Annotated in this window: 55 protein-coding genes, 1 other RNA gene and 1 riboswitch; of the genes, 38 read left to right on the top strand and 18 right to left on the bottom strand. The window is 38.4% G+C overall.

The window, feature by feature from the left end; all coding sequences use genetic code 11:
• Positions 1 to 142 precede the first annotated feature (142 nt).
• The 12 genes from NL42_RS03495 to NL42_RS03440 all read left to right on the top strand — a co-directional run bounded on the left by NL42_RS03495 (position 143) and on the right by NL42_RS03440 (position 15,420).
• Entirely contained in the window at positions 143 to 484 is a 342-nt protein-coding gene (locus NL42_RS03495; RefSeq protein WP_461311765.1) for a hypothetical protein, read from the top strand.
• Positions 485 to 495: 11 nt separating this feature from the next.
• Entirely contained in the window at positions 496 to 3,042 is a 2,547-nt protein-coding gene (nirB, locus tag NL42_RS03490) for a nitrite reductase large subunit NirB (protein ID WP_461311764.1), read from the top strand.
• Positions 3,043 to 3,056: 14 nt separating this feature from the next.
• Entirely contained in the window at positions 3,057 to 4,679 is a 1,623-nt protein-coding gene (gene nirD, locus NL42_RS03485) for a nitrite reductase small subunit NirD (RefSeq protein WP_461311763.1), read from the top strand.
• A gap of 18 nt (positions 4,680 to 4,697) precedes the next feature.
• The gene (locus tag NL42_RS03480) at positions 4,698 to 7,478 is read left to right on the top strand and encodes a molybdopterin-dependent oxidoreductase (protein WP_461311762.1); all 2,781 of its coding nucleotides are present in this window, start codon (positions 4,698 to 4,700) and stop codon (positions 7,476 to 7,478) included.
• On the top strand, positions 7,475 to 8,104 hold the full coding sequence (gene mobA / locus NL42_RS03475) for a molybdenum cofactor guanylyltransferase (protein WP_461311761.1): 630 nt from the start codon (positions 7,475 to 7,477) through the stop codon (positions 8,102 to 8,104). The genes NL42_RS03480 and mobA overlap by 4 nt, the downstream gene beginning before the upstream one ends.
• 149 nt (positions 8,105 to 8,253) lie before the next feature.
• Positions 8,254 to 10,527 (top strand): molybdopterin-dependent oxidoreductase, encoded by a 2,274-nt coding sequence (locus tag NL42_RS03470; RefSeq protein WP_461311760.1) that lies wholly within the window; start codon positions 8,254 to 8,256, stop codon positions 10,525 to 10,527.
• 227 nt (positions 10,528 to 10,754) lie between these two features.
• Entirely contained in the window at positions 10,755 to 11,795 is a 1,041-nt protein-coding gene (moaA, locus tag NL42_RS03465) for a GTP 3',8-cyclase MoaA (RefSeq protein WP_461311759.1), read from the top strand.
• The gene (locus NL42_RS03460) at positions 11,796 to 12,050 is read left to right on the top strand and encodes a hypothetical protein (protein ID WP_017392204.1); all 255 of its coding nucleotides are present in this window, start codon (positions 11,796 to 11,798) and stop codon (positions 12,048 to 12,050) included.
• 3 nt (positions 12,051 to 12,053) lie between these two features.
• Positions 12,054 to 12,539, top strand: a complete 486-nt coding sequence (locus NL42_RS03455) for a molybdenum cofactor biosynthesis protein MoaE (protein ID WP_005306326.1) — start codon at positions 12,054 to 12,056, stop codon at positions 12,537 to 12,539.
• Positions 12,540 to 12,562: 23 nt separating this feature from the next.
• Positions 12,563 to 13,486 (top strand): bifunctional molybdenum cofactor biosynthesis protein MoaC/MoaB, encoded by a 924-nt coding sequence (moaCB, locus tag NL42_RS03450; protein WP_133973013.1) that lies wholly within the window; start codon positions 12,563 to 12,565, stop codon positions 13,484 to 13,486.
• Positions 13,486 to 14,721, top strand: coding sequence for a molybdopterin molybdotransferase MoeA (locus tag NL42_RS03445; RefSeq protein ID WP_461311758.1), 1,236 nt, complete (start codon positions 13,486 to 13,488; stop codon positions 14,719 to 14,721). Before moaCB ends, NL42_RS03445 begins: the two co-directional genes overlap by 1 nt.
• Positions 14,722 to 14,937: 216 nt before the next feature.
• Positions 14,938 to 15,420 (top strand): helix-turn-helix domain-containing protein, encoded by a 483-nt coding sequence (locus NL42_RS03440; protein WP_336170168.1) that lies wholly within the window; start codon positions 14,938 to 14,940, stop codon positions 15,418 to 15,420.
• A gap of 16 nt (positions 15,421 to 15,436) precedes the next feature.
• Here NL42_RS03440 and NL42_RS03435 read toward each other — a convergent pair whose 3' ends face one another.
• Entirely contained in the window at positions 15,437 to 16,828 is a 1,392-nt protein-coding gene (locus NL42_RS03435; RefSeq protein WP_461311757.1) for an aminotransferase-like domain-containing protein, read from the bottom strand.
• A 123-nt stretch (positions 16,829 to 16,951) separates the two neighbouring features.
• Here NL42_RS03435 and NL42_RS03430 point away from each other — a divergent pair, with 123 nt between their 5' ends.
• Positions 16,952 to 17,815, top strand: coding sequence for a DMT family transporter (locus NL42_RS03430; RefSeq protein WP_461311756.1), 864 nt, complete (start codon positions 16,952 to 16,954; stop codon positions 17,813 to 17,815).
• Positions 17,816 to 17,817: 2 nt separating this feature from the next.
• Here the strand turns inward: NL42_RS03430 and NL42_RS03425 are convergent, their stop codons facing one another.
• The 4 genes from NL42_RS03425 to tusD are packed head-to-tail and all read right to left on the bottom strand — an operon-like array spanning position 17,818 to position 19,213.
• Complete coding sequence (locus NL42_RS03425; RefSeq protein WP_005306315.1) at positions 17,818 to 18,129, bottom strand: TusE/DsrC/DsvC family sulfur relay protein; 312 nt, start codon at positions 18,127 to 18,129, stop codon at positions 17,818 to 17,820.
• Between the two features lie 18 nt (positions 18,130 to 18,147).
• Entirely contained in the window at positions 18,148 to 18,432 is a 285-nt protein-coding gene (locus tag NL42_RS03420) for a DsrH like protein (protein ID WP_461311755.1), read from the bottom strand.
• A gap of 17 nt (positions 18,433 to 18,449) precedes the next feature.
• Complete coding sequence (locus tag NL42_RS03415) at positions 18,450 to 18,800, bottom strand: hypothetical protein (RefSeq protein ID WP_005306310.1); 351 nt, start codon at positions 18,798 to 18,800, stop codon at positions 18,450 to 18,452.
• A 44-nt stretch (positions 18,801 to 18,844) separates the two neighbouring features.
• Positions 18,845 to 19,213: a sulfurtransferase complex subunit TusD gene (tusD, locus tag NL42_RS03410; protein ID WP_003652216.1), complete on the bottom strand. Its 369-nt coding sequence runs from the start codon at positions 19,211 to 19,213 to the stop codon at positions 18,845 to 18,847.
• Between the two features lie 65 nt (positions 19,214 to 19,278).
• Here tusD and NL42_RS03405 point away from each other — a divergent pair, with 65 nt between their 5' ends.
• The 7 genes from NL42_RS03405 (at position 19,279) to NL42_RS03375 (ending at position 26,147) form a co-directional block, all read left to right on the top strand.
• Positions 19,279 to 20,286 carry an NAD-dependent epimerase/dehydratase family protein gene (locus tag NL42_RS03405; protein ID WP_461311754.1) on the top strand — a complete coding sequence of 336 codons (1,008 nt, stop codon included), beginning with the start codon at positions 19,279 to 19,281 and terminating at the stop codon, positions 20,284 to 20,286.
• Positions 20,287 to 20,402: 116 nt separating this feature from the next.
• Positions 20,403 to 21,797: a class II fumarate hydratase gene (fumC, locus tag NL42_RS03400; protein WP_004791824.1), complete on the top strand. Its 1,395-nt coding sequence runs from the start codon at positions 20,403 to 20,405 to the stop codon at positions 21,795 to 21,797.
• A gap of 203 nt (positions 21,798 to 22,000) precedes the next feature.
• Positions 22,001 to 22,318 (top strand): hypothetical protein, encoded by a 318-nt coding sequence (locus tag NL42_RS03395; RefSeq protein WP_461311766.1) that lies wholly within the window; start codon positions 22,001 to 22,003, stop codon positions 22,316 to 22,318.
• A gap of 271 nt (positions 22,319 to 22,589) precedes the next feature.
• Positions 22,590 to 22,820, top strand: a complete 231-nt coding sequence (locus NL42_RS03390) for a hypothetical protein (RefSeq protein WP_004791826.1) — start codon at positions 22,590 to 22,592, stop codon at positions 22,818 to 22,820.
• Between the two features lie 300 nt (positions 22,821 to 23,120).
• Positions 23,121 to 23,666: a cysteine hydrolase family protein gene (locus tag NL42_RS03385; protein ID WP_461311753.1), complete on the top strand. Its 546-nt coding sequence runs from the start codon at positions 23,121 to 23,123 to the stop codon at positions 23,664 to 23,666.
• A 331-nt stretch (positions 23,667 to 23,997) separates the two neighbouring features.
• Positions 23,998 to 24,489 (top strand): hypothetical protein, encoded by a 492-nt coding sequence (locus tag NL42_RS03380; RefSeq protein ID WP_461311752.1) that lies wholly within the window; start codon positions 23,998 to 24,000, stop codon positions 24,487 to 24,489.
• 150 nt (positions 24,490 to 24,639) lie between these two features.
• A riboswitch (glycine riboswitch) is annotated at positions 24,640 to 24,727 on the top strand.
• 175 nt (positions 24,728 to 24,902) lie between these two features.
• Positions 24,903 to 26,147, top strand: coding sequence for a D-amino acid dehydrogenase (locus NL42_RS03375; protein WP_461311751.1), 1,245 nt, complete (start codon positions 24,903 to 24,905; stop codon positions 26,145 to 26,147).
• 44 nt (positions 26,148 to 26,191) lie between these two features.
• Here NL42_RS03375 and NL42_RS03370 read toward each other — a convergent pair whose 3' ends face one another.
• A complete protein-coding gene (locus NL42_RS03370) occupies positions 26,192 to 26,836 on the bottom strand; it encodes an A1S_1983 family putative colistin resistance protein (protein ID WP_461311750.1) in 645 nt (214 codons plus the stop codon).
• Positions 26,837 to 26,935: 99 nt separating this feature from the next.
• Between NL42_RS03370 and ispF the strand changes: the two genes are divergently transcribed.
• Entirely contained in the window at positions 26,936 to 27,427 is a 492-nt protein-coding gene (gene ispF, locus NL42_RS03365; protein ID WP_016137875.1) for a 2-C-methyl-D-erythritol 2,4-cyclodiphosphate synthase, read from the top strand.
• Here the strand turns inward: ispF and NL42_RS03360 are convergent.
• The 5 genes from NL42_RS03360 to glnL form a co-directional block, all read right to left on the bottom strand.
• Positions 27,415 to 27,939 (bottom strand): protein tyrosine phosphatase family protein, encoded by a 525-nt coding sequence (locus NL42_RS03360; protein WP_461311749.1) that lies wholly within the window; start codon positions 27,937 to 27,939, stop codon positions 27,415 to 27,417. The genes ispF and NL42_RS03360 overlap by 13 nt on opposite strands.
• A 200-nt stretch (positions 27,940 to 28,139) precedes the next feature.
• Positions 28,140 to 29,054, bottom strand: a complete 915-nt coding sequence (gene argF, locus NL42_RS03355) for an ornithine carbamoyltransferase (RefSeq protein ID WP_446090223.1) — start codon at positions 29,052 to 29,054, stop codon at positions 28,140 to 28,142.
• Between the two features lie 112 nt (positions 29,055 to 29,166).
• Entirely contained in the window at positions 29,167 to 29,820 is a 654-nt protein-coding gene (locus tag NL42_RS03350; RefSeq protein ID WP_446090224.1) for a TetR/AcrR family transcriptional regulator, read from the bottom strand.
• A gap of 253 nt (positions 29,821 to 30,073) precedes the next feature.
• On the bottom strand, positions 30,074 to 31,567 hold the full coding sequence (gene glnG / locus NL42_RS03345) for a nitrogen regulation protein NR(I) (protein ID WP_461311748.1): 1,494 nt from the start codon (positions 31,565 to 31,567) through the stop codon (positions 30,074 to 30,076).
• Complete coding sequence (gene glnL, locus NL42_RS03340) at positions 31,554 to 32,663, bottom strand: nitrogen regulation protein NR(II) (RefSeq protein ID WP_461311747.1); 1,110 nt, start codon at positions 32,661 to 32,663, stop codon at positions 31,554 to 31,556. Before glnL ends, glnG begins: the two co-directional genes overlap by 14 nt.
• 342 nt (positions 32,664 to 33,005) lie before the next feature.
• Between glnL and rimO the strand changes: the two genes are divergently transcribed.
• The 12 genes from rimO to lpxA all read left to right on the top strand — a co-directional run bounded on the left by rimO (position 33,006) and on the right by lpxA (position 45,356).
• On the top strand, positions 33,006 to 34,349 hold the full coding sequence (gene rimO / locus NL42_RS03335; protein WP_005039981.1) for a 30S ribosomal protein S12 methylthiotransferase RimO: 1,344 nt from the start codon (positions 33,006 to 33,008) through the stop codon (positions 34,347 to 34,349).
• Between the two features lie 50 nt (positions 34,350 to 34,399).
• Positions 34,400 to 35,128: a UMP kinase gene (pyrH, locus tag NL42_RS03330; RefSeq protein ID WP_003652185.1), complete on the top strand. Its 729-nt coding sequence runs from the start codon at positions 34,400 to 34,402 to the stop codon at positions 35,126 to 35,128.
• Positions 35,129 to 35,213: 85 nt separating this feature from the next.
• A complete protein-coding gene (gene frr / locus NL42_RS03325) occupies positions 35,214 to 35,768 on the top strand; it encodes a ribosome recycling factor (protein ID WP_016137882.1) in 555 nt (184 codons plus the stop codon).
• Between the two features lie 4 nt (positions 35,769 to 35,772).
• Positions 35,773 to 36,525, top strand: coding sequence for a polyprenyl diphosphate synthase (gene uppS, locus NL42_RS03320; RefSeq protein WP_461311746.1), 753 nt, complete (start codon positions 35,773 to 35,775; stop codon positions 36,523 to 36,525).
• A complete protein-coding gene (locus NL42_RS03315) occupies positions 36,525 to 37,349 on the top strand; it encodes a phosphatidate cytidylyltransferase (RefSeq protein ID WP_042894143.1) in 825 nt (274 codons plus the stop codon). Before uppS ends, NL42_RS03315 begins: the two co-directional genes overlap by 1 nt.
• The gene (ispC, locus tag NL42_RS03310) at positions 37,350 to 38,546 is read left to right on the top strand and encodes a 1-deoxy-D-xylulose-5-phosphate reductoisomerase (RefSeq protein WP_461311745.1); all 1,197 of its coding nucleotides are present in this window, start codon (positions 37,350 to 37,352) and stop codon (positions 38,544 to 38,546) included. It begins immediately after the preceding gene.
• Position 38,547: 1 nt separating this feature from the next.
• Complete coding sequence (rseP, locus tag NL42_RS03305; RefSeq protein WP_461311744.1) at positions 38,548 to 39,903, top strand: RIP metalloprotease RseP; 1,356 nt, start codon at positions 38,548 to 38,550, stop codon at positions 39,901 to 39,903.
• A gap of 37 nt (positions 39,904 to 39,940) precedes the next feature.
• Entirely contained in the window at positions 39,941 to 42,463 is a 2,523-nt protein-coding gene (bamA, locus tag NL42_RS03300; RefSeq protein ID WP_461311743.1) for an outer membrane protein assembly factor BamA, read from the top strand.
• Positions 42,464 to 42,503: 40 nt separating this feature from the next.
• The gene (locus tag NL42_RS03295) at positions 42,504 to 43,004 is read left to right on the top strand and encodes an OmpH/Skp family outer membrane protein (protein WP_004643108.1); all 501 of its coding nucleotides are present in this window, start codon (positions 42,504 to 42,506) and stop codon (positions 43,002 to 43,004) included.
• 4 nt (positions 43,005 to 43,008) lie between these two features.
• Positions 43,009 to 44,079 (top strand): UDP-3-O-(3-hydroxymyristoyl)glucosamine N-acyltransferase, encoded by a 1,071-nt coding sequence (gene lpxD, locus NL42_RS03290; protein ID WP_461311742.1) that lies wholly within the window; start codon positions 43,009 to 43,011, stop codon positions 44,077 to 44,079.
• A gap of 6 nt (positions 44,080 to 44,085) precedes the next feature.
• Entirely contained in the window at positions 44,086 to 44,571 is a 486-nt protein-coding gene (fabZ, locus tag NL42_RS03285; protein WP_003652176.1) for a 3-hydroxyacyl-ACP dehydratase FabZ, read from the top strand.
• The gene (gene lpxA / locus NL42_RS03280) at positions 44,568 to 45,356 is read left to right on the top strand and encodes an acyl-ACP--UDP-N-acetylglucosamine O-acyltransferase (protein WP_016137890.1); all 789 of its coding nucleotides are present in this window, start codon (positions 44,568 to 44,570) and stop codon (positions 45,354 to 45,356) included. Before fabZ ends, lpxA begins: the two co-directional genes overlap by 4 nt.
• Positions 45,357 to 45,414: 58 nt before the next feature.
• Here lpxA and NL42_RS03275 read toward each other — a convergent pair whose 3' ends face one another.
• The gene (locus NL42_RS03275; RefSeq protein WP_461311741.1) at positions 45,415 to 46,278 is read right to left on the bottom strand and encodes a YbgF trimerization domain-containing protein; all 864 of its coding nucleotides are present in this window, start codon (positions 46,276 to 46,278) and stop codon (positions 45,415 to 45,417) included.
• A 313-nt stretch (positions 46,279 to 46,591) separates the two neighbouring features.
• Between NL42_RS03275 and ffs the strand changes: the two genes are divergently transcribed.
• Positions 46,592 to 46,688: signal recognition particle sRNA small type (ffs, locus tag NL42_RS03270), an RNA gene on the top strand.
• A gap of 15 nt (positions 46,689 to 46,703) precedes the next feature.
• On the opposite strand, the gene NL42_RS03265 is transcribed toward ffs, so the two are convergent.
• From NL42_RS03265 to NL42_RS03250, 4 genes are all read right to left on the bottom strand, one after another.
• Complete coding sequence (locus NL42_RS03265) at positions 46,704 to 47,186, bottom strand: regulatory protein RecX (RefSeq protein ID WP_461311740.1); 483 nt, start codon at positions 47,184 to 47,186, stop codon at positions 46,704 to 46,706.
• Positions 47,187 to 47,244: 58 nt separating this feature from the next.
• Positions 47,245 to 48,291 carry a recombinase RecA gene (recA, locus tag NL42_RS03260; RefSeq protein ID WP_461311739.1) on the bottom strand — a complete coding sequence of 349 codons (1,047 nt, stop codon included), beginning with the start codon at positions 48,289 to 48,291 and terminating at the stop codon, positions 47,245 to 47,247.
• 145 nt (positions 48,292 to 48,436) lie between these two features.
• Positions 48,437 to 48,865 (bottom strand): RNA-binding S4 domain-containing protein, encoded by a 429-nt coding sequence (locus NL42_RS03255; RefSeq protein WP_252613473.1) that lies wholly within the window; start codon positions 48,863 to 48,865, stop codon positions 48,437 to 48,439.
• Positions 48,849 to 49,535, bottom strand: a complete 687-nt coding sequence (locus NL42_RS03250; protein WP_461311738.1) for an HAD-IA family hydrolase — start codon at positions 49,533 to 49,535, stop codon at positions 48,849 to 48,851. The genes NL42_RS03255 and NL42_RS03250 overlap by 17 nt, the downstream gene beginning before the upstream one ends.
• A 430-nt stretch (positions 49,536 to 49,965) precedes the next feature.
• On the opposite strand from NL42_RS03250, the gene NL42_RS03245 reads away from it, so the two are divergent.
• Positions 49,966 to 50,280 carry a hypothetical protein gene (locus NL42_RS03245; protein ID WP_461311737.1) on the top strand — a complete coding sequence of 105 codons (315 nt, stop codon included), beginning with the start codon at positions 49,966 to 49,968 and terminating at the stop codon, positions 50,278 to 50,280.
• On the opposite strand, the gene NL42_RS03240 is transcribed toward NL42_RS03245, so the two are convergent.
• Together NL42_RS03240 and gigD are read right to left on the bottom strand one after the other, a co-directional pair.
• Entirely contained in the window at positions 50,262 to 50,801 is a 540-nt protein-coding gene (locus NL42_RS03240; protein ID WP_461311736.1) for a GNAT family N-acetyltransferase, read from the bottom strand. The two genes, NL42_RS03245 and NL42_RS03240, sit on opposite strands and share 19 nt — an antisense overlap.
• Positions 50,802 to 50,830: 29 nt before the next feature.
• Positions 50,831 to 51,280: an Lrp/AsnC family transcriptional regulator GigD gene (gene gigD, locus NL42_RS03235; RefSeq protein WP_461311735.1), complete on the bottom strand. Its 450-nt coding sequence runs from the start codon at positions 51,278 to 51,280 to the stop codon at positions 50,831 to 50,833.
• 147 nt (positions 51,281 to 51,427) lie between these two features.
• On the opposite strand from gigD, the gene kynU reads away from it, so the two are divergent.
• The 3 genes from kynU to NL42_RS03220 all read left to right on the top strand — a co-directional run.
• Positions 51,428 to 52,678 carry a kynureninase gene (kynU, locus tag NL42_RS03230; protein WP_461311734.1) on the top strand — a complete coding sequence of 417 codons (1,251 nt, stop codon included), beginning with the start codon at positions 51,428 to 51,430 and terminating at the stop codon, positions 52,676 to 52,678.
• 40 nt (positions 52,679 to 52,718) lie between these two features.
• A complete protein-coding gene (locus NL42_RS03225; protein ID WP_461311733.1) occupies positions 52,719 to 54,113 on the top strand; it encodes an amino acid permease in 1,395 nt (464 codons plus the stop codon).
• A 7-nt stretch (positions 54,114 to 54,120) separates the two neighbouring features.
• Positions 54,121 to 54,750: alpha/beta hydrolase (locus tag NL42_RS03220; protein WP_461311732.1), on the top strand; the 630-nt coding region annotated here is incomplete at its 3' end.

Below are 54,750 nucleotides of genomic sequence, written 5' to 3'. Positions count from 1 at the left end.
TTTATTTACCTATTGAAAACTTATATCTATATGAAATTAAATATAAAAGTATTATTGGATTAAATTTTTTTAAATATTGGCATGTAAAGTGCTTACTTAATTACAGGTCGAAGACGACCATGAGTTTTAAAGACGGCCAACGATGTCCGTTCTGATCGAGTTTGTGAGTGCAACCGTACACACAAAGAAGTTACGTTCAGTCGGAGTGAAGGTCATGTCTTTATTTTTATTGCATAAAAAAGTTACATCTGAATTATTTAAATTTTCAGTTCCAGCGATGCGAGCCTTCTCTAAGAGGGGGCTCGCTTTTTTTATTTCTTTTTATGACTTTGCTGTGCATTGGGCGTCGTCAACGAGTGAAAAAAATTGGTTTCAAGCAGCTACATGCTTCGTGATGTTGATTCGCTTCTCGGTAGAGCACAAAGCAAAAGAACAACGTCTATTTGAGAACGCAATAACGCAGCTTAAAAGCAACGTGATTTGAGGAGAAACACTATGAAATTGGTAATGATTGGTCATGGTATGGTGGGCCACAAATTCATCGAAGCCATTTTAGAAAAAGCAGATGATGAACTGGAAATCACTATCCTCGCGGAAGAACCTCGTATCGCGTATGACCGCGTACATTTGACTGAATATTTTTCGGGGAAATCGGCAAAAGATTTATCTTTAGCTCGTTTTGACTTTGCTGATGCTCATGGCATAGACCTGCGTTTAAATACAAAAGCAACTGCAATTGATACTGCTGCACAAACAATAACAACCAATCATGGCGATGTGATTAGCTATGACAAATTGGTGTTGGCAACAGGTTCGTATGCATTCGTTCCTCCAATTTCGGGTAATGACCGTGAAAACTGCTTTGTTTACCGTACCATTGAAGACTTAGATGCCATCCGTGCAGCGAGCTTGAACGCTAAAACTGGTGTGGTTATTGGTGGTGGTTTGCTTGGTCTTGAAGCAGCTAAAGCATTACGTGACCTAGATTTGGAAACACACGTTGTTGAGTTTGCTCCACGTTTGATGGCAGTTCAAATTGATGACTTGGGTGGTAAAGTTTTACGTCGCAAAATTGAAGATCTTGGCGTAAAAGTTCATACACAAAAAGCGACTCAATGTATCGAAAGTGGTGACAGTACAACTCATGTGATGAAGTTTGCTGATGGTAGTGAACTTGAAGCAGATATCATTTTATTCTCGGCAGGCATTCGCCCACGTGATGAGTTAGCATGTAATAGTGGTCTGGCGATTGGTGAGCGTGGCGGTATCGTGATTAATGATTACTGTCAAACCTCAGATAGCAATATTTACGCAATTGGTGAATGTGCGCTTTGGCAAAACAAAATCTATGGTTTAGTTGCACCGGGCTATGACATGGCGCGTATTGCAGCAAAACATATTTCAGATGAAGAGTGTAACTGCTTCGCTGGCGCGGACATGAGTACCAAGTTGAAATTAATGGGTGTGGACGTTGCCTCTGTTGGTGATGCACATGCCATGACTCCAGGTGCATTAAGCTACTTCTATGCAGATGAACATGCGCTGGTCTATAAAAAGATTGTTGTAAATGCGGACAAAACCAAATTGCTTGGCGCAGTTTTGGTGGGCGATGCCACAGAATACAGCGACCTTTTACAAATGATGCTCAATGGTCTGGCTTTACCAGAAGTTCCTGAAAGTTTGATTATGCCGGGCTTTGAACAGTCGGCAGGAAAATCTGGTGGTAGCGGTGTGGATTTGCTGCCTGACAGTGCGACTATTTGTTCATGTAACAACGTATCAAAAGCAGACATCTGCCAGGCAATTAGTGATGGTTCGACTTCTTTAGGTGCATTAAAGAAATGCACCAAAGCAGCAACTGCATGTGGTGGTTGTGCACCATTAGTGACTCAAGTCTTAAAGTCAGAATTACAACGTCAAGGTGTGACTGTAAATAATCACATCTGTGAACACTTTCCGTACTCCCGTCAAGAGCTACATCACTTGGTTCGTGTCAATGAAATCAAAACTTTTGATGACTTGATTCACCAACACGGACATGGTTTGGGTTGTGATATCTGTAAACCGACTGCGGCAAATATCTTGGCTTCTTGCTGGAACGATTTTGTACTCGAGCCAAGCCATGCTGGTTTACAAGACAGTAATGACTACTACTTGGGTAACATCCAAAAAGATGGTTCTTACTCGGTTGTACCGCGTATGGCTGGCGGTGAAGTGACTCCAGATGGTTTGATTGCTATTGGTCAAATCGCGAAGAAATATAACCTGTACACCAAAATTACTGGTGGTCAACGCGTTGACATGTTCGGTGCGCAAGTTCATGAGCTTCCATTCATTTGGGAAGAATTGAATGCTGCTGGTTTCGAGTCTGGTCATGCATACGGTAAGTCTTTACGTACTGTGAAATCTTGTGTGGGTAGTACATGGTGCCGTTACGGTGTAGACAACTCAGTTGGTTTAGCTATCGAGCTTGAAAATCGCTACAAGGGTTTACGTTCACCACATAAATTAAAAATGGCAGTGTCTGGTTGTACGCGTGAGTGTGCGGAAGCACAAGGTAAAGACGTGGGTATTATCGCGACTGAAAAAGGTTGGAACCTTTATGTTTGTGGTAACGGTGGTATGAAGCCGCGTCATGCAGAATTGCTCGCATCTGACCTCGATAAAGCAACATTGATTCGTTATATCGACCGTTTCTATATGTTCTACATCCAAACCGCAGATCGTTTACAACGTACTAGTGTATGGCGTGACAACATGGAAGGTGGATTGGACTACCTTAAATCTATAGTTGTTGATGACTCTCTTGGTTTGGCTGCTGAACTTGAGCGCCGTATGGAACATATCATTGGAACATACCAAGACGAATGGCGTACTGCGGTAGAAAATCCTGAAGTTCGTAAACGCTTCCAAACTTATATCAATGCAAGTGCGAGTGAACAGGCCGATCCACACATTCAATTTACGACTGAACGCGGTCAAATCCGCCCATTATCAGATGTCGAGCGTTCAGAAGACCGTATTCCAATGGTTGAAGCATAAGCAGGAGAATTTCTATGAATATTGTACAAGACAAAAATATGCTTCCTGATGATCAATGGATTGATGTGTGTGCACTAGATGATTTAACCCCAAATACTGGCGCTGGTGCGCTAGTAAGTGATCAAGCGGTAGCAATCTTCCGAGTTGGACATGAAAAACGCGTTTATGTGTTAAGCAATAAAGATCCGTTTAGCCAAGCAAATGTGATGAGCCGCGGCATTATTGGTGATTTACAAGGTGAGCGTGTAATTGCGTCACCAATTTATAAACAACATTTTAGTTTAGCAACAGGTCGTTGTTTAGAAGATAAAAATCAAAAGCTTTTAGTTTATCCGAGCAAAATTGTTGATGGTCGTGTTTTGATCAATCCTGTGCCACAAAAAACTTATATTACCAATACGGGTGTCTCTCAAGACAAACTCAAACTGGTCCTGATTGGTAATGGTTTAGCGGGTATGCGTTGCCTAGAAGATTTACTTGATATGGCACCAGATCGTTATGAAGTCACGGTGATTGGTGAAGAACCTTGGGGTAACTACAACCGTATTATGTTATCTCCGGTTTTATCTGGTGAAAAAACCATTGAAGACATTATGCTGCACCCACCGAAATGGTATAGCGACAAAGGCATCAAATTTATTGCAGGCGACAAAGCTGTAAAAATTGATCGCCCACGTAAAGTGGTTTACACCGAAAAGGAACAAACAGTTGATTATGACCGTTTGATCTTGGCAACTGGTTCGGCGCCATTTATTCCGCCAGTTCAAGGTGTCGATTTAAAAGGCGTTTTAACTTTTCGTGATATTTATGACGTTAACACCATGATTGAGTACTGCGGTTCAAAAACCAGTGCAGTAGTGATTGGTGGTGGCTTACTTGGTTTGGAAGCAGCTTACGGTTTAAAGCAACGCGGTATGAACGTGACAGTATTGCATTTGATGGACCGTATTATGGAGCGTCAACTCGACGGCCGTGCAAGTCAGTTACTTCGTCATAGTATTGAGCAAAAAGGCATTCATATTATTACTGAAGCCAATACAGAAGCATTGGTAGGTGATGAAAATGGTCATGTAAAACAGATTCGACTAAAAGACGGTACTGTTTTAGATGCTGACCTTGTCGTGTTCGCCGTGGGTATTCGTCCAAATATTAGCTTGGCGCAAAGTGCCGGTTTACGTTGTAACCGTGGTGTTTTGGTCAATGACACCATGCAAACCTTTGACCCAAGTATTTACGCGGTTGGTGAGTGTATTGAACACCGTGGTCAAACCTTTGGTTTGGTTGAGCCATTATGGGGTCAAGCATTTATTTGCGCGACACATTTGGCAGAACACGGCAGCTTAACTTTTAAAGCACCGACCATACCGACTCAGTTAAAAGTCAGTGGTGTCGATGTATTCTCTGCGGGCAATTTTGAGCCGAAAGATGATTATGAAGACATTATCCTGAACGATGAAAAACGCCAGATTTATAAACGTATTATTATCCAAAGTGATCGGGTAATCGGTGCAGTACTGTTCGGTGATACTGAAGATGGCATGTGGTATGCAGAGTTAATTGCAGACCAAACACCTGTTTCTTCATTTAGAAATAAACTGCTATTTGGTCGAGATTTTGCATTAAAAAATGCAGGCTAAATAGGGAAAGGAGCAGTTATGAATAGTATCCCAAGCGTTGAAATCGATAGCTCCGATCATGTTGCAAAAACAATCAAAACAACATGTCCATATTGTGGGGTGGGTTGCGGTGTTAGTGTAAACGTTCAACAAAAACCTCAAGGACCTTTGGTACAAGTGGAGGGCGATGCTGAGCATCCCTCCAACTTTGGACGCTTATGTATTAAAGGTAGCCGTCTTGCGGATACTTTGGGGTTAGAAACACGTGTTCTACAACCAATGATGGGGCGCAAAGCTGATCGGGTGGTAACGACATGGGATGCAGCAATCAATAAAATTGCCGATAAATTTCAGTCATGTATCGACAAATATGGCCGTGACAGCATCGCCTTTTATGTTTCAGGTCAGCTTTTGACTGAAGACTATTATGTGGTGAATAAGTTTGTAAAAGGTTATTTGGGTACTGCAAATATCGACACCAATTCACGACTTTGTATGTCATCTGCGGTTGCGGGCCATAAACGTAGCTTTGGTGAAGATATTGTCCCTGCAAGTTATGAAGATTTTGAACATGCAGACATGGTGGTATTGGTCGGTTCTAATACCGCATGGTGTCATCCTGTGCTTTATCAACGGATCATGCAGGCTAAAAGCCAAAATCCAGATATGTTTGTGGTGGTGATTGATCCACGGTTTACCAGTACTTGTGAGCAAGCGGATTTACATTTACCGATTTTACCGGGCCAAGATGTGGCTTTATTTAATGGCTTATTTCAATATCTATATCAAAATAGCTATGCCGATCAGGCCTTTGTAGATGCCTATACCGAAGGTTTGCAAGAAGTTTTGGCAAGCAGTCAGCCAGAAACTGATATCGAATATGTAGCAAAGCGTACGGGAATTGCACTCGATAAATTACAGCAATTCTTTGAGAAATTTGCACAGACTGAAAAAGTCATCACCCTATTTTCAATGGGGGTGAATCAATCGAGTCAGGGCGTAAATAAAGCCAATAGCATTATTAACTGCCATTTACTAACAGGCAAAATTGGTAAGCTCGGTGCCGCTCCATTTTCAATGACAGGACAACCTAATGCGATGGGTGGACGAGAAGTCGGTGGCTTAGCCAATATGCTAGCGGCGCATATGGACTTAGATAATCCATTACATCAAAAAGTCGTGCAAACCTTTTGGGATAGCCCATTTATTGCTAATCAAGCGGGTTTAAAAGCAGTTGATTTGTTCCGTGCTGTTGAATCAGGAAAAATTAAAGCCATCTGGATTATGGCAACTAATCCTGTTGTGAGTTTGCCTGATGCAGACCAAGTCAAACGTGCATTAGAAAAATGCGAGCTGGTCGTGGTGTCAGATATTTGTGCAGATACCGATACGACAGCATATGCTGATGTTTTGCTTCCAGCTTTAGGGTGGGGCGAAAAAGATGGAACCGTTACTAACTCTGAGCGCCGTATTTCACGTCAGCGCGCATTTTTACCTGCGCCGGGTGAAGCAAAAGCAGACTGGTGGGCGGTGAGTCAAGTCGCGAAAAAATTAGGCTTCAATGGTTTTGACTTCACTAGTGCTGTTGATATTTTCAATGAGCATGCAGCTTTATCTGCACAAGATAATACAGACATAAATGCTCGTGAAGACAGTAATAATTTCCGTTATTTCAATCTAAAAGGATTAATGGAACTGAGTAATGATGAGTATGATGCTCTGCAACCAATTCAATGGCCAGTGTGGAATAAAAACCAAAACGCTAAAGCCGTTCAGCAACTGTTTGGGAAAGGGCAGTTTAGTCATAAAAATGCCAAGGCAAAACTGATTCCAACGGTCGCAATTGATCCAGTTCATGCGGTTTCAGAAGACTATCCACTCATTTTAAACACAGGCCGTATTCGTGATCAGTGGCATACCATGACCCGTACTGGCTTGTCAGCAAACTTAACTAGTCACCGTGCAGAACCATTCTGTGAGATTCATCCGAGCGATGCGCTAAAGTTTGGTGTGCGTGATCAAGGTTTGGTTGAAGTTCGTTCAAAGTGGGGCAGTTGTGTATTGCGTGTGACATTCTCATCGGGTGTACGTCGTGGGCAAATTTTTGCACCCATTCACTGGACTGAACAAGTTGCTTCCGATGCCCGCATTGGTAAAGTGGTTAACCCAGAAGTTGATGCAATTTCAGGCGAGCCTGAGTTTAAACATACGCCTGTCACCATTCAGCCGTTCTATACCACTTGGCAAGGGGTGCTCTATGTTCGTGAAGGATATGATTCGCATATCCAACAATCGCTACATCACTGTGCATGGTGGACTAAGGTCAAAATGGTTAAAACCAACCGTTATGAACTTGCAGACCGCCAAACTTTTCATGATACTCAAAAGAACCTGAAAAATTTCTTGCCATTTGCCGATGAAACTTTTGAATGGTTAAGTATTGAAGATATCTCTTCACAACTGAGCCATAACGTTATTTTGAAAGATGGCATTGTAATTGCAAGCTTATATATTGCACCGCCAGATTTATTGCCAGACCGTGATTGGGTGGCTAGTCTGTTTAAACGCGAACGTTTAAGTGCCTTACACCGCAAAGCTTTGCTAGCAGGTATGCCGATGTCGGCTACTAATAATGATGGGCCTTTAGTGTGTAGTTGTTTTAAAGTAGGTAAGAATAAAATTATTGAAGCTATAAAAACACAAAACATTACCCATGAAAAACAGGTCACTGCTTGTCTAAAAGCAGGTGGAAACTGTGGTTCATGTTTACCTGAAATCCGTGGCTTGATTAAAGCTTGCCAACAGGAGGTGGAAGTGTGAATAAGGGATATCCCGTAACTGATCTGGTCATTCTAGCGGGTGGACAAGCCCGCCGTATGAACGGTTTAAATAAGCTGTTGCAGCAATTTGATGGTGAACCCCAACTTCTTAAAATTCATCAGAAATTAAAGTCATCGGTATCTGAACTTTGGGTCAATAGTCATCGCGACTATTCGATCTATCAGAGTATTGTGCCAGATATTAAATATTTTCAAGATGATGCTTCTGGCTTTCTCGGCCCACTGATGGGTATGAAAAGCGCATGGTCAAATGTAGAAGCAGACTATGTTTTGTTTATTCCTTGTGATGTGACCTATATACCAACGCAAGTCGTTGCGAAATTGCATAGTGCACTTCGGAAAAACAAACAAGCTCAAGCAGCTTATGTGTCAATTAATGGAGATGCCTTGTATCCATTTTGCTTGTTAAAGCGTGAAAGCCTAATCACGATAACAGAGCAAATTGAAAAACAACGATTAAGTTTGAAAGAGTGCTTTAAGCTTTTACATGCACAAGTCGCCATATTTCAAAAACAGAATCTTTTTTTTCATAGCATTAATTCATTGGATGAGCTTCAGCAATACAAACAAATCAATGCCTTTAAAGAGATATTTACAGCAAGTTAAAAAACTAGACTTTATTCATTTAGACATTAGATTGATGCCCTAAACAAATTTTAAATGATGTGTTCTTGACTATTTATTATATAAGTTCTATTTTGGAACTTAATATTTCGTTGCATTGAAATGTATAAAAATAAAGGGAGTCAAAGGGCATGGTTGAAGCGCTGAAGCAAAATAAAACAGATGTGACCGCATGTATTTTATGTTCTAGAAACTGTGGTTTAAGTGTCGAAATTAAAGATAATCAGTTTCTCAAAATTAAAGGTGATCCCGAACATCCATTTTCTCAAGGCTACATTTGCCAAAAAGCTGCCAGATTACAACACTATCAGCAACACGCAGACCGTTTGACCACACCTTTAAAACGCCAACCAGATGGCTCATTTCAAGAAGTGAGTTGGGATGTTGCCATACAAGAAATTGCCGATCGATTAGTACATATTAGAGATAGTTTTGGTGGGACGGCTTTTGCTTCTGTTGGGGGAGGTGGTCAAGGCAATCATCTCGGTGCAGCATATGGCCGACAACTTTTGCTGGCCATGAAAAGTTATTATGCTTACAACTCTCTTGCTCAAGAAAAAACGGGTGATTTTTGGCTCAATGGGCGTTTGTTTGGTAGTCAAGCCTGCCATACGACAGAAGATATTGAATACGCCGACTATGTACTTTTCATTGGAACAAATCCTTTTCAGGCACATGGCATTCCCAACGCGCGAGATACGCTAAAACATATTAAGAAAGATCCGAACCGAACTATGGTGGTGTTTGACCCACGTGTTACCGAAACAGCCAAACAAGCAGATATTCATGTGCAATTAAAACCCGGAACTGATGCTTTTTTAATGTCGGCGATGATTGCGATCATTATTAAAGAAAAGCTTTATGATGCAGCGTTTATTGAGCAGCACACGCAAGGTTTTGAAGAAGTAAAAACAGCATTTAGCCGTGTGCCGATTGAAGACTATATTGCCAAAGCAGATGTTCCAGTTGACTTGATTTACCAAGTGGTTCGAGCTTTTGCCAAAGCTAAAAGAGGCTGCGTGCGGATTGATTTAGGTATTCAACATACTTTAAATACGACATTAAATGGATATTTAGAAAAACTACTGTACTTAGTGACTGGAAACTTTGGAAAGCAGGGTACCAATAATTTACATACCATGTTTATTCCGATCTTAAGCGATACAGATGAAAGAAAGCCGAAATATAGACGGAGTGTTTACCATAAAATGTTCCCAATTTCTGGGTTCTTCCCGCCTAATATTTTACCCGATGAAATCTTAAAAGCAGGGGAAAAGCGAATTCGTGCTGTGTTTGTAGATAGCTGTAATCCGTTATTAACTTATCCTGATACACCAGCTTATCAGGAAGCATTTAAAGCATTAGATTTGTTGGTTGTGGTCGATGTGGCCATGACGGAAACTGCTAGGCTTGCGGACTATATTTTGCCAGCGCATACCCAGTTTGAAAAATGGGAATTTACTGGTTTTAATCTTGAGTTTCCTAAAAATGGTTTTCACCTGCGTCATCCTGTATTGACCGCTCAAGCGAATACTTTGCCAGAGGCAGAAATTTATACACGATTACTTGAAGCCATGCAGGTGATTCCAAAACGCTTTCCAATTTTAGAAAAAATAGCTTCAGTCGACTCGAAAAAAACAGCCTATTTACCTTACTTGTCGGCATTAGGGCTTACTTTTGCACGAAATAAAAAATATATCCCTTTTGCAGCCTCAATTCTCTATCGCACTTTAGGTAAACAGTTAGAAAAATCAGCTGGTTCAGTTGCTTTTTTATTGCCGCTGTCGATTCAATATGCTGTCTTACACACCAAAGCGGTACGCCGTGCGGGTTACAAAGGTAATCCTTTAACTTTAGGCGTTCGGTTATTTGAACAAATTTTAAAGCAACGTTCAGGTGTCGTGTTATCACAACATGAATATGACGAAATCTGGAAACTGGTTGCTTATAAAGACAAGAAAATACGTCTTGCTATTCCAGAGATGTTAACTGAGCTAGCAAATTTAAAAAATCATCAGGTTAATGCTGAAGAATTTCCATTCATACTTTTATCAGGTGAGCGACGTAGTTATAACGCCAATCAAATTTATCGTGATCCAGCTTGGCGAAAAGTAGATGCTGAAGGGGCTTTACGAATTCATCCTGAAGATGCAAAGCACCTAAATGTTGATGCAGGAGGTCAGCTTAAATGTATTTCACAACATGGAGAAATTCAGGTTACTGTAGATTTTGATGAGGGAATGCGAAAAGGTGTAGTTTCACTTCCACATGGTTATGGCATGCGCTTTCAAGGTGGTGAACCCATTGGACCACAATTAAATCGACTGATTTCCGCTGAACATTGTGATCCATTATCTAAAACGCCGTACCATAAATATGTACCCATTCGCTTAGAAAAGTGCTAGAAATAATGTAAGGCAAATAAGAGATTAATGCTGCACCAACTTTATACAGTTTTAAAATTACAGTGAAGTGGTGCAGCCAAAGGCCTATCAAAAAACCGAAGAAGTTATGGATGATAAATAGAATTGGAACAAATTTTGCATAAAAATCAGAGCACTATTGAAGAGCAATTTTCTATTTTAATTGCCCAGAAAAAGTGCCAGCAATATTTGAACTGTTCTCGACATGAGTGCAAAAGATGAAACAATATCACTCTGAAAATACGCCATCTGTTCTACAAGACCAATATGGGCGTATCAAGCGAAAGTTACGAATTTCGGTAACCGATCGCTGTAATTTTAAGTGTGTATATTGCATGCCTGAACATCCTGAATGGTTAAATAAACAAGACTTGCTTAGTTTTGAGGCGCTCTTTCAGTTTTGCCGTTTTATGGTGCAACAAGGTATTGAAAGCATCCGTATTACAGGCGGCGAACCATTAATGCGTCAAGGCATTGTCCATTTCATTCGTGATTTACAAGCTTTAAAAGCATTAGGTCTAAAACGCATTTCAATGACCACCAATGGACATTATCTTGCTAAATACGCTAAGCAGTTAAAAGATGCTGGTCTAGATGATTTAAATATTAGTTTAGATAGCTTGGATCCTATTCAATTTAAAGAACTCACCAAGAAAAAATTAGAACCAGTTCTTGAAGGTATTCAAGCTGCAAAAGATGCAGGACTACCTTTTAAGATAAACTGCGTGTTAATGAAAGATAAAAATGACGATCAAATCCTACCTATGGTGAGGTGGTCAATCGCCAATCATATTCCGCTACGTTTTATCGAGTTTATGCCGCTTGATGGTGATGCACTCTGGTCAAATAAAGATGTGGTGAGTGAAGCTGAAATTTTACAGGTGTTGCAACCGCATTATTCGGTACAAGTCATCGAGCAGCAGCATGAGCCAGCGCGTCAATATCTGCTTAATAATAGCTATGCTCTAGGCATCATTTCGACCATTACTCACTCATTTTGCCACCAATGTGACCGCATACGACTTACCGCAAAAGGTGAGCTATATAACTGTCTCTTTGCTCAGCAGGGTTTAAATATTAAGCCGCAGCTTCAATCATTATTGCGTGCACGTACGACAGCTGATCATGCAATGTATATTCAACAGTTAACAGATATGGTTATGCCATATATTTGGCACAAAGCTAAAGGCTTTCATGCCTTACAACATCAACAAACCCGTAAAATCAGTATGCATATGCTTGGGGGATAAATGCAGCAATCTATCCAAATTAAAATCGAAGCGTTTGGCGCAATTGAAAAATTGCTTCCTCAAAACCTTTCGTTGGTTTGTCCCAACCATATTTTGGTTAAAAATGTATTAGATGAAATTGTTTCATTACATCCAGAATGTACACAAGCCATGGAAAAATGTGCATGTGCGATTGGCGATAATGTCATAACGAGACAATCTGCTTTAAGTGAGCCATGTACTTTGGTTTTATTGTCACCAGTTGCAGGAGGGTGAGCCATGCGAGATTTTGCACGTATACAAGAGCAGGCTTTAAGCCTTGATACCTTTGATCCTATTGAATCATTTCCTGAATGCGGTGGAATTGATATTTTTATGGGTACGGTTCGTAACCATCATGAAGGTAAAGCTGTTAAAGCACTGAAATATACCTCGTATAAACCGCTTTCTGAAAAAATGATACGTGAAATTGAACTGGAAATTGAGAAAAAGTATCAGGTATCTTATGTGCGAGTGGTTCATCGGATTGGATATCTAGATGTTGGTGAAACAGCAATCATTGCAATTGCTTATGCAGCCCATCGCCGTGAAGCTTTTCAAGCATGTGAAGAAGCGGTTGAGCGAGTAAAACATGAAGTACCTGTGTTTAAAGAAGAGTTCTTTACAGATGGTACAAGTCACTATGTAGAAGGTTGTTGTATTCGCAAAGATGCACCTCAAGAACACAAACATCACCATCATGCCGGCCATGAACACTCACACTGAAATAAGCAAGACTAGGATAAATAATGAAAAACGTAGGAATGAAGCCGGAAAGTTATCGTGTTGCCGAAGCACAAGCAATTTTATATGCACCACCGCACTGTATTGAATTATTAAGACAAGGAAATACTGAAAAAGGGGATGCATTAAAAACCGCACGTGTTGCAGGAATTTTAGCAGCAAAACGAACTGATGAGCTGATTCCTTTGTGTCATCCACTGCCGATCTATCGTGCAGATGTTGAATATGAATTAGAACATGATTTTGTAAAGATTATTACGGTGGTCGAAACCATTGGTCCAACTGGCGTAGAAATGGAAGCCTTAACGGCTGCAAGTCTTGCAGGTTTAACCATTTACGACATGTTAAAACCACATTGTGAACCAGAAGAGCTCTGGATGGATCAATGTAAATTGCTTAAGAAAAAAGGTGGAAAATCACACTTTAAGCGCGTTCTTCGTCAGCCTGTTTCGGCTGCTGTTATTGTGTTGTCCGATACCGTCGCAGCTGGTAGAAAGCCAGATACTGCCGGAAAATCTGTGGTTGAAACTTTAACCGAGGCAGGATTCGATCCGATTCATTATCAGATTTTGCCCGATGAAGCTGAAACTCTAAAGGATTTAGTGCTTGAGTTGAGCAAATCATATGCTTGCATTATGACCGTTGGTGGTACGGGAATTGGTAAGCGAGATATTACGGTTGATACGCTAGAGCCACTTCTTGAGCGTAAGCTAGATGGCTTAATGGAAGCTGCGCGTTCATTTGGGCAAAAACGCACGCCATATGCTGCAATGTCGCGTGGAGTAGCTGGTTTTATCGACCGTTCTTTAGTGGTGACTTTACCGGGAAGCCGTGGTGGAGCAAGCGAATCAATGGCTGCTATTTTACCTGCCTTAGTCCATATTTTTGATGTTTGCCGTGATTTACCACATCCGGGAGGCTATGAATAATGTCAGGTTGTGGTGCAGAACGTGGGTTGATTAGCGTAGATGAAGCAATTGAGCTGATTAATAACCGACCTAAAAAATTAGGCTCAATTCAGCAAATTCTTCAAAATAGCCTAAGTAGATATCTTGCTAAAGAAATTTATTCAGAAATCAATTTGCCAAGCTTCTCTCAGAGTGCTGTAGATGGTTACGCACTTTGTAGCCACGCAGAAGATTTAAATAATCAAAAGTTTCAGGTTACTGGCGAGATTCGTGCTGGAAGCGAAAGTCATGACATTCTGAGTGAAGGACAGGCAATTCGTATATTTACTGGTGGCAAAATTCCTGAAGGCACAACGTATGTTGCGAGGCAAGAAATAGTAGAGGTCGTTTCAGTACAAGAAATTTGTTTAACAGAACATATACGCCCTCAAGCTGATATCCGTTTTACGGGTGAAGAAATCAAAAACGGACAGTTGCTTGCCCAAGTTGGACAGTTTTTAAATATTGGAAGCTTAGCTGCTTTAAGTATGGCGGGTGTACAAACGGTTGATGTTTATCGTGCACCGAAAGTCGCTGTTTTAGTCACGGGTGATGAAGTTGCCGAAAAAGCAGAAGATCTTGCAGAAGGCAAAATTTTTGATGCAAATGGTCCATTACTAAAAGCTTGGTTTGAAGATTACGGTCTAGAGATTGAACTCATTCATGTGGCAGATGAGGCGGCGCAAGTCACGCATTACTTTAATCAGTTAAAAGACAGTTATGATGTCATCATAACCACAGGCGGAGTGTCCGTAGGTGATTATGACTTTGTTCGCCCATGCGCTTTTGAGGCTGGCTTTGAACAGATCTTTTGGAAAGTAAAACAGAAGCCGGGTAAACCACTCTTTTTTGCTGAATATTCTCACACGGAAAAAGATCAGTGTTGTTATTTGCTGGGGTTACCGGGTAATCCCGCTGCGGTCTATGTATCAATGCAAGTCTACGGTAAAGCATTGCTCGACACTTTGCAGGGAAATCAAGCAGGGCCGGAGTGGTTTAGTGCAATTTTAGATCATGATTTAAAAGAAGATGCGCGTGAACGTTTTCTAAGAATGCATGCTTATTTTGACAATGGACAACTTAAAGTTAAAAGTCTGACAAAACAGCAATCACACATGCTCAGTAATTTAATGCAGGCCAATTGTCTGGTGCGAATTCCAGCAAGTGTGAAACTAGAAGCAGGTCATATTTTGAAGGGCGTATTCATCTCAAATTAATGATGAGTAATAATAGATATAACTCACTATACAATTGGGTGAGTTATATTTGTTAAGTGAATTTATATAATAGCTTTCTATTTTTTATAATAAAAATTCTTTTATAAAGTTGATAAGAAGTTATTTTTATAATGAATCTTGCATAAATCGTGGTAAGTGGTTTAGGGTATAAACAATAGGGCCGTTAGGCTAGGAAATATCGAGGAATGCATAAAGATGAAATGGGATGACATCGGTGATCAACCTTGTTCGGTTGCTCGTATGCTATCAGTGATTGGCGATCGATGGACGATGCTAATATTACGTAATGCTTTTATGGGAATACGCCGTTTTGACGATTTTCAAAAATCATTAGGTGTAACTCGTCATGTCCTTTCAGATCGTTTAAAGCGTTTGGTTGAATATGAAATTTTAGCTAAAGCTCCTTATTTTGATCGTCAAGAACGCTTTGAATATCGCCTCACTGATAAGGGTTTTGAGCTTTATCCAATTATTTTGTCTATGGCGAATTGGGCAGATAAATGGATGGACCAAGGTTTAGGCAAACCTTTAGAGTATCGTCATAAAACTTGTGGCCATAAGTTCGAACCAGTCATGGTATGTTCGGTTTGCCATGAACCTTTACATGCCAAACAAGTGCAAGTCTCGGCTGGGCCGGGCTATTTTGCATTTATTGAACAAAAACAGAAACAAGCTTAATTTTTCTCGCTATACATTATAGAGACTCTTGTTGAATCGCATCAGCTAGAGTCTTATAAATGTGGTCATGATTTGACTGTGTTACATTAAAACGTATGAATTGACCAGCATTGGGAGCTTGGCTAAACGCATTTCCTGGTGCAAGAATAACTTGATGATTAATACAATATTTTGCAATTTTTGAAGCTTCAACACCTTCTGGCAAATGACACCAAACAAAAATTCCAGCTTGAGGCTTAATCCATGGCTTTATGCCTAAAGGTTCTAGTTTGGTAATGGTATCGTGCATTGCTTTTGTTAAACGAACTTTTAGTAATTCTAAGTGCTTGCGATAAGAACCATCCGTTAAAGCAGTAAGCAAAACTTCTGCAGACACGCCATTGTGAGAAAAGCTTGTGGCAATTTTTAGGTCAGTGAGCTGATCAATCCATTCTGGCTTTGCAATGATATAACCACAGCGAATAGAGGCTGATAAGGTTTTAGAAAAACTTCCAATAAAGATGACGCGTGAAAGATTATCCAAAGCAGCAAGCCGGGGAGCCGCGTTATATTCAAAATCTGAAAAAATATCATCTTCAACGACAATCAAATTAGATTGCTCAATAAGCTTTAATAATTGATGCGCCGTAGAAAGAGAAAGTACTGCACCAGTTGGATTGTGAATTCCTGAGTTGGTGATATAAAGACGTGGATTATAAGTCTCAATTGCTTCTTTAAATGCTTTTAAATCTGGGCCTGTAGCTGTGTAAGGCACTCCAACCACTTTAACTTGATGAACTTTAAGTAATGCATGAAAGTTAAAGTAGCAAGGGTCGTCAATCAGAACGACATCATCAGGCTTTAGTAAAAACCGGAAAACTAAATCAATCGCTTGAGTTCCTGAGTCTGTTAAAAGCACCTGATTAAGGTTTGCATCTATTCCTTTTGATTGGGCACGTCTTGCTAATAAATCACGTAAAGCTGGTAATCCTAACGGAGTTGAATAACCCATTAAACAAGCGTCTGAACTTTTTGCAGCTGCCCTTAATCCTCTACGAATACTGTCTAATGGCATCCAGTCATCGGGTAACCAACCACAGCCAGGCTTAAACACGTCTGCTTTTGCTTCCAAAGACTGACGAGAAATCCATAGAGGGTCTACTGATCGTTCTAACTGAGGGCTTAATTCACTTAAAGCTAAAGGTGCGAGAGGGCCGACAATATAAAACCCAGATCCAGTTCTTGATTCGATTTTGCCTAAAGCAATTAATCTTTCATACGCTTCTACAACTGTTGAGACTGAAAATTCCAGATTATTTGCTAATTTACGAACAGAAGGTAAGCGTGCTCCGGGCATTAAAGATCGATTTTTTATTTGTTGCTCAATCTCTGAAATAACAATTTCAATTTTTGTTTTGCTCTGGTTCACGGGCTTAAAATCTCAACTGTACTGGTAAGTAATACATAACAGTTCTTTTAAATTGTACTGCTTTGTATCTGGTTTTATCACCTTAGCACAGCTTAAATTCTTCGTATAGTGACGGAGAAAATTATGGATAGGTTTATGAATGGCTGGGTGAATGGTTTTATTGGCGTGGCTATTTTTGCAGGGTCACTACCAGCAACACGGGTAGCCGTAATGGGGTTTGAACCTGGCTTTCTAACCGCAGCACGTGCGGCAATTGCGGGTATTTTAGGACTTATTCTTATATTGGTTTTAAAACAAAAGAAACCAGCCAAACAGGATTGGTGGCCTCTAGCCATTGTTGCTTTAGGGGTCGTGATCGGTTTTCCATTGTTTACAGCACTTGCTCTACAGCACATGAATGCAGCTCATTCAATTGTCTTTGTTAGTCTTTTGCCGCTTGCAACTGCAATATTTGCTGTACTAAGAGGTGGAGAAAAACCTAATCAACTTTTCTGGATATTTGCAGTATTAGGGAGTGCGGTTGTTTTCGCCTATATGTTCTTCCTTTCTGGTGATACATCACTTGGAATAGGGGACTTTTATATGTTGATGGCCATTATTTTTTGTGGCTTTGGTTACGCAGAAGGCGGCGTACTTTCAAGAAAAATAGGCGGGTGGCAGGTCATTTGTTGGGCGCTTATTTTATCTTTACCTTTTATGCTGTTGCTTACTATTTTCTATATGCCAGCTTCATTTCAGAGTGTGTCTCCATCAGCTTTAGTCGGTCTTATTTATGTGTCTTTGTTTAGTATGCTCATTGGCTTTTTCTTTTGGTACAAAGGACTGGCACAAGGTGGTATTGCTGCCATAAGCCAACTACAACTTTTACAACCTTTAATGGGGCTAGGTATTGCAGCGGCTTTATTGCACGAACATGTGAGCTGGTCAATGTTAGTGGTCACAGCAGCAACTATTTTATGTGTCGCTGCTGCCAAAAAGTTTACTTAACTTTATAAACAATTTGCTGGTTTAGGAACACCTGCCAAACGACTCAAATGACGGGCAACTAAACCAGTATTAAATTGTTGCTGTAAAACAGCGTTATTAATCTCTGGACTTACCGTTTTCATTAAAAATTTAATGAGAGGGCGAGTTGCTGGAGAATGTCCAAACTGTTGATAAAACTGACGCACAGCAGCTAAAACCTCGAAATGCCACTCGGTCAATTCAATATCAAGTGACTTGGCAAGCTCTTGTGCAACTTCAGGATTCCAGATTGTATAATCAACCAAATGACCATCTTGGTCTAATTCTAAATTCATGAAACCAGCCTAAATATATTATTTAAAAGAAATACAGCGATTAAATGTTAAAACAAGATCTGCAAATTGATCATAGTCCAATACATTTATCTGAGCTAAAGTATCCGTATCGATTAAATCTTTTTCGATGCTTAAGCATGAAACCCTTTCAAACCGTTGAATCATTTCAGCTGAAAGTCGTGCAACAGAATCACCCATAAAAATAATCTGGTCACCTTTCTGATAAAGGTTACCTAATTCATCAATAACATTCGGTGTATTATGATAAGCGGATTGCACAAGATAAAGTGTTGATGGATTCATTAAATTTACACCTTAATCTACCAATATAAGACATGGTCAAAAGACTGAATGAACTCATTATTTAACTCAATGAATTCGAGCTCTTGTTCTGTTTGCTGAACAAAAGGATTTTGCTGATTTTTGCTTTCGATCAGAATCGGACTTAAATCATAAAATTCAAAGCTTTCGACCATATTTGATGCTACTTTGAAAGCATGGTGAAGTTGGCTAAAGCTCAGGTCATTTTGTAAAAGACTAAGCGCAGCATCTTTCAATAATACTTTGACTGGTGAGCCAAAGGTTGCTAAAACCATAGTAGCGGAAAGGCTTTCATTGATTTGAAGACTGGTTAAGTTGGCTTGGCTTAAAATGACGAGTACAGATTTCACACAATATACCTTTTAAAAGCAACAATCTAAGCAAACAAAGTAACTTAAAATTGAATAAGACGAGATGCTGACTGTACCGCATCAGCAAGTTCACCTAACCCGACCAGTTGAAAGTCTTTGGCAAGGTTGTAATGAGTAAGGTGATGGCGACTGGCATTTTCTGCATCGGTAATACCACGAGCGAGGGCAGCACTCACACATACAGGAAGTCGAATCGAAAGCTTTTGCCATTCATGCGTTAAATTACGCTGGTCGTCAGGAACCCATTGAAAATCATTAGCAACCTGCACGCCATCTTGGTAAAAGAATACACGAAAGTCTTCATTTTTACTTTTGAGTGCCTGAGCAAGTCCTAACGCATGCCAAGCATGGATGGAAGTAGGAGCAGAGGTAATTAGTAGTAATGTACTCATTGAGAATTCACTATGGTCATACGTCTAAATGGGCGTAGATGCATTAAGAGAAAGGTAAGTATACAATGATTTTAGTGACAGGTGGTTTAGGCTTTATCGGTTCACACATTGCGTTGAGTCTCATGGCTCAGGGTCAAGAAGTGGTAATTGTCGATAATTTGGCTAATTCAACCTTGCAAACGCTGGAACGGCTAGAGTTTATTTCTGGTATGTACGTTCCATTTGTTAAACTTGATGTACGTAATACACCCGCATTGAATAAGGTCTTCGAGCAATATTCAATTGATGCAGTTGTTCATACTGCCGGTTTTAAATCAATTGAAGAATCTAATCTTAAACCTCTTGAATATTATAATGATAATGTAAGTTGCATCATGAGTTTACTGCGTGCCATGCAACGCACAGGTGTTCGTCACTTTATTCAGCTGTCAAGCCTTGCAGCTTATGGAAAATCTGGTTTGCAATTAAGCGAAACAGAAGAGTTTAATTACACTTATCCTAATCCTTATATTAAGTCTCAACAGATGATTGAAGAAATTATCCGTGATACTTATAAAATTGATCATGAGTGGAAAATTGCGATCTTGCGCTTATCTAATATTGTAGGTGCATTTGAACATGGGGTACTCGGAGAGTATGTCGCACAGCTCCCTAAAAATATTGTACCGCTTGCGATGCAAGTTGCAGCAATGCAACGTGATTTGATTGAATTACAAGATCAAGCTGAAACATCAGATCATACGACTGAACGCAGTTTTCTACACGTTTTAGATGTGTGTGAAGCTGTAACTGCAAGCTTACATTGGCTGCGTGATCAAACACATTGCTGTGAGGCATTCAATATTGCCCATGATCAAGTTCACTCTGTTCGTCAACTACTAGATGAAATTTCACAAGTAACCCAAGCTGAAATTCCGACTCAACCCGCAATTTACAAACATGTTGAGTTAGGTCAAGTTGGGGCAGACATAACTAAAGCAAAAACATTATTGAATTGGGCACCTAAACGTCCGTTAAAACAAATGATTGAAGATGAATGGCGCTTTTATCAAAATACATTAAATGGAAGATAAGATAATGATTCTTATTTACAATAATGGAATGCTTGAGTACGATACTAAAAATTAACTAGCCAGAGCAAATACTTGCTTCAGCCCGTAAGTTCTTTAACCAGACAACTGAGGTTTCTATGCAAACACGAATTGAACATGACACTATGGGTGAGATTGAAGTTCCAAATGAAGCATTGTGGGGGGCACAGACTCAACGTAGCTTACAGAACTTTAAAATCGGGCAAGAGCGATTACCCCGTGCCATGATTCGAGCAATGGGGCTGGTGAAAAAGGCTGCTGCAATAACCAATGCTGAACTTGAACAGTTACCACAAGATTTGAGCCAATATATTGTGGGCGCGGCTGAAGAAGTCATTGATGGTAAGTGGGATTCACAGTTTCCTTTAGTGGTCTGGCAGACGGGTTCTGGTACCCAAAGCAACATGAACTGCAATGAAGTGATTGCCAATATTGCGAACCAAAAATTAGGTCAAGCGTTGGGTGCACAAAAACCTGTACATCCAAATGATCATGTCAACCGTGCTCAATCAACGAACGATTCATTTCCAACCGCTATTCACGTGGCAGCAAGTTTGCAAATTAATGAATTGCTTATTCCTGCCGTAGAGCAGCTTAAAGCGACTTTGCAAAAAAAATCAGATGAGTTTCAGTCTATTGTTAAAATTGGTCGTACCCATTTACAAGACGCAACTCCATTAACACTAGGTCAAGAATTTAGTGGCTATGTCTCTCAGCTTGAGCATGGATTAGTTCGTTTGCAACAGGCTTTAACAGGTTTATATGAATTACCATTGGGTGGTACTGCGGTAGGAACAGGACTAAATGCACATCCTGACTATGCAGTGAAAGCAGCTGCTCAACTTGCTTTGCTTACAGGCTTACCATTTGTGACTGCTCCAAACAAATTTGAAGCATTGGCAGGACGTGATGCAGCTGTTTTTGCTTCTGGTGCATTAAAAACGCTTGCAGTTAGTTTAAATAAAATTGCGAATGATATTCGTTGGTTGGCTAGTGGTCCACGCTGTGGTTTCGGTGAAATCCGTATTCCGGAAAATGAACCTGGTTCAAGCATTATGCCGGGTAAAGTAAACCCGACACAAAGTGAAGCAATGACCATGGTTGTTGCGCAAGTGCTTGGAAATGATACGACTATTAATGTGGCTGGTGCTTCAGGTAACTTTGAATTAAACGTATTTATGCCTGTGATTGCTTACAACCTATTGCAGTCTATTCAATTGCTTGGTGATGCATGTAATAGTTTTAATGATCACTGTGCCGTGGGAATTGAACCTAATCAGGATAAAATTGATCACTTCTTACATAATTCGCTCATGTTGGTCACTGCTTTAAACCCAGTGATTGGCTATGAAAATTCTGCAAAAGTTGCCAAGACTGCCTATAAGGAAAATAAAACTTTGAAGCAGGTTGCTGTTGAGCTTGGTTTAGTTACAGCAGAGCAATTTGATGAAGTGGTTAAACCTGAAAAAATGGTTTCACCAAATAGTAAATAATCTCTCCTAATGGGCTTTTTTATTCTTAAATACTTCTGTAATATCCGCGAGTTGCTAAGTACAACAAATGTCCTGAATGATCAGCGCAAAAAATCATAAGGGGAAGGCCTACTTGAAAAAGTAGGCTTTTTTTATACCTTGAAATATGAATGTCATATCTAGACTTTACTTTTGTTACGTTATTTTATTTTAAGTTCAAAAAAATGGGAAAAACTAAATCAATAGTTGTTTTAGCAATAACAGCTTGTACCTTGTCGGGTTGTCTACAAATGTTTCCACCTACGGTAGCTGAGCTGAACTCTGGGGTTTATCAACTTCATGCTCAAAGTAATGCATTTGGTTCAAGAGAAGCTTTGAGGGCAAAGTTAATCGGTAAAGCAGAAGAAATATGTAAAGATAAGGGTTTTGATGAGTTGGATAGCAATAACAAAATTGTAAATCATCATACTGTCTATAATTCAGGACTGCTTATTCCAGTGAATACCAAAGCAGCCGTTTTGAAAGTTAAGTGTAAAGATTAATTTAAATAGCAGTAAGCCCATGTGAGAGTTAGTTCTCTCAGACATATGACGGTATAAGAAACCCGACTAAGTATCGACTAATGGCGGGGTTTTTTATTGTTAAGTATTTCTGTAATATTTATATATTAGTTTGGCGCTGAACGATTAGTGCTAGAAATCAAAAGAAGGGCGGATCTTTTTTCGCTAGCTTCATTTCTGCTTGAGAAGAGGAAGTAAGCTTTTTTATTATTTAAGAAAAAACATAATTTTTTTAGATGGAATTTAAATAGTGATGTACACAATTAGATATGTTCATCGGAACAATACTTACTATATTGCTTCGAATATCGAAGGGAATTTTATTATTCTTGAGTCAATTGATTCAGAATTCCGTATGGGCCATCAAATTTCTTATGATGGTGAGAAGGTATTTAACCTTACTTTGAATGATGAAACTGATGCAGTCATTAAATTAGAGAGTAATGAAAAAACAGCCTATGAATACTTACTTTCAGTTAAATAAATTAGCTTTTTATAATGAATTATTTCTTTAAGAACTAGGTGTGCTTAAAAAGGTATTTCATACAATAAAAACTTAATAAGCTTTGTTTTTTATGAAAAAGCTATGGTATGGTTGTTTACGCTTTAATTTTGGGCAGTTAAAACAAATGAACTGTTTATTGAATAAAATCACCACCACCACGACTTCTAAAGAAGGCTGTGTGTGATTTTTATTAAAGTGACTTAATAAGATAACCAAACCCAGCCAATAATGGCTGGGTTAATTTTTCTCTGCTCATTATTGGTTTTACAGAGAAAGATTATGGGAAAATTCAGTAGTAACTCAAAATCGGCTTTACTCGTCATTGATATGCAAAATGGCCTATTTAGCGCCCAGTTTAAGCCGCATAATGCTCAACTCGTACTTTCAAATATTTTTAGCCTTATTGAATATTGCCGCTTGAATGAGACACCGATTATCTTTATTCGGCATGTCGGTGAGAAAGACACACCTTTAGATCCAAATGGACCGAATACTCAAATTATTAAAGAGTTATCCGTTAATCCAAATGCCGATACAGTTATTGAAAAAATGTACCCGAGTAGCTTTAAAAATACTGCTTTAAAAGAAGTATTAGAGAAACTTGATGTTGATGAAATCATCATTACTGGGATGAAAACTGAGTATTGTATTGATACTACTGTTAGGGCTGCTTCAGAGTACGGATATAAATTGATATTAATTTCAGATGCACATACAACAACTGATTCAGTAGCTTTAAATGCTCAGCAAACAATTGACCATCATAACCAAATTTTAAGTAATGCTTTTGCTAAGTTAAAAACGACAGAAGAGTTCATTTCTTAAATTTAGTTTAGAAGTAAAGCGAACAACTTTATTCAAAAAGTCTTATTAGTTGTATCAACTAAAGTATAAGAAAACCTTTTGATGACTAGTGGTTGCTCGGCTTTTAGCAGTAACAAGAATTGAACCTGTATCAACAAAGAGCTCTTTTCGGAGAGCTTTTTATCAAGAGGGTGGAAGTTTCACTAATTAATGGCGAATTAGCGTTGAATAAGCTGTCATAATTGTTAAAATGCCCACCTTGTCCTGTTTTTACATTGTTTTTGTTTTGCATTTATTTTGCAAAATTCAAGATAAAGTAGTTGAAAACAGAAGCTTAGCTAAGGATTTTTGAATGCTCTCTATTTATTTGACAGATACTCAACAACATGTGCAATTTAATGATTATCCCGGTGATCAGCCTGTTAAGTTTCTGTTAAATCTTAAAAAGATTTTCCCAAGTACAGGTGACCTGTTATTGCCAGTTTTACCTGATGATAATGATCTAGAAAATGTCACATGGGAATCAACTTCAGAAGATTTTGATGTTTTTAAAAAGCTATTGGCTGGATGGGGTGTTATTGAACTCCGTTTAAATGCAATTACGGCTTATAAAGATAAAAACTTTGCGAATGAGTTAGTGAAACAAGCTCAAGTGAAACGCAAAAAAACTGCCCAAAAAAATCATGAACTTTCTTTGGTTGCACTTGATTATATTTTTATGCACGAAGTTCACGCATTGATTGATGCAGAATTGGTCACTATTGGTGAGAAATTTTATTTACCAACCTTGCGTGAGCAATGGAAGGGTACAGTTTCAGACCCAGTGCTCAATGGAAAACTCTAATTAAACACAAAAGGTGAATTTGTAAAGATTCACCTTTTTTATTTTTATAATTAAATTAATGCTTTATAACTTGATAATTACTAGTACAAAAGTTTACAAGAAAAGAATGCGTTTTTTTTAAAGTGGCAGATACATTGCTTATATAAATACAAAATTATTGCGGGAGAGAGGTTCGAAAGAACCCGCCGAAGGAGCAACAAGCCCGGAAACTCTCAGGCAGAAGGACTGTAATAATTAAAAAATCTGGAGAGAAGCTTAGATTTATAAGAATTGAAAATAATAACTTATAAATTATAAACTCACCGAAGGGGAAGATCTAAACGTTAAAAGGTAACGTTCGGGTCGAAACTCTCAGGTACCAATGACAGATGGGCTGTACTGATGAAATGTTTTGCATTTCTGAGGAGTCTGTTATGCCACATGTTATTGTGATAGGTGCGGGAATCACAGGGGTTACGTCTGCCTATGAATTGTCGCAACTGGGTTATCAAGTCACAGTGATTGATCGACATCTATATCCTGCAATGGAAACATCATTCGCCAATGGAGGGCAATTATCGGCTTGTAATGCTGAAGTATGGAACCAAAAAGCTACTGTAGTTAAAGGCTTTAAGTGGATGAGACAAAAAGATGCACCGCTACTGCTGAACCCTTCATTTAGTTTGCATAAGTATAGCTGGCTAGTTGAGTTCTTATCCCATATTAAACACTATGAAGCGAATACGATCGAGACGGTCCGATTGGCATTACTTGCTCGTAAGCGTTTATTTGAGGTTGCTGAAAAAGAGCAACTCGAGTTTGATTTGGAGAAACGTGGAATTCTCCATATGTATCATAGTAAGGCTGACTATGAGATTGCTAAACAAGTAAACAATGTCTTGAATAAAGGCAAATTGGAGCGCTATTCAGTTTCACCTGATGAGATGAAAACCATAGAACCATCATTAACAGGTGAATATTTTGGTGGTTATTACACACCAAGTGATGCAACGGGGGATATTCATAAATATTCAACCTCTTTGGCTGAAAAGACTAAACAATACGGCGTTGAGTATAAATTCGGTCTGGAAGTCACAGATATTAAGTGTCATCCAGACAAAGTGATCGTAAGTTGTCAGCCAAGTGCAGAGCATCCTTATCTTGGTGAATCCGATAGCATCCAGATTGAAGGTGATGTGCTGGTAGTTTGCGGTGGTGTAGGAAGTTATCAGCTCGCCGATATGATTGGAGAGCGAGTAAATGTCTACCCAGTAAAAGGTTATTCAATTACTGTGCAATTAAAAGATGAGCAAAGTGTAAAGAATGCACCGTGGGTCAGCTTACTAGACGAGAGTGCTAAAATTGTGACTTCTCGTTTAGGTAAGGATCGGTTGCGCGTGGCGGGAACTGCTGAATTTAATGGTTACAACCGCGATATACGGGCTGATCGTATTCAACCACTGGTGAATTGGGTAAACCGTAACTTTGATATTTCAACGGAGCACGTGGTGCCTTGGGCTGGTTTAAGACCTATGATGCCTAATATGCTGCCTGTGGTGAAGCAGTCTAAACAACCTCGTATTTTCTACAATACAGGACATGGGCACTTAGGGTGGACTTTATCAGCGGCTACTGCTGTTTTAGTCGGTCAGGATATTGCTCAAAAATATCCGGCCTAGAAAGTAAAAAGCCAGTGTTCAAACACTGGCTTTTATTTTACGTACTAATCATATAATCGGTAGATTCCGCTAAACCGCTCACAGCCTTTTTGTTGGGTTTTCACATTAAGTAAAGCTTTTTGAAAATTAAACTGATATTTGCAGTTATGTTCATTATCTAAAATTTCACTTTTTTGTTCAGGCGAACTATAGGCCATTAAAGAAATCGTTTGAGTTTCTTTGCGGTTATTTGGATTGCGGTATGCTATTCCTTCAATCTTAATTTTATCCTTTGCGAGCTGATGGACCTGAATGTGAACAGGCTGTGCTGCTAGGTGTCCATCTTCAAACTTAAGATAATGTTGGGTCAGCGTTTGCTTAAGTGATGCATAAAAATTTAGGTCGTCAGTACGTAAATCAAACTGTTGTTGAATACATGTATTACTCTTGCATTGCTGAGTATGTTTAGACCATAACTTTTGTGTATCCTGTAAAAGCTGTAAGGGAGCATCAGTAACTAAATATGCAGAAAGATATTTATTATTGAGTTCCTTTCTCGATTCACTAAATGTTTTTGAGCAGATTTTAAGCTCAGCTCCAGAATTAGAGCAGTCAGTTGATTCTGCAAAGACAAGAGATGAACATAAACAACTCAGTGCCACGGCAAAACTTAATCTTTTCAATTGATTCATATCAGTATTAGACAGCATGATCGCTTATACTTTCAGTCTACGTTGCTAGGTGTACTATAGCGAAACAGAAAGGCTGAATACAAGATTTCTTAAGTTTTTATGGGAGGTAATAGTTATATGGTTGCTCAAATTCGCATTGGACAAGGAATGGATGTGCATGCTTTTGAAGCGGGGGACTTCGTTACATTGGCTGGTATTCAAATTCCACATACACATGGCTTGAAAGCACACTCTGATGGTGATGTGGTGCTCCATGCCCTATGCGATGCTTTGTTAGGTACTTTGGCACTCGGAGATATTGGACAACATTTTCCTGACACGGACCCAGAATTTAAGGGTGCGGACAGCCGAGTATTGTTAAAGCATGTTTACCAATTAATTTTAGACCGTGGTTATCAGTTAAATAATGCTGATATTACGGTGGCTTGTGAGCGTCCCAAATTAGCTAAGCATAATTTAGAAATGCGACAAAGCATCGCTGATGTTTTAAATGTAGATATTAATCAAATCAGTATTAAAGCAACGACAACCGAAAAACTTGGGTTTACCGGTCGTCAAGAAGGAATTTTAGCTACAGCAACTGTTCTAGTTTCTCATCACACCAAGTGATCGGCTTGTTGTAAAGACTGCTGAAGCTCAAGAGTTGCCTTACGGCCTTTTAGCTGTAAGGTAATACTATGAATAAGCCCTGTCCAAGTTTCATTGGGTTCCCAAATCTCGTGGAGTAAATCTTGAGAAGTAGGCATGTCCATATTCATATAAAACTGTCTATAGACATACATGAGACAACTAGTACTATCGTTTTTAGTGCAGTGAATCCAGACGATTTCATTCTGAACTAAATGATCAATGAGATCGAGTACCAATAAACATTGCTCGGCAGATGGAGTCTCCCAGTCAATTGGAATATGGATATAATTTAAACCGAGGTCTAAACAAATACGATCTTCATTTTCAATATGGTTTGGTGCATTACTTACAGCGAGGTTAATGACTATACTGCAACCATATTCTTTAATCAGTTTTAGTTGTTCGATTGAGGGTTGAGCCGAACTAAATAAGTGCTCATGAATAACGGAAAAAGTAGGGATTTGAGCTAATGATTGTTCAAGAGTGGTCATGATCGTACTCGGCAAGAGTAAGTTTGGCTTATTGTGTTGAATGTTATACACGATTATATCTGAGAGATAAAATACAGCTAGCTTATATATTCATCAGCCTAAACAAGAATACTAAAAAAATTATAGTAAACAAAAGAAGTCATTTAAAAAAATAAAAAAACAGCACGATAAAAGTGCTGTTTTTTAGAAAGAAATTAAGCTTACTTTAGATGTTCATTTAATAAGAATTCCATCAAAGCTTTTTGTGCATGTAAACGGTTTTCCGCTTCATCCCAGACCACAGCATTTTTATGGTCCAGCATGGTTTCAGAAATTTCTTCGCCGCGATGGGCAGGTAAACAGTGCATGAATAAACATTCAGGATGAGCAAGTCCCATTAATTTTTCATTGACTTGAAAAGGAGCAAAGGCTTTTTCACGAAGCTTCTGTTCTTCTTCTTGTCCCATGCTTGCCCATACATCTGTCACAATGAGATCTGCATTTACAGCAGCATCTTCGGCATTGTCAAAAACTTCAACACAATGACCAAACTCTGCTAAAAATTCAGGTTTAGGCTCATATCCTTTTGGTGATGCAATTTTGAGTTTAAAGCCCATCATGTGTGCAGCTTCAATATATGAATTACACATGTTGTTGCCATCACCAATCCAAGCAACAGTTTTACCTTTAATGCTACCGCGGTGTTCAATATAAGTCTGTAAATCTGCAAGTAACTGGCAAGGATGATGGTCATCTGTCAAACCGTTAATCACAGGAACTTTTGAATACGATGCAAAACGTTCAACAATGTCATGACCGAAAGTACGAATCATCACAATATCAAGCATACTTGAGATTACACGTGCTGAGTCTTCAATTGGTTCGCCACGGCCTAATTGTGTGTCGCGAGGCGATAAGAAAATCGCGCTACCACCAAATTGGTTAATGCCTGCTTCAAAAGAGATACGTGTACGCGTGCTTGATTTCTCAAAAATCATTCCCAATACTTTACCAACAAAAGGTTGATATACCTTATTGTCATGCTGCATTTTTTTAAGTTCGCTTGCGCGTTCTAAAATGCGATTAAGTTCTAGAGTGGATAGATCACGTAAAGTCAGGAAATGTCTTAGAGCCATGTAGCTACTCCATAATAATTGTTATGAAATACAACAATTATCTGTTGTTGGCTGGGTGGATGTGGAAAAAAAGAAGTCTACTATACTATAAGCATTTTAAAATGCAAAAGAATTAGACTTTATGATGGCCTCTTAAGAAAATATCAACACAATAGTTAATATAATCAATTACTTCTTTCTCATCAGTTGGTAAAGGCATCCCCATAATTACACGCCATTCTATATCACGTAAAATTCCAAAATACATTAACGAAGAATGATCTGGAGATGTGCAAAGAATTTCTTCAGCCTGATGGGAAATTAGCAGTGCCTGAGCAATTGTGTTTTGTATATTTTGAGCGCATTTTTCATATAGATATTTGCTCAAAGTTGCATTGCATTGTGTTTGTTCAATAATCAAACGTAAAAAAGCGATATGTTCGGGTTGAATAATATGATTATAAAAGCGAATGAGTGTTTGAATTAAATAGTTGCGTAACGATATTTGGGATGGTTGAAAGGGCATGGAAATATCTTTAAAGAACATTTCACGGCGATAATCGCAAATTGCGGTAAATAAGCCATCTTTATTGCCGAAATATTTATAGATAGACGCTTTTGAACCACCAGCATGATTAACAATGTCATCAAGAGAAACGGCATCATATCCTTTATCCAGAAACAGCTCGGTCGCACTTAGCAATAGAGCTAAGCGACGTTCTATACCTCTGCGTGTTTGGGGTTTTTCACATACTGAATGATGTGACTCAAGGACTGAATCATGCATAAAATTTCATAACAACGGTTAACTTTGCTTGTTTAGTATAGCAAAACTATCTTTAAGGATGGTCATCACTATTTTTTTAGGTCATCTGCTGAACAGTAAATAGATATTTTAAAAAATAAATGAATAGAAAATATAAGCTTAGAGTGGGTTTTTAGAAAATTTAATGATGTAACCTGATGTTCATTTTTAAATTTAATAAAAAATAAAGCGGCTAAGAATGTCTTGGCCGCTTTTAATTTAAGGAATCAGCTTTTTAGGCTTCGGTTTGAGTAACCTTGTGTTCATCTTCTTCATCATCGTCAGCAGATTCCATTCCAAGTTCTTTTAATTTGCGAGTTAAAGTATTGCGACCCCAACCCAGTAATTCTGCTGCGTGACGTTTTCGGCCACGCGTTTGTTGTAACGCAGCGTTAATTAAGGTGCGTTCAAACATTGGTGTAGCAATATCCAAAATTTTCATTTCACCATTTTTAAGTTTTTGAATTGCCCATTGATTTAGTAATTCATCCCAATGGTGTAAAGAAATACGTTCAAATAAAGGAGCAGGTTGTCCAGAATCACTATTCTTTTGCAATGGAACTTGTTTAAGTTCAGAAGGTAAATCTTCTGGATAAACTTCACGTCCAGTGATCATGACAGTTAACCAGCGACACGTGTTCTCAAGTTGTCGAACGTTGCCGGGCCATGGTAACTGTTGCATATAGTCTGTTGTCTCGGTACGTAAGATTTTTGGACTCACGCCAAGTTCTTTACCAGCACGCGCAAGAAAATGCTGAGCCAGCATTGGTATATCTTCACTACGATGAGCAAGTTTAGGAATGTGAATACGAATTACATTTAAGCGGTGATATAAGTCCTCACGGAAGCGACCTTCATTTACCAGTTTTTCTAAATCCTGATGCGTTGCTGCCACAATTCGAACATCAACTTTAACTGGAATATGACCGCCTACACGATAAAATTCACCGTCAGCGAGCACGCGAAGTAGTCGAGTCTGTGTTTCAAATGGCATATCGCCAATTTCATCAAGGAATAGTGTTCCACCATTTGCTTGTTCAAAGCGGCCCTGATGTTGGGTAGTTGCACCTGTAAATGCGCCTTTTTCATGACCAAATAACTCGGTTTCAATCAAGTCTTTTGGAATAGCTGCCATATTTAAAGCAATAAAAGGCTTAGCGCGGCGTGGAGAATGCTTGTGTAAGGCATGCGCGACTAATTCTTTACCTGTGCCAGATTCACCATTAATTAAAACGGTAATATGAGACTGAGATAAACGACCAATAGCACGGAAAACCTCCTGCATTGCTGGAGATTCACCAATAATTTCTGTTGATTGAAGAGGCGAAGCTGTTTTTGTGGCTTCTTGTTGTTGTAGCTTGTTGATATGCAGGATTGCACGATTGACCAAGGCTAAAGCTTCATCAATATCAAAAGGTTTTGGTAAATATTCAAATGCACCTGTTTGATAGCTTGAAACAGCAGACTCTAAGTCAGAATGTGCTGTCATAATAATGACAGGTAAATCGGGATGAGAGTTTTTGACTTTAGATAAAAAAGTTAAACCATCAATTCCAGGCATTCGAATGTCAGTTAAGATGACATCGGGAGCATCATGATGCAAACGTTCAAGCGCAGTTTGAGCTTCTTCAAAATTAGTAACGTCAAAACCTTCTTCTTTAAAGGTCTTTTCCAATACCCATCGCATGGCGCGATCATCATCAATAACCCATATTTTATTTCGCGACACGGTCTGACTCCCAAGGTAAATATAAGCTAAAAATAGTTTTTCCAGGAACAGATTGGCATTCAATCATTCCGTTATGTTGATGCATAATATTCTGTGCAATACTCAGGCCAAGCCCAGTACCTTTTGCTCGTCCAGTAACCAATGGATAGAATACGGACTCTAAAATACTCTCAGGTATACCTGGTCCATTGTCCTCAATATCGACCCGCACGGTAGATCGATTCAGCACACCATTAATTGTGACCAGTCGTTGAATGCGGGTACGTAGAATTAGCTCTGGTTCCTGATCGATAAAGAATGTTTTGTTCTCTGTTATGGCTTGAATTGCATTTACACTAATGTTGAGCATGACCTGTATTAACTGATCGCGATCGGCATTCACATCGGGTAAAGACAAATCATAGTCACGTATAATTTTAATTTTCTTCTTTGTCTGGTTTGCAATAAGAGAGCGTACTCGTTCTAAAGGTTCGTGTACGTTCACATTTTCATAACTTGGCAGTTGTCTGGAACCTAACATGGTGTCAGCCAAATTAGTTAAACGATCTACTTCATTAATGATGACATCGGTGAATTCAGCATAAGTCTCATCATTTAAACTACGGGCAAGTAATTGGGTTGCTCCCCGAATACCTGCAAGTGGGTTTTTAATTTCATGTGCAACGCCACGTACGAGCTGCCTAGCGACTTGATGTTGTTGAACTAGATTTTCTTCTTTTGAAATCTTTAACATGCGATCGATTGGATTGAGTTCGATCAATAATAATGGATGGTAGCTTTTACCTGCATTTAATTGAGAAACAGTGTAATCCACATGAAGGTCTTTAAAGTTAACATTAATGATAGCTTCTCGACGCGTATAATGTTGTCCAGTTTTTATGGTGTTTAATAAAGCTTCATGCGTATTAAAAGTATCATCAGGGGCATGAAGTAAATTTAGAACAGGCTGTCCTGAAGCACGAAGCAAACTAATATCAAATAGTGCTTCGCAGGCAGAATTTAAATAAAAAATATTCAAGTTACTGTCGATTAATAAAATCGCAGTAGTTAAGTTGTCTACCAATAGGCGATAGTCGATAGGGTTGTGTTGATCCATTAGCGAATCGTTCCTGTCTTAAAATAGCGCAATGGCATCTTCATTGGTTATCGGATTTTCACCGTTATAGAACATGAACGATGCAAAATATACGCCAACTTTGTTTATGGGTTATTTTAAAGTTTTAAGGTACTTAAAAACGCGCTGAAATCGTTCTTTATATCTTTTGATCAAAACGGATAGCTCAAGTTTAGATAATAACATGATCTAAATTGGTGCAAAGGTGAGTTTTGGTGCAAATGTTGGTTGTATTTTGGTGCATTACACAAAGAGTAGCCTTTCCACCTATGCTTGAGGCAAGAAAAGACATACAATACGCGCATTCAAGTGGAGCGCAGATTCATGAAGACCCCCAAAGTCGGTTTTGTTTCTTTAGGTTGTCCTAAGGCATTGGTAGATTCTGAACGAATTTTAACTCAGTTAAAGACTGAAGGTTATCAAGTTGCATCAGATTATGATGGTGCTGATTTAGTCGTTGTTAATACCTGTGGTTTTATTGAATCTGCGGTACAAGAGTCGCTAGATGCAATTGGCGAGGCCATGAGTGAAAATGGTCGAGTGATCGTTACTGGATGCTTAGGTAAAGATGAAGATAAAATTCGTCAAATGCATCCAAACGTTTTAAAGGTTACTGGTGCAGCAGCTTACCAAGATGTAATGGAAGCTGTACATGAATATGTACCAGCACCACCTAAGCATAATCCGTTTATTGATTTGGTTCCTGAACAGGGAATTCGCTTAACACCAAAGCATTATGCCTATTTAAAAATATCTGAAGGATGTAACCATCGTTGTACCTTCTGTATTATCCCAAGCATGCGTGGTGACTTGGTTTCTCGTCCAGTTGGTAGTGTATTAGAAGAAGCTGCTGCTCTTAAAAGAGCCGGTGTTAAAGAAATCTTGGTTATTTCTCAAGATACATCAGCTTATGGTGTAGATACCAAGTACAAACTTGACTTCTGGAATGGTCAGCCTGTTAAGACAAAATTCTTTGACATGTGTGAAGCACTAGGCCAATTGGGCATCTGGGTGCGTTTACACTATGTATACCCATATCCACATGTTGATGCAGTTATCGATTTAATGGCTCAAGGTAAAATCCTGCCATATCTAGATATTCCATTCCAACACGCAAGCCCACGTATTCTTAAATTAATGAAGCGTCCGGCTCACAGTGAAAATACACTAGAAAAAATTAAGTTGTGGCGTGAAAAATGTCCTGATCTTGTGATCCGCTCTACTTTCGTGGTCGGTTTCCCTGGTGAAACTGAAGAAGACTTCCAGCTGTTACTTGATTGGCTCGTAGAAGCTCAACTTGATCGTGTGGGTTGTTTTACCTATTCACCAGTAGAAGGTGCAACGGCAAATGATTTGCCAGATCATGTGCCAGAAGAAATTAAACAAGAGCGTTACGAGCGCTTTATGCAAGTCCAGCAAGAAATTTCTGCTGCCAGATTGCAAAAGCGTATTGGTCAAACGATGACTGTTTTGGTCGATAGTTTAGAAGATGAATATCCTGTTGCCGTTGCACGTTCTTATGCTGATGCTCCGGAAATTGACGGTAATGTGTTTGTAGAAGATATCGATAAGAACACTATTCAACCGGGCGATATGTTGGAAGTCGAAATTACCGATGCGGATGAATACGATTTATTTGCAAAGTTAATTAAAATTAAATCGGTTTAATCGAAATATATTTAAAGAGCATTCAGTTTAAGAGGTTTTGGAGCAAAGTCATGGCGGAAACAATTAGCCCTCGTTATTCACGTATTCTATTAAAATTATCTGGTGAGGCATTGTCAGGTAATAAAGATATGGGTATTGATGCCCAAGTTTTAGATCATATGTCACTTTCAATTGCACACTTGGTTGGTTTGGGTGTGCAAGTGGGTATCGTTGTGGGTGGCGGTAATTTGTACCGTGGTAGTCAGTTGCAAAAAGATGGTCTAGTTGGCCGTGTAACAGGCGATCAAATGGGTATGCTTGCAACTGTGATGAATGGCTTAGCTATGCGTGATGCTTTAGTTCGTCGTAACATCAGAACTCGTCTTATGTCTGCATTGCCAATTGGTACAGTGGTAGAGTCTTATTCAAGTCGTGATGCGATTCGTCATTTGAGTCAAGGTGAGGTTTGTGTTTTCGTTGCGGGTACAGGAAATCCATTCTTCACAACAGATACAGCAGCATGTTTACGCGGAATTGAAATCGAAGCGAATTTGATTTTAAAAGCGACCAAGGTAGACGGCGTTTATAATAAGGATCCAAGTAAATTTGAAGATGCTGTTAAATACGATCATTTAACTTTTGATCAGGTATTAGATGAAAAACTTGGTGTTATGGATTTGACTGCTATTTGCTTGTGTCGTGACCATAATGTGCCATTGCAAGTTTTTGATATGAATAAATCAGGTGCGTTATTGTCAGTAGTAATGGGTGAAAAAGAAGGAACGCGCGTTACTAAATAATGTACGTGTTACCAAAAGCTCTTTATACTAGCGCTAAATTAAATTTGTTAAATATATCTTTGAATAAATAAGTAAGGTAGATCATATGATTAACGATCTGAAAAAAGACAGCGAACAGCGTATGTTGAAAACTCTAGAGTCTTTGGAACTCGGGTTTGCTAAAGTTCGTACTGGCCGTGCACACCCATCAATCTTAAATGGTGTGATGGTTCCTTACTACGGTTCTGATGTGCCATTAAATCAAGTAGCAAACGTGGGTATCGAAGACTCTCGTACACTTATTGTTCAGCCATTTGAGCGTACAATGGTTTCAGCTATTGATAAGGCAATCCGTGAAAGTGATCTTGGTTTAAACCCAATTACAGCAGATGCTATTCGTGTACCTTTACCGGCATTAACTGAAGAAACACGTCGTGATATGCAAAAAGTTGCGCGTAATGAAGCAGAAAATGCAAAAGTTGCGATCCGTAATATTCGTCGTGATGTATTAGGTGATATCAAATCATTGCTCAAAGAAAAAGAAATTTCTGAAGATGATGAGCGCCGTGCAGGTGATGATATTCAGAAAATCACTGACAAATATGTTGCAGAAGTTGACAAGCGTCTTGCAGCGAAAGAAGCAGAATTGATGAAGGTCTAATTTTATGGCCGATTCTGAAGAGTATCATCTTCCCAAGCATGTTGCCATCATTATGGATGGCAACAATCGCTTTGCAAAAAAAAATCAAATGCAAAAAGGTGATGGGCATCGGGAAGGTAAAAGTGTTCTTGATCCTATCGTTGAACATTGTAAAAAAACTGGTATTCGTGCTCTAACTGTTTTTGCATTCTCAAGTGAAAATTGGAATCGACCGCAGTATGAAGTCGATCTGCTTATGAGACTTCTGGAAGAAAGTATTCATGAGCAAATACCTCGGATGAAGAAATTTAATATTGCTTTGCGTTTTATTGGTGATCGCTCCCGATTATCCTCACACTTAGTTGCCTTAATGGAAGATGCAGAGCAACAAACAGCACACCATGACACTATGACTCTCACTATTGCAATAAGCTATGGTGGAATGTGGGACATTGCTAATGCAGCAAAACAGGTTGCAAAGGCCGTTTCCCGTGGTGAATTTAGTGCTGATCAAATAAATGTTGATTTGTTCGAAAAATATGTCAGTCTAAACGATCTGCCAGCTGTGGACTTGTTAATCCGTACAGGCGGAGATTATCGCATATCTAATTTCTTGTTATGGCAAGCAGCTTATGCGGAACTGTATTTTACTGAAGCTTTATGGCCAGAATTTACAGTACAAGAGTTCGATCATGCATTGAATGTTTTTTCAGGGCGTGAACGTCGTTTTGGTAAAACATCTGAACAAATTCAGCAAGATAAAATAGAGAATTTATAATGTTAGAGCGGATTGTTACCGCATTGGTACTTGTTGCAGTTGTTTTAGGCTGTATGTTTGCTACGCAATCACATTATCCAATGTTGGTTCTTATGATTGTTGCAGCAGGGGTTGCGGGGTATGAGTGGTATAAGTTAATGCCTCGCGAAACTGCAAATGCTGTAAAACCTAAAGCTTGGTGCTACGGTCTGCTTGTTGCATTTGTTTCAGGTGTCGCCTTATTTTTCCACGATATCGCATTACTTTTGTGGTCTGCTTCAATTTTGACTTGGATTGTCAGTGTATATTGGGTCAAGTCATTTCCTGAATTTGATGGCTGGTATAATGCTACTTTATATGTAATTGGCATAATTTTAGTCTGCGCTGCGGTAACGTCAATTTTTGTAGTATGGCAAAGCTCACCATGGTGGTTAATGTATCTGTTCTTGCTCGTATGGGGCGCGGACAGTGGTGCTTACTTTGTTGGTCGCAAATTTGGAAAAAGAAAGCTAGCTCCAACTGTAAGCCCTAATAAATCAGTAGAAGGTTTGTATGGTGGTATTATTACGACTGTAATAATAATGGTAGTTGTGCAATATCATTATCTAAATTTAACTTTAATTCAGCAAATTCTGTTTCTCATATTGTCTTTAATTACAGTGTTTGGTTCAGTTTTGGGTGACTTATTTGAATCAATGATTAAACGTCGTGCAGGTATTAAAGATTCTGGACGTGTTCTACCTGGTCATGGTGGTGTGTTAGATCGTATTGATTCTTTACTTGCTGCAGCCCCGATCTTTGCAACGGGAATGTATATATTAAAACTTATTGGTGTAGATTTATAGATGACACAATCTGTTTGCATATTAGGTGTAACCGGTTCCATTGGTCAAAGTACCTTAAAAATTTTAAATCAACACCCTGACAAGTATTCAGTGTTTGCAGTTTCAGCTCATAGCCGAATTTCTGAGTTGGTTGAAATTTGTAAACAGTTCCAACCAAAAGTTGTGGTTGTTCCTGAGCAAAAAGTTGCCGAATTAACAACTCTACTTGCATATAATAAATTACAAAATATTGAAATTTTGGTTGATCAGCAAGGTCTGGTAACTATTGCCTCACATCCAGATGTTGATGTTGTTATGGCTGCAATTGTTGGCGCTGCAGGTTTGTTGCCCACTCTGGCGGCTGTGAAAGCTGGTAAACGCGTTTTATTAGCGAATAAAGAAGCTTTGGTTATGTCTGGTGAAATCATGATGCAAGCAGCACGTGATCATCAGGCATTGTTATTGCCGGTAGACTCCGAACACAACGCTATTTTTCAGTCATTACCTCATAATTATTTAGAAGCTGAAAGAAATGGGCAACCACAGCAGGGCGTATCTAGAATTTTATTAACAGCCTCTGGCGGTCCCTTTTTAAACCATTCCTTAGAGCAATTAAAAGAAGTTACTCCGCAGCAAGCTTGTAAACATCCCAATTGGTCTATGGGACAGAAAATTTCAGTTGACTCTGCTACTTTGATGAACAAAGGATTAGAGTTAATTGAAGCATGCCATTTGTTTTCAATATCTGAACATTTTGTTACAGTTGTTGTTCACCCACAAAGTATTATTCATTCTATGGTGCAATATGTGGATGGTTCAACATTGGCACAAATGGGTAATCCAGATATGTGTACGCCAATTGCACACGCTTTAGCATGGCCTGAGCGTTTACAGACGAGTGTTCCTGCTTTAAATTTATTTGAATATTCTCAGCTTAATTTTCAAGCACCAGATATTCAAAAATTCCCGGCACTTGATTTGGCTCGTCAAGCAATGCGTGCGGGAGGTTTGGCACCTACTATTTTAAATGCTGCAAATGAAGTTGCTGTTGATGCATTTTTAAAGGAACAAATTGGATTTACAAATATCCCACAAGTGGTAGAGCATACTTTGCAAAAATTGGAAAATTCAGTTGCTGAAAATATTGAGTGCATTTTAGCTAAAGATGAAATAGCACGACATGTAGCGCAGCAATATATATCAAGTATAGGAGGCTGAAATGAGTGCATTATTTATGATTGCAGCAGCGGCTCTTTTACTTGGTCCTTTAATTGCAATCCATGAGTTCGGTCATTATTGGGTGGCACGAAGACTAGGTGTTAAAGTTTTAGTGTATTCCATTGGTTTTGGACCTACATTACTCAAGTGGACATCAAAAAAATCTGGCATCAAATATCAACTTTCAGCTTTACCATTAGGCGGCTATGTAAAAATGCTCGATGAGCGTGAAGGTAATGTTGCAGAACAGGATTTACCTTATGCATTTAACCGCCAAAAACCATGGAAACGTATAGCAATTGTTGCAGCTGGTCCTTTAATTAACCTGATTTTTGCTGTCTTGCTTTTCTGGATCTTATTCTTACCCGCACAAGAACAACTGAACACTAGAGTTGGTAAAGTCATACCGAACTCACCAGCAGCAACTGCACAAATGCAAGTTGGTGACAAGATTATTGCTGTTGATGGGAAAGAAACACAAACTTGGGAAAAGCTTAACTTTGCTTTGATTGACCGTGTAGGTGAGACTGGTAGTGTAAATGTTGATATAGATCGTGCAGGTACTGAAAAAAATATTGTTTTACCGATTAAAGATTTCTTAAAAAATCAAAATGAATCAGCTTTAGATGTGTTAGGTTTTTTACCATACCGTCCTGTTATTCCAGCTGTTGTTACTGAGTTGACTCAAGATGGAGCTGCAATTCGTCAAGGAATGAAAGTAGGTGATCGTATTGTTTTAATTAACGGTCAAATAATGAAAGACTGGTTTGATGTTGTCGAGGTCGTACAACATTCTCCAGAAAAATTACTTAATATTGATGTATTGCGTAATAGTCAATTAGTCCATTTGCAAGTCATGCCTCAAGGAAAAAAAGATAACATGGGGCAAGTGAGTGGTGTCTTGGGTGTGAAAAGTGATGCGGGAAAAATTACAATTCCTGACGAATATAAGCAAACAATTCAATATACTCCAATACAAGCTTTCGAGATGTCACTAGATAAAACTGGTCAAATCTCTAGCATGATATTGAGTTCAATAGTAAAAATGGTTAAAGGTTTAATTGGTTTAGAAAATCTTTCTGGTCCAATTACAATCGCAAAAGTAGCGGGACAAAGTGCAGAAATGGGATGGCAGACTTTTATCTCATTTATGGCTTTAATGAGTGTAAGTCTTGGAATTTTAAATTTATTACCAATTCCAATGCTGGATGGTGGACATCTGGTTTATTACATTATTGAAGCTATTCGTGGGAAGCCTGTTTCTGAACAAATACAAATGTTTGGTCTAAAAATTGGTATGGTACTGCTCGGTAGTATGATGCTTTTGGCTTTATTTAACGATTTTATGCGTTTGTAAACGTATATGGATTTATAACTTACTGGAAAAAACTGGCATGCGGCACACACATTTTTTAATGCCTTTGGCACTTGTTAGCGCTATGGCAGCGGTACAACAAGCATATGCAGCTGATGATTTCGTTGTTCGAGATATTCGCGTAGATGGCTTAGTCCGTCTTACTCCTGCAAATGTTTCTACCATGTTGCCAATCAACAGTGGCGATCGCGTTAATGAACCGATGATCGCAGAAGCAATTCGAATATTGTATGCCACTGGACTTTTTGACGATATTAAAGCATCAAGAGATAACGATACTTTAGTTTTTAATGTCGTTGAACGCCCAATTATTTCAAAACTTGAATTTAAGGGTAATAAACTTATTCCTAAAGAGGCTTTAGACCAAGGCCTTAAAAAAATGGGTATTGCTGAAGGTGAAGTTTTTAAGAAGTCAGCTTTACAAACAATTGAAACTGAATTAGAGCAGCAATATACTCAGCAAGGCCGTTATGATGCTGATGTATCTGTTGATACAATAGCTCGTCCAAATAACCGTGTTGAACTTAAATTAAACTTTAATGAAGGTACAGCCGCTAAAGTTTTTAATATCAATATTATTGGTAATACTGTTTTTAAAGACAGTGAAATTAAACAAGCCTTTGCAGTTAAAGAAAGCGGTTGGGCTTCAATCGTAACTCGTAATGACCGTTATGCTAGAGAGAAAATGGCAGCGAGCCTTGAAGCTTTGCGTGCGATGTATCTGAATAAGGGTTATATCAATTTTCATATCAATAACTCACAGCTTAATATTAGTGAAGATAAGAAGAACATCTTTATTGAAGTTGCTGTAGAGGAAGGCAGTCAATTTAAATTTGGACAAACCAAGTTTTTAGGTGATGCACTTTATAAACCTGAAGAGTTACAAGCTTTAAAAATCTATAAAGATGGCGATACTTATTCGCAAGAAAAAGTAAATGCTGTTAAGCAATTATTATTGCGTAAATATGGTAATGCTGGTTATTACTTTGCAGATGTAAATATTGTTCCACAAATTAATAACGATACAGGTGTCGTTGACTTAAATTACTATGTAAATCCAGGTCAGCAAGTTACTGTACGTCGTATTAATTTTACTGGTAACAGTAAAACTGCCGATGAAGTATTACGTCGTGAAATGCGTCAAATGGAAGGCGCTTTAGCGAGTAATGAAAAAATTGATTTATCTAAGGTTCGTTTAGAGCGTACAGGATTCTTCAAAACTGTTGATATTAAACCAGCTCGTATTCCAAACTCACCAGATCAGGTGGATTTAAACGTAAATGTTGAAGAGCAACATTCGGGAACTACAACATTAGCTGTAGGTTACTCACAAAGTGGTGGTATCACATTCCAAGCAGGTTTGAGTCAAACTAACTTTATGGGAACAGGTAACCGTGTTGCGATCGATTTATCTCGTTCTGAAACTCAAGATTACTATAACTTAAGCGTTACTGATCCTTACTTTACAATTGATGGTGTAAGCCGTGGTTATAACGTTTACTATCGTAAAACGAAACTTAATCAGGACTATAACGTTAATAACTATGTTACCGATAGTTTCGGTGGTAGTTTAAGTTTTGGTTATCCAATTGATGAAAATCAAAGTTTAAGTGCCTCAGTTGGTATTGATAATACTAAAGTAACCACAGGTGCCTTTGTTTCTACTTATGTCCGTGACTACTTGAAGGCTAATGGTGGTAAAGCAACAGGCACAGAGACCTACTGCCCAATTGATAATCAAATTCCTATAAAAGATAAAGATGGTGTTATCACTGGCACTGAATGTAAGGAAGGTGGCGAAAGAACTTATGATAATGCTTTTGAAGGTGAGTTCTTTACTTATAACCTGAATTTAGGGTGGTCATACAACACATTAAACCGTCCAATTTTCCCAACCTCAGGTATGTCACATCGTGTAGGTCTGGAAATTGGTTTGCCGGGTAGTGATGTTGAATACCAAAAAGCAACTTATGATGCTCAGGCATTCTTTCCTATTGGTACTACAGGCTTTGTACTTCGTGGCTATGGTAAGTTGGGCTATGGTAATGATTTGCCATTCTATAAAAACTTCTATGCTGGCGGTTACGGCTCTGTCCGTGGTTATGATAACAGCACCTTGGGTCCGAAATATTCAAGCGTAAATTTACAAGAAGAAGGTAAAGATGACTCTTCTCCAGAAGACGTAGGTGGTAACGCTCTTGTACAATTTGGTACTGAGCTAGCTTTACCGTTACCTTTCAAAGGAGATTGGACTCGTCAAGTACGTCCAGTTTTATTTGCTGAAGGCGGTCAGGTATTTGATACCAAGTGTAACGTTGGTTCTTATTCTATGATTATGAATGGTCAGCAAATTGCAGATGCTAAAAAATACTGTGAAGATAACTATGGCTTCGACTTAGGTAATATGCGTTATAGCGTAGGTGTTGGTTTTACATGGATTACTATGATCGGACCATTATCTCTTAGCTATGCATTCCCACTAAATGATAAGCCTGGTGATGAAACTAAAGAGATCCAGTTTGAAATCGGTCGTACTTTCTAAGTACGACTTGACTAAACACGAAATAAGGACACAAAGTTAAATGAAAAAATTAAATATATTAATGTTAGGACTAGGTTTGACAGTTTCTGCTATGACTAATGCTGCAGGTTATGGTGTTATTGATCTTGCTAAAGTTGTTGAAAGCAGTGCTTATTTGAAACAACAAAACGCAAGTTTAAATCAGTCAGTTAAGCCAACCACAACTCGTCTTGAGCAGTTGGGTAAAGAATTGGAAGGTCTTCAACGTCAAGCCCAAACTCAAGGGCAAAAAATGAAAGAAGATGATATTAAAAAGCTCCAAGCGCAATATCAAACAAAACTCAATGAATTTAATTCTACTCAACAAGGTTTGCAGTCTAAAGTTCAAACTAGTTTGCAAGGAATGAACTCAACTTTTGAGACTCGTGTGAAGCAAGCAGCTGAACAATTACGAAAAGAAAATAATCTTGACTTCATTTTGAATAAAAATTCAACTGTTGCCTATGACGCTAAGTATGATTTAACTGATAAAATGATACAAAAGGTTAATTCAATGAAATAAATTAATGAAAGTGCAACATTATCGTTTAGATGAACTAGCTCACCTAGTAAATGGTGAGTTAGTAGGTACGGGTAGTCTTCAATTTCTAAACTTAGCAAGTTTAGAAAATGCGGAAACTCATCAGATTGCTTTCGTGAATGGCGAAAAGTATATTGATCAAGCAAAGGCTAGCCGTGCAGGTGCGTACATTGTTACAAGCCTTATTAAAGAACAGCTTACTGACAAACAAAATTTTATAATTGTTGATAATCCTTATTTAGCTTTTGCCATACTTACGCATGTTTTTGATAAAAAAATTACATCAGTAGGTATAGAAAGTACGGCTCAAATTCATCCTTCTGCGATCGTTTCTGAAACAGCATATATTGGTCATTATGTCGTAATTGGCGAAAATTGCGTTGTCGGCGATAACACAATTATTCAGTCTCACACTCGACTGGACGATAATGTGGAAATTGGAAAAGATTGTTTTATTGATGCCCATGTCACTATTACTGGTGGATCTAAATTATTTGATCGTGTGCGAGTTCACGCAAGTACTGTAATTGGTAGTGAGGGCTTTGGCTTTGCACCATATCAAGGAAAGTGGCATCGCATTGCTCAATTGGGTTCAGTTATTGTAGGTAATGATGTTCGCATTGGTTCAAATTGTAGTATTGATCGAGGTGCGCTTGACAACACAATTTTGGAAGATGGGGTAATTATTGATAACCTTGTGCAAATCGCGCATAACGTTCATATTGGTTCAAATACGGCTATCGCTGCTAAGTGTGGAATTGCTGGTAGTGTTAAAATTGGCAAAAACTGTATTCTAGCAGGGGCTTGTGGTGTGTCAGGGCACCTTTCTATTACTGATAATGTGACTTTGACTGGAATGTCAATGGTCACAAAAAATATTTCTGAAGCTGGTACTTACTCTTCAGGAATTGGATTGTTTGAAAATAGTCATTGGAAAAAGACAATTGTACGCTTACGACAATTAGCAGATGTGCCATTGACCCAAATCACTAAACGACTTGATCATATACAAGCTCAAATAGAGTCTCTTGAATCAACCTTTAATTTGCGTAAATAGAATATTATGACCGAGTCAACTACACCTAAATTTGCCATCCCTGAATTACCAATGCAGATTCAAACGATTCGTCAATATTTGCCGCATCGTTACCCATTCTTATTGGTTGATCGTGTGACTGAAGTTACTGACAATAGTATTGTTGGTTATAAAAATGTTTCTATCAATGAAGAGTTCCTACAGGGGCATTTCCCAGAATATCCAATTATGCCTGGTGTTCTAATTGTAGAAGCATTAGCTCAAGTTTCAGGTGTTCTAGGATTTATTATGAACAACGAAACGCCAAAACCAGGTTCTTTATTCCTCTTTGCTGGTGCTGAAAGAGTTAGATTTAAAAAACAAGTAGTTGCTGGTGACCAACTTGTATTAAAATCTGAATTAGTAATGCAAAAACGCGGTATCTACAAATATAATTGTACGGCTACCGTGGATGGTATTGTAGCAACAACCGCTGAAATTATGATTTCACACCAAAAAACAGAGCAGGCATGAGCAATCACGACTTAATTCATTCTACGGCCATTATTGATCCATCTGCAGTGATTGCTCCAGATGTCCAGATAGGACCTTATTGCGTTATCGGTCCAAATGTGACTATTGGTGCGGGTACTAAGCTACATTCACATGTAGTGGTGGGTGGTTTTACCAAAATTGGTCAAAATAATGAGATTTTCCAGTTCGCAAGTGTTGGTGAAGTTTGTCAAGACTTGAAGTATCAAGGTGAAGAAACTTGGTTAGAGATTGGAGATCATAATTTAATTCGTGAACATTGCAGTTTACATAGAGGAACTGTGCAGGATAATGCTTTAACTAAAATAGGAAGTCATAACCTATTGATGGTTAATACTCATATTGCACATGATTGTATTGTTGGTGACCATAATATTTTTGCGAATAATGTTGGTGTTGCTGGACATGTACACATAGGCGATCACACCATTATTGGCGGTAATTCTGGCATTCATCAATTCTGTAAAATCGATTCTTACAGTATGGTGGGTGGGGCATCATTAATTTTAAAGGATGTACCAGCTTACGTTATGGCTTCTGGTAACCCAGCCCATGCATTTGGTATTAATATCGAAGGAATGCGTAGAAAGGGTTGGTCTAAAAATACAATTCAAGGCCTCAGAGAGGCTTATAAGTTAATTTTTAAATCAGGGCTTACTTCTGTTCAAGCTGTTGCACAAATTAAAAGCGATATTCTTCCGAATGTTCCAGAAGCTCAATTATTAATTGATTCCGTTGAAAAATCAGAGCGTGGTATTGTTCGCTAAGAAAATATATTAAAAAAAGACACTGCAATATGCAGTGTCTTTTTTTTGCTTAAAATTATTATTTATTAAAAAATTTGGCTTCTTCAGATTTTGGATACTGACTTAAAATTTTAGTTTTATATTGATTTGCCGAAGCTGTATTTTTATCGACATCTTTAGCAATGCTATAGAGTTGATAAAGAGCACGAGGAGCTTTACTCGAATTTGGATATCGAGTTGCTACTACATTGTAGTTCTTTTTGGCCTCGTTGTAATTTACTGGATCAGTTGCTAAATTAAATTCAGCCAACCAAAAATAAGCATTTCCCGTATAAACACTATTCGGGTGATTTTTGATAAAGTTTTGCATTGGAGCAATCGCTTTTTTGGCTCCACCTTGCTTATAGGCATCTAAAGCTACAGTGTAAGCTGCCTTTTCAAGCTCTACAGGGTTTGATTGGTTTTGTGAGGGCGGCTGAGATGCTTCTGGTTGTGGTGGCGGAGTAGTGGAAGAGGTGCTTATTGGAGCAGCATTCACTACTTTGTTATCTACTGTAGAGGCTTCTGTGCTTGCGGTAGTTGGAGTATCACTATTCGCAGGATTATCTGATGGTGCACTTTCTGGATCGACCTTCTGATTAAGTAGTTCTAAGCGCTGATCTAAATCGGTATAGCGATTAGATAAATCTTTTTTCAATTGTTCGATATCGTTAGATTGCTCTTCTAATTGCCCACGTAAGGTGCGTACATCATTCTCTAATTGTTGGTTTTTCTGCATTAATTCCCAGTTTAAATTACTAGGTACTGAATCATTATTAGAAGAAGTGTTAGTTGTACTACCACCGCTTTGGCTTAAACCACGAGACTCAATTGGAATGTTGGCATAGAGAGAGGTAGTGCTCATTAAGGCAATAAATAATAAAGAATGCTTCATCAATCGCATGAGTATAGGTCCATAATTTTATGTAAAAGCCAACTTAAAAAAGGAATATGTAAACTATTCACTTAACTATCTAAGATTTTAATTGGTCCATGCAATTAAAACAGCAAACAATATAAATGCAAGAATAGTTTACAATCTTCAAGCATATTTTATCCAAAAGAAGATACAAGAAAGAATATAGGAGAGTGATGTATAGAAACTTATAGGTTTTTGCTGATGAATTAATCAATTGAAACATAAACTTGCTTAAAATGGTGAAGAGGGCTTGCAACTATTTTAAAAATCTCTATACTCTGTTTTGCAATGGTAGCCCCGCTGGTGGCTTCGCAATTGTACTCTGTGAACCCCGCCAGGACCGGAAGGTAGCAACGGTAGCAGATCTATGATGTGCCGAAGTTTTGCTAGTGGGGCTGCCACCATTTTTTTCAGTCCACTTTCCGTTGGACAGCTTTTATAATTACATCTAAATCAAATCCTCTATATTGTAAAAATCTAATCTGTTTTGCTTTAAGTTTTGGATCTTTTTCTACTTCTTCGCCAAATTTTTTCACTTTCAGTTGATACGCTTGTTCTATCCAGTCAATATTGTGAATATCCTCTGCGATTAAATCATTTTCGATTTGTTTTGTTTTTAAAGCTTGCTTAATACGTTTTGGTCCTTTGCCTTTGCGAATCTGGCTAGCAAGCATTTGTTCAGCAACACGTTGATCACTTTGATAATTCTTTTCAGATAATTCCTCAACAAGTTGTTGAACCTCTTCAGGATTTTGTGCATAACGAGTTAATTTTTCAATAAGCTCTGCTTTGGAATAATCTCGACGAGTCAATAAAGCAAAAGCATAAGACCGTAAACGCTGACCTGTAAGCAAAGCTCGTTGTTGAGTCTGTTCTTCAGTTCTTTTGAACATGGTATTAGGATTCCCTTGTAAAAAACGCCCCGAAGGGCGTTTTAAAGCGTATGAATAATTAAGATTCTAATAGAAGATCAGCTTCTTCTTCATTTTCAACTTGATCAGTAGTCGTGCCTGTTGTTAACAGTTGTTCACGGATATTACGTTCAATCTCTCCAGCCATTTGAGGGTTCTCTTCAAAGTGGCGAATAACATTGTTCTTACCTTGACCAATTTTATTACCTTGATAAGAGTACCAAGCACCTGCTTTTTGTACGATATCTTGCTGTACAGCTAAATCAACAAGTTCGCCCAGCTGGTTTGTGCCTTTACCATATAGGATTTGGAAAAGAGCTTCTCTGAAAGGAGGCGCCATTTTGTTTTTAACAACTTTAACGCGAGTTTCAGAGCCGACGATTTCATCGCCTTCTTTTACTTGGCCAATACGACGGATATCTAAACGTACAGAAGCGTAGAACTTCAATGCGTTACCACCAGTTGTGGTCTCAGGGCTACCAAACATTACACCAATCTTCATACGGATTTGGTTAATGAAAATAACCATACAGTTTGAGCGCTTAGCATTACCAGTAATTTTACGAAGTGCCTGACTCATTAGACGAGCTTGCAAGCCCATATGAGAGTCACCCATCTCACCTTCAATTTCTGCTTTAGGGGTAAGTGCCGCGACTGAATCGACAACAATCATATCAATTGCGCCAGAGCGAACCAACATATCTGCAATTTCGAGTGCTTGTTCACCGTTATCAGGCTGTGATACAAGCAGGTTATCAATGTCTACACCAAGCTTACGTGCATATTGTGGATCTAATGCATGCTCTGCATCGATAAATGCACAAGTACCGCCAGTTTTTTGACATTGTGCAATCGCTTGTAGCGTCATTGTGGTTTTACCAGAAGATTCTGGACCATAAATCTCGACAATACGACCTTTTGGTAAACCACCAATCCCCAATGCAATATCTAAAGTCAAAGAGCCTGTAGACACAGCTTCAACAGCTTGAACAGTGTTGTCACCGAGACGCATCACCGTATTTTTGCCAAATTGTTTCTCAATTTGACTTAGCGCGGCTTGTAATGCTTTGCTTTTATTCTCATCCATCTCAAAAACCTCAATACTCTATGTTCATCACGTTTAACCCAAGTGGATGCATTGAATCTCAACTTGTTTCACTGGGTTAATAGTGACAGATTTTTTCTATAGCTTCTATGTGTTGTATGTGTATGTGCGACACAACTCGACGTTTTTATTCATCACCATATGACCAATTTTGATCATTCTCCTGTTTAAACCGAATAATTTGTCGACGATCCTTTTTACCCGGTCTATGGTCAGGTCGAGCTAGATTATGCAATTTTCGTTGGGATGCAATCAACTCCCGTCTAGCAATACTTACTTCGGTTTCTTCATAAAGTTGCTGTGCGACCGGAGCTGGACCACGTGTGTTCGAAAGAGCTTTTATCACAACAGTTTTTTTATCAAAACCTTGCTGAATAATAAGTTCCATTCCAACTCGAATTTCCTTGGAAACTTTGACACGCTCATTATTGTGATGTACTTTACCTCCTTCAATCGCTGCTTTAGCAATTGAACGAGTTTTAAAAAAACGAGCAACCCATAACCATTTGTCGACACGCATGGTCTCTACAGCATCGTTTTCATGCAATTTTGACATCATTATCCTTTCTATCAATTTGATTCAATATAGACAGCAAGTCTGTAAGCCGATCTAGTGCTTTAAACTCTAAATCTTGATGCTGTTTTATATCTTTTAGACTTGAGGGCTGTGAGATAGTAAACAAGTGTTGAATACCAAATTTTTCTGCTGTCTTTAATACGGGAGCTGTATCATCAATAAAAATCGTTTCATCTGGATTGAATGGATGTAATCTTTGGAGTTCTTGCCAAAAATTAATATCTTCTTTGGCATAACCAACTTGTTCACTAGATATGATGACATCGAAGAAATGTTCAATTGCAATATTATCGAGTTTTAAGCGTAAGCTTGCGCAGTCAGCATTTGTAGCTAACCAACACTTGTATCCCTGTTCTTTAAGTTGTTGCAAAAGCTCAATGCAGCCAGAACGAGCTTGGATCTTAGATTGAAATTCTTGTTGTAATTTGAGTACATCAACGCCTACAGTTTTAGTCCAATAGGTTGATGAATACCAAACAAGCGTATGGCGATGTGATTGATAAAATTGATATAGCTTTTTTTGGCTTTCTGCGAGGGAAAGTTGATGTATTTTCGCATGTCGTTCAGGAAGACATTCATTCCAAATGAAATCGTCAAAAGCGAGATCTAAGAGTGTACCATCCATATCAAACATTACAATCTTAGACATGATTTAAAAATCTCCAAAGACTTTCAAAGCACAATTTTTTAAGAAAATTATTCATATAACCTTTAAAAAATAATAATTTGAGACTAATTTGTGGCATTTAAAGCTCAACAAAGTAATTCATGCAACAAGAAAAAGTTTGTACAAAATATTATAGTTTGCATGGACACTAGTTGGTTTGGAATTGTACCGTGTAATTTTGCAGAAAAAAAAGATTAATGAAATAGTTTTGAGGAGAAAAGATTTTTCTTTTAGTTAAAGTAAAAAGCAATATTCTGGATTTATTTAAATTGAGCTTTACCTTTATGTGAACCATCTTAATGATCGTTATTTTTGCTTACATACGATACTTTTTGATAAACAATATATAAATTGAAGCATACTCAATTAGCGCTATATTGAGAATTATGCTAATAACAATTTAGAGAAGGCAATGAAAATTGGATTTATTGGAGGAGCCAATGATGGCATAGTCATTAATGCTGCTGATGGCCTCGATACTTATAAACTTGAATGGCACTATAAAGCTGAGAAACACTGTGAAACTCAAATAAATGAAGGTGAGTGGCAGCCTAATTTAGGACTTAATGGTCCTGAATATGATTATTATAATTTATTAATTCTAAGAAAAAATAAAGAGGCTAAACTTTTCTATGTGCTTACCACTATGAAAAAAGAAGAAATAGCAGATAAACTTAATGAATATTGGGAATGTTCAACCTCTGTCGGCTATGATTTTGATGAGTAAACATTTGTGATTTCATATAGCACATGTTCTCTTAATTCGTGATGAAGAGGAACTTTAGGATGTTCGAAGTTTTTAACTTTTTGCATTCCAAGTTTTTTCATGACAGCTTGAGAGGGTGTATTAATCGTAGCGGTAAATGAAAAGATTTTATCTAAATTCAGTATATTAAAAGCATAATCTAAAACTGCTTTTGCACCTTCTGTTGCATAACCTTGTTTCCAAAATTCTTTTGCAAGTCGCCACCCAATTTCCACACATGGAGAAAAGTCAAATTGTTCAGGTTGGTTGTGTAGACCAATAAATCCGATAAATTGATGGGTTTCTTTTAATTCTACTGCCCAAAAGCCCCAACCTTTTTCTTGGATGAGTGATGAAATTTTTTGGATTAAATTCAGGCTTTCTTGAGGGGTTAAGAGATTCGGGAAAAACTGCATAACATCTTGATCTAAGCCCATTGTTATAAATGGCTCAAAATCACTTTCTTTCCACTGTCTTAAAATTAAACGCTTTGTTTCGATCATGAGATGACTCTTTAATTAAAAATGAGGGGTCAAAGTGGTTTTTGCACAATCTTCTGTAAAATGATCTTGGAATTGATGCTCACTACACCTTTTATTTTATTTAAGGTGTTAATGACGAAATGAGAAAAAGAACTCAAATCTTTGGTCGCAACGTGTAAAACATAATTAGATTCACCAGTAATAATATATGCATTAATGACTTCATCAAAATTTTTGATCTGACTTAAGAAGAAGTTGTGATCATTTTCTGTTAGCTGGGCAAGTTTTATTTCGACGATTGCCTCAATTTTTATGCCTAGTTTTTCATAATTAACTTTCGCTTGATATTTTTCAATTACACCATTGTTTTCTAAAATTTTAACACGCCGATGACAAGCTGAAGCCGAAAGGTTAACGAGATCGGCCAGTTCTTGGTTACTTAACCGAGCATTATCTTGTAAATACTTCAGGATTTTTAGGTCTATTGCATCTACATTCATTTTCGAATTTCATCCATGTTTTTTAATTTTAATTCGAATTTTATACGAAAATAGCTAATTTTAATCAAATATTATCGAATAAATCGAAAGAATTGGCGTGATAAAATTCAAATACAAAGGAAATGTTGAAAATAGGTGAAATAACAAATGATTACTCGTGAACAATGCCTCTATTGGGATCAGGAAGATGAACTCAAAAAGTTTAAAGATGAATTTGCACTGCCAGAAAATGTCATTTATCTAGATGGTAATTCATTGGGAGCAAGACCACAGAAATCATTAGAGGTTGCTCAGCATATTATTGCCAAAGAGTGGGGCGAGGACCTCATTAATAGTTGGAATAAAGCAGATTGGTGGGGTCTACCGACTAGACTCGGAGATAAAGTCGCGCAGCTTATCGGTGCCGAAAAAGGGGAAGTGGTTATTTCAGATTCAACGACGTTAAATTTATTCAAAGTTTTATCAGCAGCAGTAAAAATTCAAGCCGAAAAATTTCCAGAACGTAAAATTATTGTTGCGGAAAAAGATGCCTTCCCAACCGATATTTATATTATTGAAGGCTTTATAGACTTGATTAATCAAGGTTATCAAGTTGAGTTAATTGATGGGGCCGATGATTTGTCTCGTGTTTTGGCAAATGATGTGGCGGTAGTTGTTCTTTCTCATGTGAATTATCGGACTGGATATTTCTATGATATGGAATCTATTAACCAACAAATTCACGCTAAAGATGCTTTGATTATTTGGGATTTATGTCACTCAGTTGGTGCGGTGCCTATGGATCTTAATCAGAGTAATAGTGATTTTGCGATTGGTTGTACTTATAAATATTTAAATGGCGGTCCAGGTTCTCCAGCATTGTTATGGGTAAATCAAAAGCATCGTGATCAGTTCTGGCAACCTTTATCAGGCTGGTGGGGGCATAAAAAACCCTTTGATATGGCTCAGCACTATGAACCAGCTAACACTATTCGTCGTTATTTGTGTGGAACTCAACCTATCATTTCGATGAGTCTAATCGAATGTGGCGTCGATATTTTCTTACAAGCTGATATGCAACAAATACGCGAGAAATCCCTCAAATTAACTGATTTGTTTATTCAACTTGTTCAACAGGAATGTGCTCAGTTTGGTTTTGAGCTGATTACACCTTTAAACCATAAATATCGTGGCAGTCATGTCAGTTATAGACATGAGTTTGGCTATGAAATTATTCAGGCGCTTATTGCTCGTGGTGTGATTGGGGATTATCGAGAGCCAGAAGTATTACGTTTTGGAATTACACCTCTATATCTAGGTTTTGAAGATATCTGGAATGCTGTACAGCAACTTAGGCAGATTATGTTGAATAGTGAATGGAAAAATGAGCGTTATCTGGTGCGCAGCGAAGTGACCTGATCGTTAAAGGTTAATATCAGAAGAATGGCTAGGAGGGCCTATGAGCAGTTTTGATGAAATACAAAATCGAGAAGCGGGTTTACATAAGAAATTATCCGCAAAACAGATGGGAATGATTGCAATTGGTGGAGCGATTGGTACAGGGCTGTTCATGGGAAGCAAGTTTGCAATTAGCTTTGCTGGCCCTGCTGTTATTGTAAGTTATGCGATTGGTGGTTTAATCGCATTTGCTATTATGGCTTGTTTGGCTGAGATGACAGTTCAGCATCCTACGTCAGGCTCATTCGGGGCATACGCTGAGCATTATGTGAGTCCTCTTGCTGGGTTTTTAGTCCGTTATTGTTATTGGGCGTGTATTGTATTAGCCGTTGGTACGGAAATTACAGCAGTTGCCGACTACATGAAGCTATGGTTTCCTCATGTAGGCTCGTGGATCTGGATTGCTTTTTTTTCGCTGACTTTGCTGGTGGTTAATGCATATAGCGTTAAAGCGTTTGGATTAGTTGAATATTGGTTTTCGACAATAAAAGTCTTTGCAATTATTGTATTTATTCTTTTAGCAATTGGCATTCTGACTCAAAGTCATGGAGGAACAGAACAAGTTCTCTCTAATTTAACCGAGTATGGTGGCTTTTTTCCTCATGGTTTTAGTGGGGTCTGGATCGGGGTAATTATTTCAATATTTAGTTATTTAAGTATTGAAATGATCGCTGTTGCGGCTGGTGAGGCTAAAGATCCGGAAAGAGCCGTTAAGAAAGCGTTTAAAAGTACTGCAATTCGCTTAATCCTATTTTATTTACTGTCTTTATTTCTCATTGTGGCGCTTGTTCCATGGACAACTTTAATTGGAGCCGATGCGACCAGCCCATTTGTGATGGTAATGAAAATTGTAGGCATTCCATACGCAGACAGTATTTTAAATTTTATTGTAATTGTCGCGGCCTTATCCGCCATGAATAGTATGTTGTATATCTCAACACGTATGCTATTTAGCTTGTCACGCGCAGGTGATGCACCAAAACTATTTGGTCGTATTAGTCATAATGGCGTACCAATCAACGCGTTGCTATTGTCAGCAGTGGGTATTGGGATCGCGAGTATTGTTTATACGATTAATCCAAACTCTGCATTCCCAATCATGATTGCTTTATCTATGTTTGGTGCATTGTTCACTTGGGGCAGTATTTTCATTACCCATATGTTTTTTAGACGGGAAATGGCACAACAAGGCCAGCAATTAAAGTTTAAGGTTCCAGCGAGTCAGTTAATTTCATTCTTAGGATTAATTGCAATTTTAAGCATCACAGTCACCACATGGTTTACCAATGAGTTTAAGTCAACTTTACAATTTGGAGTTCCATTAGTTGTTGTGCTTACTGTTTTCTATTATTTAAAACGATCATCAGCCAAGCTTGCTTTAGAATCGTTGAAGTGAGAGACCTATGAGACTCTATGACAATGCTAGAACTGTGGCTAATGAACATGAGCTATTGGCAGAATTTCAAAGAAGCAGCTTGGCGGCCTATCAACAATGCACTCATATTGCAGATATCCAATATGGTCCGCACCCAAGGTCAACCTTAGATTTATTTCCATTAATACAAACCAAAAAGACTGTTATTTTTATTCACGGTGGTTATTGGCAATGGTGTGACAAATCAGATTTTGCATTTATCGTACCGTATGTTCTAGCAAAAGGAGCCCAGTGTGTTCTTTTAGAATATGATCTAGCCCCACAAAGCAAAATTTCAGATATTGCTTCTCAAGTTCATCAAGCTCTCGATTTTATTCGAGAGCAAGACTGGAGAACCGACGAGGTTATTCTAGTTGGGCATTCAGCAGGAGCACATCTTGCTGCTTTGTCATTAGGCCATCCATTCATATCTGAGATGGTGTTGCTAAGTGGAATTTATGACTTAAGGCCTATACAAAGCACTCATTTAAATCATGCTCTCAATCTTTCAAGCGAAGATATCTTAAAATATAGTCCTATTTATCACAGTGATCGAATTACTATTCCATGTTCAATTTTCTGTGGTGAACTTGAGCTCGAAGAGTTGAAATGGCAAAGC

It is taken from the genome of Acinetobacter sp. GN11 (genome assembly GCF_054823985.1).
This window is presented reverse-complemented; position numbering and strand designations above follow the sequence as displayed.

Coding starts and splice junctions, on each gene's coding strand:
- NL42_RS03495 (WP_461311765.1), top strand. CDS start 143: ATGTCCGTTCTGATCGAGTTTGTGAGTGCAACCGTACACACAAAGAAG.
- nirB (WP_461311764.1), top strand. CDS start 496: ATGAAATTGGTAATGATTGGTCATGGTATGGTGGGCCACAAATTCATC.
- nirD (WP_461311763.1), top strand. CDS start 3,057: ATGAATATTGTACAAGACAAAAATATGCTTCCTGATGATCAATGGATT.
- NL42_RS03480 (WP_461311762.1), top strand. CDS start 4,698: ATGAATAGTATCCCAAGCGTTGAAATCGATAGCTCCGATCATGTTGCA.
- NL42_RS03470 (WP_461311760.1), top strand. CDS start 8,254: ATGGTTGAAGCGCTGAAGCAAAATAAAACAGATGTGACCGCATGTATT.
- NL42_RS03460 (WP_017392204.1), top strand. CDS start 11,796: ATGCAGCAATCTATCCAAATTAAAATCGAAGCGTTTGGCGCAATTGAA.
- NL42_RS03455 (WP_005306326.1), top strand. CDS start 12,054: ATGCGAGATTTTGCACGTATACAAGAGCAGGCTTTAAGCCTTGATACC.
- moaCB (WP_133973013.1), top strand. CDS start 12,563: ATGAAAAACGTAGGAATGAAGCCGGAAAGTTATCGTGTTGCCGAAGCA.
- NL42_RS03445 (WP_461311758.1), top strand. CDS start 13,486: ATGTCAGGTTGTGGTGCAGAACGTGGGTTGATTAGCGTAGATGAAGCA.
- NL42_RS03440 (WP_336170168.1), top strand. CDS start 14,938: ATGAAATGGGATGACATCGGTGATCAACCTTGTTCGGTTGCTCGTATG.
- NL42_RS03430 (WP_461311756.1), top strand. CDS start 16,952: ATGGATAGGTTTATGAATGGCTGGGTGAATGGTTTTATTGGCGTGGCT.
- NL42_RS03425 (WP_005306315.1), bottom strand. CDS start 18,129: ATGAATTTAGAATTAGACCAAGATGGTCATTTGGTTGATTATACAATC.
- NL42_RS03420 (WP_461311755.1), bottom strand. CDS start 18,432: ATGAATCCATCAACACTTTATCTTGTGCAATCCGCTTATCATAATACA.
- tusD (WP_003652216.1), bottom strand. CDS start 19,213: ATGAGTACATTACTACTAATTACCTCTGCTCCTACTTCCATCCATGCT.
- NL42_RS03405 (WP_461311754.1), top strand. CDS start 19,279: ATGATTTTAGTGACAGGTGGTTTAGGCTTTATCGGTTCACACATTGCG.
- fumC (WP_004791824.1), top strand. CDS start 20,403: ATGCAAACACGAATTGAACATGACACTATGGGTGAGATTGAAGTTCCA.
- NL42_RS03395 (WP_461311766.1), top strand. CDS start 22,001: ATGGGAAAAACTAAATCAATAGTTGTTTTAGCAATAACAGCTTGTACC.
- NL42_RS03390 (WP_004791826.1), top strand. CDS start 22,590: ATGTACACAATTAGATATGTTCATCGGAACAATACTTACTATATTGCT.
- NL42_RS03385 (WP_461311753.1), top strand. CDS start 23,121: ATGGGAAAATTCAGTAGTAACTCAAAATCGGCTTTACTCGTCATTGAT.
- NL42_RS03380 (WP_461311752.1), top strand. CDS start 23,998: ATGCTCTCTATTTATTTGACAGATACTCAACAACATGTGCAATTTAAT.
- NL42_RS03375 (WP_461311751.1), top strand. CDS start 24,903: ATGCCACATGTTATTGTGATAGGTGCGGGAATCACAGGGGTTACGTCT.
- NL42_RS03370 (WP_461311750.1), bottom strand. CDS start 26,836: ATGCTGTCTAATACTGATATGAATCAATTGAAAAGATTAAGTTTTGCC.
- ispF (WP_016137875.1), top strand. CDS start 26,936: ATGGTTGCTCAAATTCGCATTGGACAAGGAATGGATGTGCATGCTTTT.
- NL42_RS03360 (WP_461311749.1), bottom strand. CDS start 27,939: ATGACCACTCTTGAACAATCATTAGCTCAAATCCCTACTTTTTCCGTT.
- argF (WP_446090223.1), bottom strand. CDS start 29,054: ATGGCTCTAAGACATTTCCTGACTTTACGTGATCTATCCACTCTAGAA.
- NL42_RS03350 (WP_446090224.1), bottom strand. CDS start 29,820: ATGCATGATTCAGTCCTTGAGTCACATCATTCAGTATGTGAAAAACCC.
- glnL (WP_461311747.1), bottom strand. CDS start 32,663: ATGGATCAACACAACCCTATCGACTATCGCCTATTGGTAGACAACTTA.
- rimO (WP_005039981.1), top strand. CDS start 33,006: ATGAAGACCCCCAAAGTCGGTTTTGTTTCTTTAGGTTGTCCTAAGGCA.
- pyrH (WP_003652185.1), top strand. CDS start 34,400: ATGGCGGAAACAATTAGCCCTCGTTATTCACGTATTCTATTAAAATTA.
- frr (WP_016137882.1), top strand. CDS start 35,214: ATGATTAACGATCTGAAAAAAGACAGCGAACAGCGTATGTTGAAAACT.
- uppS (WP_461311746.1), top strand. CDS start 35,773: ATGGCCGATTCTGAAGAGTATCATCTTCCCAAGCATGTTGCCATCATT.
- NL42_RS03315 (WP_042894143.1), top strand. CDS start 36,525: ATGTTAGAGCGGATTGTTACCGCATTGGTACTTGTTGCAGTTGTTTTA.
- ispC (WP_461311745.1), top strand. CDS start 37,350: ATGACACAATCTGTTTGCATATTAGGTGTAACCGGTTCCATTGGTCAA.
- rseP (WP_461311744.1), top strand. CDS start 38,548: ATGAGTGCATTATTTATGATTGCAGCAGCGGCTCTTTTACTTGGTCCT.
- bamA (WP_461311743.1), top strand. CDS start 39,941: ATGCGGCACACACATTTTTTAATGCCTTTGGCACTTGTTAGCGCTATG.
- NL42_RS03295 (WP_004643108.1), top strand. CDS start 42,504: ATGAAAAAATTAAATATATTAATGTTAGGACTAGGTTTGACAGTTTCT.
- lpxD (WP_461311742.1), top strand. CDS start 43,009: ATGAAAGTGCAACATTATCGTTTAGATGAACTAGCTCACCTAGTAAAT.
- fabZ (WP_003652176.1), top strand. CDS start 44,086: ATGACCGAGTCAACTACACCTAAATTTGCCATCCCTGAATTACCAATG.
- lpxA (WP_016137890.1), top strand. CDS start 44,568: ATGAGCAATCACGACTTAATTCATTCTACGGCCATTATTGATCCATCT.
- NL42_RS03275 (WP_461311741.1), bottom strand. CDS start 46,278: ATGCGATTGATGAAGCATTCTTTATTATTTATTGCCTTAATGAGCACT.
- NL42_RS03265 (WP_461311740.1), bottom strand. CDS start 47,186: ATGTTCAAAAGAACTGAAGAACAGACTCAACAACGAGCTTTGCTTACA.
- recA (WP_461311739.1), bottom strand. CDS start 48,291: ATGGATGAGAATAAAAGCAAAGCATTACAAGCCGCGCTAAGTCAAATT.
- NL42_RS03255 (WP_252613473.1), bottom strand. CDS start 48,865: ATGTCAAAATTGCATGAAAACGATGCTGTAGAGACCATGCGTGTCGAC.
- NL42_RS03250 (WP_461311738.1), bottom strand. CDS start 49,535: ATGTCTAAGATTGTAATGTTTGATATGGATGGTACACTCTTAGATCTC.
- NL42_RS03245 (WP_461311737.1), top strand. CDS start 49,966: ATGAAAATTGGATTTATTGGAGGAGCCAATGATGGCATAGTCATTAAT.
- NL42_RS03240 (WP_461311736.1), bottom strand. CDS start 50,801: ATGATCGAAACAAAGCGTTTAATTTTAAGACAGTGGAAAGAAAGTGAT.
- gigD (WP_461311735.1), bottom strand. CDS start 51,280: ATGAATGTAGATGCAATAGACCTAAAAATCCTGAAGTATTTACAAGAT.
- kynU (WP_461311734.1), top strand. CDS start 51,428: ATGATTACTCGTGAACAATGCCTCTATTGGGATCAGGAAGATGAACTC.
- NL42_RS03225 (WP_461311733.1), top strand. CDS start 52,719: ATGAGCAGTTTTGATGAAATACAAAATCGAGAAGCGGGTTTACATAAG.